The 57,671-nt window shown below is 60.0% G+C and carries 48 protein-coding genes and 4 pseudogenes (1 of these 52 only partly in view); 49 read left to right on the forward strand and 3 right to left on the reverse strand.

Annotation, left to right across the window (positions count from 1 at the left end):
• The 18 genes and pseudogenes from P6U25_RS08620 to istB all read left to right on the forward strand — a co-directional run.
• Positions 1–869, forward strand: partial view of a hydrogenase small subunit gene (locus tag P6U25_RS08620; RefSeq protein ID WP_280973485.1) — the 3' portion only. It extends 265 nt beyond the left edge of the window; only the last 869 of its 1,134 coding nucleotides appear in the window; its start codon lies off the left edge, out of view; its stop codon occupies positions 867–869.
• On the forward strand, positions 850–2,640 hold the full coding sequence (locus P6U25_RS08625) for a nickel-dependent hydrogenase large subunit (protein ID WP_280973484.1): 1,791 nt from the start codon (positions 850–852) through the stop codon (positions 2,638–2,640). Before P6U25_RS08620 ends, P6U25_RS08625 begins: the two co-directional genes overlap by 20 nt.
• Before the next feature lie 6 nt (positions 2,641–2,646).
• Entirely contained in the window at positions 2,647–3,378 is a 732-nt protein-coding gene (gene cybH / locus P6U25_RS08630; protein ID WP_280973483.1) for a Ni/Fe-hydrogenase, b-type cytochrome subunit, read from the forward strand.
• 5 nt (positions 3,379–3,383) lie between these two features.
• Positions 3,384–3,968, forward strand: coding sequence for a HyaD/HybD family hydrogenase maturation endopeptidase (locus P6U25_RS08635; RefSeq protein WP_280978239.1), 585 nt, complete (start codon positions 3,384–3,386; stop codon positions 3,966–3,968).
• A gap of 14 nt (positions 3,969–3,982) precedes the next feature.
• A complete protein-coding gene (locus tag P6U25_RS08640) occupies positions 3,983–4,273 on the forward strand; it encodes a HypC/HybG/HupF family hydrogenase formation chaperone (RefSeq protein WP_280973482.1) in 291 nt (96 codons plus the stop codon).
• Between the two features lie 612 nt (positions 4,274–4,885).
• On the forward strand, positions 4,886–5,749 hold the full coding sequence (locus P6U25_RS08645) for a hydrogenase expression/formation protein (RefSeq protein WP_280973479.1): 864 nt from the start codon (positions 4,886–4,888) through the stop codon (positions 5,747–5,749).
• A 48-nt stretch (positions 5,750–5,797) separates the two neighbouring features.
• Entirely contained in the window at positions 5,798–5,959 is a 162-nt protein-coding gene (locus P6U25_RS08650) for a rubredoxin (protein WP_280973478.1), read from the forward strand.
• Positions 5,960–6,184: 225 nt separating this feature from the next.
• Positions 6,185–7,282 (forward strand): nickel-dependent hydrogenase large subunit, encoded by a 1,098-nt coding sequence (locus tag P6U25_RS08655; protein WP_407151038.1) that lies wholly within the window; start codon positions 6,185–6,187, stop codon positions 7,280–7,282.
• On the forward strand, positions 7,275–7,616 hold the full coding sequence (hypA, locus tag P6U25_RS08660; RefSeq protein ID WP_280973476.1) for a hydrogenase maturation nickel metallochaperone HypA: 342 nt from the start codon (positions 7,275–7,277) through the stop codon (positions 7,614–7,616). Before P6U25_RS08655 ends, hypA begins: the two co-directional genes overlap by 8 nt.
• A gap of 123 nt (positions 7,617–7,739) precedes the next feature.
• Complete coding sequence (locus tag P6U25_RS08665; protein ID WP_348637528.1) at positions 7,740–7,874, forward strand: hypothetical protein; 135 nt, start codon at positions 7,740–7,742, stop codon at positions 7,872–7,874.
• Positions 7,871–8,575, forward strand: coding sequence for a hydrogenase nickel incorporation protein HypB (gene hypB / locus P6U25_RS08670; RefSeq protein ID WP_348637527.1), 705 nt, complete (start codon positions 7,871–7,873; stop codon positions 8,573–8,575). Before P6U25_RS08665 ends, hypB begins: the two co-directional genes overlap by 4 nt.
• The gene (gene hypF, locus P6U25_RS08675; protein WP_280980802.1) at positions 8,572–10,830 is read left to right on the forward strand and encodes a carbamoyltransferase HypF; all 2,259 of its coding nucleotides are present in this window, start codon (positions 8,572–8,574) and stop codon (positions 10,828–10,830) included. Before hypB ends, hypF begins: the two co-directional genes overlap by 4 nt.
• 49 nt (positions 10,831–10,879) lie before the next feature.
• Entirely contained in the window at positions 10,880–11,068 is a 189-nt protein-coding gene (locus P6U25_RS08680; protein ID WP_348638232.1) for a HypC/HybG/HupF family hydrogenase formation chaperone, read from the forward strand.
• On the forward strand, positions 11,065–12,213 hold the full coding sequence (gene hypD / locus P6U25_RS08685) for a hydrogenase formation protein HypD (protein ID WP_280973470.1): 1,149 nt from the start codon (positions 11,065–11,067) through the stop codon (positions 12,211–12,213). The genes P6U25_RS08680 and hypD overlap by 4 nt, the downstream gene beginning before the upstream one ends.
• Entirely contained in the window at positions 12,210–13,250 is a 1,041-nt protein-coding gene (hypE, locus tag P6U25_RS08690; RefSeq protein WP_280973468.1) for a hydrogenase expression/formation protein HypE, read from the forward strand. The genes hypD and hypE overlap by 4 nt, the downstream gene beginning before the upstream one ends.
• Before the next feature lie 602 nt (positions 13,251–13,852).
• The gene (gene ald / locus P6U25_RS08695) at positions 13,853–14,965 is read left to right on the forward strand and encodes an alanine dehydrogenase (RefSeq protein ID WP_280973467.1); all 1,113 of its coding nucleotides are present in this window, start codon (positions 13,853–13,855) and stop codon (positions 14,963–14,965) included.
• A gap of 638 nt (positions 14,966–15,603) precedes the next feature.
• Positions 15,604–16,864, forward strand: a pseudogene (gene istA, locus P6U25_RS08700) (IS21 family transposase).
• Between the two features lie 59 nt (positions 16,865–16,923).
• Positions 16,924–17,717, forward strand: a pseudogene (gene istB, locus P6U25_RS08705) (IS21-like element helper ATPase IstB).
• A 288-nt stretch (positions 17,718–18,005) separates the two neighbouring features.
• Here istB and P6U25_RS08710 read toward each other — a convergent pair.
• Entirely contained in the window at positions 18,006–20,195 is a 2,190-nt protein-coding gene (locus tag P6U25_RS08710; RefSeq protein WP_407151039.1) for a hypothetical protein, read from the reverse strand.
• 840 nt (positions 20,196–21,035) lie between these two features.
• Here P6U25_RS08710 and P6U25_RS08715 point away from each other — a divergent pair.
• The 15 genes from P6U25_RS08715 (at position 21,036) to P6U25_RS08785 (ending at position 41,278) form a co-directional block, all read left to right on the forward strand.
• Complete coding sequence (locus P6U25_RS08715) at positions 21,036–25,493, forward strand: Ulp1 family isopeptidase (protein ID WP_407151040.1); 4,458 nt, start codon at positions 21,036–21,038, stop codon at positions 25,491–25,493.
• 788 nt (positions 25,494–26,281) lie between these two features.
• On the forward strand, positions 26,282–26,476 hold the full coding sequence (locus tag P6U25_RS08720; RefSeq protein ID WP_280973463.1) for a 4Fe-4S binding protein: 195 nt from the start codon (positions 26,282–26,284) through the stop codon (positions 26,474–26,476).
• 189 nt (positions 26,477–26,665) lie between these two features.
• On the forward strand, positions 26,666–28,162 hold the full coding sequence (sufB, locus tag P6U25_RS08725) for a Fe-S cluster assembly protein SufB (RefSeq protein ID WP_280973461.1): 1,497 nt from the start codon (positions 26,666–26,668) through the stop codon (positions 28,160–28,162).
• Between the two features lie 68 nt (positions 28,163–28,230).
• Positions 28,231–28,983, forward strand: coding sequence for a Fe-S cluster assembly ATPase SufC (gene sufC / locus P6U25_RS08730; RefSeq protein ID WP_407151041.1), 753 nt, complete (start codon positions 28,231–28,233; stop codon positions 28,981–28,983).
• A gap of 19 nt (positions 28,984–29,002) precedes the next feature.
• Positions 29,003–30,325 (forward strand): Fe-S cluster assembly protein SufD, encoded by a 1,323-nt coding sequence (sufD, locus tag P6U25_RS08735; protein ID WP_407152466.1) that lies wholly within the window; start codon positions 29,003–29,005, stop codon positions 30,323–30,325.
• 2 nt (positions 30,326–30,327) lie between these two features.
• Positions 30,328–31,569: a cysteine desulfurase gene (locus P6U25_RS08740; RefSeq protein ID WP_280978237.1), complete on the forward strand. Its 1,242-nt coding sequence runs from the start codon at positions 30,328–30,330 to the stop codon at positions 31,567–31,569.
• Positions 31,570–32,021: 452 nt separating this feature from the next.
• Positions 32,022–33,524 carry a nitrogenase molybdenum-iron protein alpha chain gene (nifD, locus tag P6U25_RS08745; RefSeq protein WP_407151042.1) on the forward strand — a complete coding sequence of 501 codons (1,503 nt, stop codon included), beginning with the start codon at positions 32,022–32,024 and terminating at the stop codon, positions 33,522–33,524.
• Between the two features lie 70 nt (positions 33,525–33,594).
• Complete coding sequence (gene nifK, locus P6U25_RS08750) at positions 33,595–35,151, forward strand: nitrogenase molybdenum-iron protein subunit beta (RefSeq protein WP_407151043.1); 1,557 nt, start codon at positions 33,595–33,597, stop codon at positions 35,149–35,151.
• A gap of 92 nt (positions 35,152–35,243) precedes the next feature.
• Positions 35,244–36,884, forward strand: a complete 1,641-nt coding sequence (nifE, locus tag P6U25_RS08755; RefSeq protein WP_280978236.1) for a nitrogenase iron-molybdenum cofactor biosynthesis protein NifE — start codon at positions 35,244–35,246, stop codon at positions 36,882–36,884.
• Between the two features lie 9 nt (positions 36,885–36,893).
• Positions 36,894–38,303 (forward strand): nitrogenase iron-molybdenum cofactor biosynthesis protein NifN, encoded by a 1,410-nt coding sequence (gene nifN / locus P6U25_RS08760; RefSeq protein WP_280973457.1) that lies wholly within the window; start codon positions 36,894–36,896, stop codon positions 38,301–38,303.
• Positions 38,300–38,695, forward strand: coding sequence for a nitrogen fixation protein NifX (gene nifX / locus P6U25_RS08765; RefSeq protein WP_280973456.1), 396 nt, complete (start codon positions 38,300–38,302; stop codon positions 38,693–38,695). Before nifN ends, nifX begins: the two co-directional genes overlap by 4 nt.
• 7 nt (positions 38,696–38,702) lie before the next feature.
• The gene (locus tag P6U25_RS08770; RefSeq protein ID WP_280978235.1) at positions 38,703–39,173 is read left to right on the forward strand and encodes a NifX-associated nitrogen fixation protein; all 471 of its coding nucleotides are present in this window, start codon (positions 38,703–38,705) and stop codon (positions 39,171–39,173) included.
• A 9-nt stretch (positions 39,174–39,182) separates the two neighbouring features.
• Complete coding sequence (locus P6U25_RS08775) at positions 39,183–39,383, forward strand: CCE_0567 family metalloprotein (RefSeq protein WP_280973455.1); 201 nt, start codon at positions 39,183–39,185, stop codon at positions 39,381–39,383.
• A gap of 14 nt (positions 39,384–39,397) precedes the next feature.
• The gene (gene fdxB, locus P6U25_RS08780; RefSeq protein ID WP_280973454.1) at positions 39,398–39,694 is read left to right on the forward strand and encodes a ferredoxin III, nif-specific; all 297 of its coding nucleotides are present in this window, start codon (positions 39,398–39,400) and stop codon (positions 39,692–39,694) included.
• A 687-nt stretch (positions 39,695–40,381) separates the two neighbouring features.
• Positions 40,382–41,278 (forward strand): host specificity protein, encoded by an 897-nt coding sequence (locus tag P6U25_RS08785; protein WP_407151044.1) that lies wholly within the window; start codon positions 40,382–40,384, stop codon positions 41,276–41,278.
• A gap of 231 nt (positions 41,279–41,509) precedes the next feature.
• Here P6U25_RS08785 and P6U25_RS08790 read toward each other — a convergent pair.
• Positions 41,510–43,838: pseudogene (locus P6U25_RS08790) on the reverse strand (NADP-dependent malic enzyme).
• A gap of 587 nt (positions 43,839–44,425) precedes the next feature.
• Here P6U25_RS08790 and P6U25_RS08795 point away from each other — a divergent pair.
• Positions 44,426–44,731: pseudogene (locus P6U25_RS08795) on the forward strand (transposase); the annotation flags it as partial.
• Positions 44,732–44,984: 253 nt separating this feature from the next.
• On the opposite strand, the gene P6U25_RS08800 reads toward P6U25_RS08795, so the two are convergent.
• Positions 44,985–45,575, reverse strand: a complete 591-nt coding sequence (locus P6U25_RS08800; RefSeq protein WP_280978234.1) for a hypothetical protein — start codon at positions 45,573–45,575, stop codon at positions 44,985–44,987.
• 278 nt (positions 45,576–45,853) lie between these two features.
• On the opposite strand from P6U25_RS08800, the gene P6U25_RS08805 reads away from it, so the two are divergent.
• The 15 genes from P6U25_RS08805 (at position 45,854) to P6U25_RS08875 (ending at position 56,061) form a co-directional block, all read left to right on the forward strand.
• Positions 45,854–46,174, forward strand: coding sequence for an iron-sulfur cluster assembly accessory protein (locus P6U25_RS08805; RefSeq protein WP_280973451.1), 321 nt, complete (start codon positions 45,854–45,856; stop codon positions 46,172–46,174).
• Positions 46,175–46,195: 21 nt separating this feature from the next.
• Positions 46,196–46,486, forward strand: a complete 291-nt coding sequence (locus tag P6U25_RS08810; RefSeq protein WP_280973450.1) for a NifU family protein — start codon at positions 46,196–46,198, stop codon at positions 46,484–46,486.
• The gene (nifS, locus tag P6U25_RS08815) at positions 46,483–47,691 is read left to right on the forward strand and encodes a cysteine desulfurase NifS (RefSeq protein WP_280973449.1); all 1,209 of its coding nucleotides are present in this window, start codon (positions 46,483–46,485) and stop codon (positions 47,689–47,691) included. The genes P6U25_RS08810 and nifS overlap by 4 nt, the downstream gene beginning before the upstream one ends.
• Complete coding sequence (gene nifT / locus P6U25_RS08820) at positions 47,688–47,912, forward strand: putative nitrogen fixation protein NifT (protein ID WP_280973448.1); 225 nt, start codon at positions 47,688–47,690, stop codon at positions 47,910–47,912. The genes nifS and nifT overlap by 4 nt, the downstream gene beginning before the upstream one ends.
• Positions 47,909–48,769 carry an SIR2 family protein gene (locus P6U25_RS08825; RefSeq protein WP_407151045.1) on the forward strand — a complete coding sequence of 287 codons (861 nt, stop codon included), beginning with the start codon at positions 47,909–47,911 and terminating at the stop codon, positions 48,767–48,769. The genes nifT and P6U25_RS08825 overlap by 4 nt, the downstream gene beginning before the upstream one ends.
• A gap of 484 nt (positions 48,770–49,253) precedes the next feature.
• The gene (gene nifB, locus P6U25_RS08830; protein WP_407152467.1) at positions 49,254–50,747 is read left to right on the forward strand and encodes a nitrogenase cofactor biosynthesis protein NifB; all 1,494 of its coding nucleotides are present in this window, start codon (positions 49,254–49,256) and stop codon (positions 50,745–50,747) included.
• Positions 50,748–50,758: 11 nt separating this feature from the next.
• A complete protein-coding gene (locus tag P6U25_RS08835; RefSeq protein WP_280973445.1) occupies positions 50,759–50,983 on the forward strand; it encodes a 4Fe-4S binding protein in 225 nt (74 codons plus the stop codon).
• Between the two features lie 408 nt (positions 50,984–51,391).
• Positions 51,392–51,823, forward strand: coding sequence for a hypothetical protein (locus P6U25_RS08840; RefSeq protein WP_280980792.1), 432 nt, complete (start codon positions 51,392–51,394; stop codon positions 51,821–51,823).
• Positions 51,820–52,593 (forward strand): 4Fe4S-binding leucine-rich repeat protein, encoded by a 774-nt coding sequence (locus tag P6U25_RS08845; RefSeq protein ID WP_280973443.1) that lies wholly within the window; start codon positions 51,820–51,822, stop codon positions 52,591–52,593. Before P6U25_RS08840 ends, P6U25_RS08845 begins: the two co-directional genes overlap by 4 nt.
• Complete coding sequence (locus P6U25_RS08850; RefSeq protein WP_407152468.1) at positions 52,590–52,910, forward strand: nitrogen fixation protein NifZ; 321 nt, start codon at positions 52,590–52,592, stop codon at positions 52,908–52,910. Before P6U25_RS08845 ends, P6U25_RS08850 begins: the two co-directional genes overlap by 4 nt.
• A complete protein-coding gene (locus tag P6U25_RS08855) occupies positions 52,907–53,146 on the forward strand; it encodes a nitrogen fixation protein NifZ (protein ID WP_280973441.1) in 240 nt (79 codons plus the stop codon). Before P6U25_RS08850 ends, P6U25_RS08855 begins: the two co-directional genes overlap by 4 nt.
• Before the next feature lie 15 nt (positions 53,147–53,161).
• Positions 53,162–53,521, forward strand: coding sequence for a DUF3024 domain-containing protein (locus tag P6U25_RS08860; protein WP_280973440.1), 360 nt, complete (start codon positions 53,162–53,164; stop codon positions 53,519–53,521).
• 31 nt (positions 53,522–53,552) lie between these two features.
• A complete protein-coding gene (locus P6U25_RS08865; RefSeq protein WP_280973439.1) occupies positions 53,553–53,822 on the forward strand; it encodes a DUF6129 family protein in 270 nt (89 codons plus the stop codon).
• A gap of 50 nt (positions 53,823–53,872) precedes the next feature.
• Positions 53,873–55,021 (forward strand): DegT/DnrJ/EryC1/StrS aminotransferase family protein, encoded by a 1,149-nt coding sequence (locus P6U25_RS08870; protein ID WP_280978232.1) that lies wholly within the window; start codon positions 53,873–53,875, stop codon positions 55,019–55,021.
• Between the two features lie 590 nt (positions 55,022–55,611).
• Positions 55,612–56,061, forward strand: coding sequence for a Rieske 2Fe-2S domain-containing protein (locus P6U25_RS08875; protein WP_280980787.1), 450 nt, complete (start codon positions 55,612–55,614; stop codon positions 56,059–56,061).
• Positions 56,062–57,671: the final 1,610 nt, after the last annotated feature.

Raw genomic sequence — 57,671 nt, forward strand, 5'->3', positions numbered from 1 at the left:
ATTATGACGACACAATCATGGCTGCGGCTGGACATCAAGCCGAAGCCATTCTCGAGGAGACCCGCGCCAAACACGAGAACCAATATGTGCTCGCCGTCGAAGGCAATCCGCCGCTGAATGAGGGCGGCATGTTCTGCATTGATGGTGGCAGGCCCTTCGTTGAAAAGCTGAAGTGGATGGCCGAAGCCTCGAAGGTGGTCATCGCCTGGGGCTCTTGCGCGTCCTGGGGTTGCGTGCAGGCGGCCAAGCCCAACCCGACTAACGCGACGCCGATCGACAAGGTGATCACGAACAAGCCGATCATCAAGGTGCCCGGCTGCCCGCCGGTCGCCGAAGTCATGACCGGCGTGCTGACGTTCATCACCACTTTCGGAAGGTTGCCTGAGCTCGACCGCCAGGGGCGTCCAAGGATGTTCTACTCTCAGCGCATTCACGACAAGTGCTATCGGCGATCCCATTTCGATGCTGGCCAATTCGTCGAGGAGTGGGACGATGAGGCTGCGCGCAAGGGTTATTGCCTCTACAAGATGGGTTGCAAGGGGCCGACCACCTACAACGCCTGCTCGGCCGTACGCTGGAACGGAGGAATTTCCTTTCCGATCCAATCCGGCCACGGCTGCCTCGGTTGCTCCGAGGACGGCTTCTGGGACCAGGGCTCGTTTTACGACCGACTTACAACCATCAAGCAATTCGGCATTGAGAAGAGCGCCGATCAGATCGGGATGGCCGCCGCCAGCGCGGTCGGCGTAGCCGTTGCCGCGCATGCAGCGGTCACGGCCGCGAAGTGGCTGACCCGTGAACGGCAGGGTGCAGCCGAGGAAAATGATCGAGTGCCCGGGAAGGACAACGATGGACGCCGAGACCACTAACAAGTTCAAGCTCGATGGGGCCGGAAAGCGTATTGTTGTCGATCCGCTGACCCGGATCGAGGGGCACCTTCGCGTCGAGGTCAACCTCGATTCCCACAATGTGATCTGCAACGCCGTCTCAAGCGGAACGATGTGGCGTGGCATCGAAACCATCCTCCGTGGGCGCGATCCGCGCGACGCCTGGGCGTTCACCGAACGGATTTGCGGTGTCTGTACCGGCGCCCATGCGCTCACCTCCGTGCGCGCCGTTGAAAATGCTCTCGGAATCACAATTCCGGACAATGCCAACTCGATCCGCAATATCATGCAGCTCTGTCTGCAGGTGCATGATCATCTGGTGCATTTTTATCATCTGCACGCGCTGGATTGGGTCGACGTCGTCGCCGCGCTGAAGGCCGACCCGAAGGTGACGTCGGTGTTCGCACAGTCGATCTCTCCCTGGCCACTTTCATCACCGGGATATTTTAAGGATCTGCAGATCAGGCTGACCAAATTCGTCGAATCAGGACAGCTCGGCCCGTTCAAAAATGCCTATTGGGGGCATCCGGCCTACAAGCTTCCGCCAGAAGCGGACTTAATGTGCGTAGCGCATTATTTGGAAGCGCTCGACTTTCAGAAGGAGATCGTCAAGATCCACGCCATCTACGGTGGCAAGAACCCGCATCCGAATTGGCTCGTCGGCGGCGTGCCATGCGCAATCAACGTTGATGGCACTGGCGCGGTGGGAGCGCTCAACATCGAGCGGCTCAATCTGGTCTCCTCGATCATCGACCGCTCGATCGAGTTTGTCGAACAAGTTTACCTACCCGACATCGCCGCGATTGGATCGTTCTACAAGGACTGGCTCTATGGAGGCGGGCTATCGGGTGTCAACGTGATGTCCTATGGCGACATTCCCGAAATCGTCAATGATTATTCGAGCAAAAGTCTGAAGCTGCCGCGCGGCGTTATTCTCAATGGCAATCTCAAGGAGGTTTTGCCCATCGACCACGCCGATCCCGACCAGATTCAGGAATACGTCGCGCACTCCTGGTATGAATATCCTGATGAATCGATCGGACTGCATCCTTGGGATGGCATAACCGAGCCGAATTTTCAGCTTGGGGGCAAGACCAAGGGCACCAGGACGGAGATCAAGGAACTCGACGAAGGCGGCAAGTATTCCTGGATCAAGGCGCCCCGCTGGCGGGGCAACGCCGTCGAGGTAGGTCCGCTTGCGCGATACATCATAGGTTATGCGCAGGGCAATCCCGAGTTCAAGGATCCGACCGAGAAGCTCCTCAAGGCCCTTGATCTTCCCGTCTCCGCGTTATTCTCCACGCTTGGCCGGACTGCGGCGCGCGCGCTTGAATGCCAGTGGGCGGCGCATCAGATGCGTTCTTTTCAGGACAAGTTGGTCGCTCGCATCACGGCGGGTGACACAGCAACCGCCAATGTCGGCAAGTGGAAGCCGGACTGCTGGCCGAAAGAGGCCAAGGGCTACGGCTTTAGCGAGGCGCCGCGCGGGGCGCTCGGGCACTGGATCAAAATCAAACAGAGCAAGATCGACAACTACCAATGTGTCGTGCCAACGACGTGGAACGGCTCGCCTCGTGATTCCAAGGGCAATATCGGCGCATTTGAAGCCTCTCTGATCAATACGCCGATGGCTGATCCCCAGAGGCCCCTGGAGATCTTGCGTACGATCCATTCCTTTGATCCATGCTTGGCGTGCTCGACGCACGTGATGGGGCAGGACGGGCAAGAAATGGCATTCGTCAAGGTTCGGTAGATGGTCATGCGGGACAAGACCGGGCAAGTTCCCACACCTCATATGGCCGTCGATGCCGAACAAGGTGATCGTAACATCGACCGAGCTGTCGTCGACGTCCATCAAGCGCCAGTACGTCTGTGGCATTGGATCAACGCGATGGCGATTTTAGTGCTGGGCAACACCGGCTACTTGATAGGGACGGGGACACCGGCCATGCCAGGAGAGGCAAGCGACAATTTCCTGTTCGGCTATATCCGCTTTGCGCACTTCGCCGCAGGCTATGTGCTCACCGTCGGCTTCTTGCTGCGGATCTACTGGGCGTTCTTGAGTGGCCCCAACGCCAGGCAAATCTTCTACGTGCCGCTCTGGCGTCGCTGCTTTTGGAGCGAGCTGTGGGATGCGATGCGCTGGTATGCCTTGCTTGAAGTTAAGCCGAAGAGGCATGTCGGCCACAATCCGCTAGCTCGGCTCGCGATGTTCTTCATGTTCACGCTGACGGTCGCGTTCATGATCGTCACCGGCCTTGCCCTTTACGCGCAGGGCTCCGGCAACGAAAGCTGGCAGTATAGCCTTTTTGGCTGGGTGTTCGCGATCTGGCCGAACGGTCAAGACGTCCGCACGTGGCACCATCTCGGCCTATGGATGGTTCTGACCTTTGCAATCGTTCACGTCTATGCCGTGATCCGGGAAGACATCATGTCGCGCCGGGGCGTCATATCCTCCATGATCTCGGGCCAGCGTGAATTCCGCGGTTGATGCTGATGGCGAAACCGACAAACACGAGACGGATCCTGGTGCTTGGCATCGGCAATATCCTATGGGCCGATGAGGGGTTCGGCGTGCGGGCCGTGGAAGAGTTTCATCGCCGGTATGTCGTCTCCGAAAACGTCACCATCCTCGAAGGCGGCACGCAAGGGCTCTACCTGGTCAATTTTCTCGGCGAGGCTGATTGTCTGATCGTGTTCGATGCCATCGACTATGGGTTCCGGCCCGGGCAGTTGGAGCTTGTGCGGGGCAGCGACGTGCCGAAATTCACCGCCGTCAAGAAGCTGAGCCTGCATCAGATCGGATTCCAGGAGGTCTTAAGTGCGGCAGTCCTGCTCGGCCGCTGCCCGCGAGAGCTCGCGCTGATCGGTTGTCAGCCATTGGATCTGGAGGATTGGGGCGGGCCGCTGACTGCTCCCGTGCGCGCTCAAATTACGCCGGCGATCGAACTGGCCTGCGAACTGCTCACGCAATGGGGGGCGCCGCCAAAACTGCGCACCAGGCCATTGCCGGCATCGGAGCGCTTGCTCGCAAACGATATCGACCATGCGAATTATGAGATGAAGGGGCGGCCGATGTAGCGGCGCAGACTATCATGTGCCTTGGCCTGCCAATGACGATCATCGAGACCGACGGCATGTGGGCGCTATGCGAGCGCGCCGATGAGCGGCGGCGCGTCTGTGTCATGCTGCTCTGCGAGCCGCCAGTTGGCGCGAAGGTGCTTGTTCACATCGATGCCGCAGTGCGGCTCCTGGATGACGACGAAGCGCGGTTGATCGCGCAGGCGCTCGATGGTCTCGATGCAGCCCTCAATGGCCACAACTGTGATCATTTCTTCGCGGATTTGATAGATCACGAGCCTCTGCTGCCTAAGCACCTCCGCTAGCACGCGACCGCCATCGGCCCTGTTCGCCAATTTCATGGAGAGCAACGCTCGAGCCGAAGACAAGCCTTGTGCGAAAGATGTCACACTGGTGATCCAGGCCGAGGGGCAATCGGTCGCAAGCAACGCTTGGCACGTGCCTTGCAAATACCTCATCCAGGAAAGCCTTGAGACGGCCAGAAAAGAGATTGATGAAATTGCAAATTCGAAGGCATGGTTTGACGCGGCCTGGTCCGCCCGAGGTCGGCACGGTGTGCGCTGACGTGCGGTTCGCCTCCGCCGATCCAGTCGGTGCGATCGTGACGCCGCTGGCGGAGCGCGACTTAAGAGGTTGGCGAGAGGCGATCCACCTAGCGATTTCAATTCGTGAGCTGACACAGGCATTTCGGCGAAGCCTGTTCGGCGACGTCATCGCGCCGGCCGCTGAAAGCGAACTGGGGCGGAGCTTCCCCCTCGCATCGACGCTGATCCGTCGCCTTCGGGACGCGAAGGCGAGACCAGATCGTCAAGCCCCCGGCCTGGCCGGCCGATATCGATCACATCTCGAAACAGACTAGTCATTTCATCCATGCTCACCAGTATCATCTCTTCCCGCCTGTTGTGGAACGTCGCGTCATGAAGGCGGAGATCTGGGCCCGGCCCAAAGAGCCCAGTCTGCCGGTGAGTGCGGCTGGTGCCAGCGCGGACTGCCTCGGCGCAATCCATAGCCGTTTGACCACTGCTTGCGCGCTCGCCAAGCTCGCTTCGCTCGATGGCGCCGAGCTCACGAGGAGCTGTCCGAATGCCACCACGCTGTTGTCGAATGTCGCCGCCGCCGTTGCTGGCCAAAACTCCGGCATCTCGACCCAACTGTTCAGCCTCGGCCATCTCAGCGATCTTGAGCGCAAGCTGGTTGGCGACGTGCTTGGAAAGGGGGAGGTCACCGGCATCGTTGCGCTGCCCGATGGCTCGCTAGCACATATCCAGGAGACCGCGCTTGCAGGAATCTGGTGCTTGCGCTTCGGGACTGAGACGGCACACCAGTACATCGAGGTTGGCGCGATTCCGATGATCGTGCGACGGGCTGCGACAGATTTGACGTCGACCGATCTCATGATCTATGCGCCGCCGGATGGAGCGATGAATGTACGACCGGTGCTTGCAGAAATCCGCGAGCGGGCGCTGGCTTGGCGCGAGGGCATGCGCGCGCAGATCATCAATTTCACCCTGTTGCCGATGAGCCCGGTCGATAGGTCATTCCTGCAGCAGAGCGTTGGCAATGGTCCGATCCAGCTCATCTTGCGTGACTACAGCACCTGCCGCGTGCAGGCAACGGGCATCCGGAACGTCTGGTCGGTGCAGTTCTTCAATTCAGTAGACGACATCATCCTGGATACTTTGGAGGTCGGCGGCATTCCGGAGATTGCGCTGGCGGCCGCCGAGGATTTGGAGGATTCCGCCGAACGCCTGCACGAAATCATCGAGGCTTGCTCCAAATGACGAGCTTCGACAATTGTGACGGCCGGCAGGATATGTCGACCGGCGCGCATGGAGTGCGGCATCTGCCGGATTGTCGACGATCCGGCCGAAGACGACGGGACGGCGCAGATCGCGATAGCAACGCCTTTCGCCGCATTGTCCGAGAGTTGGCGTGGCCCAAATTGCGATGCGCCCAAATCCAACTCCATATCGATTGATGATGACCACTGACGTCGAGCAGTGTCTAGGCGGAGGCGTGCACGCCGGTACCCCGGCGCGGGAGAAGATGCTCGCCGCGGTCTGTCGCGACAGCTGCGGTCGCGACCTGGTGGTCCTTGATTGCACCTTGAGCATGCAAGCGTTCGGCCTTGGCGGGCGGCGTCGGCATAATGCGACGCAGATGAGATCGATCGGTCGTCGGCACAGCTTGACCGGGAGACGGACGGAGCGGCATCCGTGAGCGCTGCAGCCCGCAACCAGATCGATATCACCCTATCGCTATCGGGCGACACAATTGCCGCCGTCGAGGTCCTGCCGCGGGGTCGGCTCGAGCTGGCCCCGCTATTTTCCGGCAAACCGACCGTGTCGTTACTCAACGCGCTGCCGCGGCTATTTTCGTTATGCGCCATAGCGCATCAGGTGGCGTTCCTGTCCGCGGTCGAAGCGGCGCGTGGCGAGGACATCAATCTGGCGACCCGGCAGCATCGCATTGTCCTTGTCGTTGCCGAGCGGCTGGCGGAATTGCTGCGTGGGCTGTTTGTTGGGCATCTGGCGCTTGATTTCGCAAGTATGGCAGCGATCCGGGCCCTGATGCAGGATGCTTCCGTGCTCGTCGGCAGCGCCGCGGCGGGCTCCGATGCCTTCCGACGCGAGGCAACAGGCAGAGTTGCGGACAAATTGGCCGCGTTCGGCCTATCGAATGAAGGCGGCGCGCTGATGCCGGGTAGCCCGCTCGCGCGTCGCATCGCGGAGCTCGACAAGCTCGCATTAAAGCCTATGCCAACGCAGCACTCCTTCCTGTCCGTCGCCGACGACCGGACCATCGTCGAAGGGGCGTTCGTAAGTGATGCAGGATTCTTCGGTTGCACTGGTCGACAGGTCCATATGCCCGAAACAGGCCCATGGGCACGGCACGTGACCCGTAATGGACTCTCACCAAGTCGGTCTGGGCCGGCCGAGCGGATGAAAGCGAGGATCGATGAAATCGCCCAATTGTGTGCCTGGCTCAAGGCGGGCGCACATGACGAGGCCGCAGCGGATGGAACCGTCGAAAGTTACAGGCTGGGGCCGGGCCGCGGCGCGGCCGCAGTCGAATGCGCCAGGGGACGCCTCTATCATAAGATTGAGCTTGATCGTTACGGAAAGATCTCGCGCTTCGAATTCCTCGCACCGACTGAATGGAATTTCCACCCTCGCGGACCACTTGTCCGCAGCCTGCAGGGCGCGGTGCTGACGGCGGAACGGCATGGACAGGCGGCGGTTCGCGCCATGATTGCCTCGTTCGATCCTTGCGTCGCCTTCACTGTCAGTTTCGGCAGTACTTGCGATGCATGAAATGGCGCTTTGCGTGGACCTCATGGAGATCGTCGAGGACGAGGCGCGTCGGCGATCGGTCTCGAATGTAAGGACCATATGTCTTGAGCTCGGGGCATTGAGCGGTGTCGCTCCTGAAGCGATGAAGTTCTGTTTCCCGGTCGTTGCAGCACGGACGGTCGCCGACGGCGCGGTTCTCGAGATCGTCGAGTCACCCGGGCTTGCCTGGTGCATGGCGTGTTCGACGAGCGTCGAGATCGCGCAGCGCGGCGCACCGTGCCCTTGCTGCGGCAGCTATCAACTGCAGGTGACAGCGGGCGAACAGATGCGCCTGAGGGAGTTGGAGATCGACTGATGTGTATCGAATGCGGTTGCGGCGAAAGAGCGCCGACCACAGAATCCGGCCGATACCCCCGAGCCACGGCGGATCACCATCATCATGCGCATAGTCATTATGACGTGGAGCGCGACCATGTGCATGGCAGCCAAGACGAGCATCGTTGTCATCGCCGTCGTTCTCGAGACAGCCACGTTTGCCGACATGATCATGGTGCTCGGCAGGCTCATGGCGGGCAGCGGCGAGCAGATTGCAGTCCTGAAGCAGCAGATTTGACTCTCGCGCGCACAAGCGGCGAGCGAGTCATTCAGATCGAACGCGATATTCTGGCCAAGAACGATAGGATTGCGGCCGAGAACCGCGCGCGCTTCCTGACCGATGGTCTACTCGTATTCAATCTCGTCTCCAGCCCTGGTGCAGGTAAAACCTCACTGCTCGTCCGCGCGCTCGCGGAGCTCAAGCGGACGCATCTGGTTGGCGTGATCGAAGGCGACCAGCAGACGTCGAACGACGCCGAACGCATTCGCGCGACCGGCGTGCCCGCGATTCAAATCAATACCGGCAAGGGTTGTCATCTCGATGCTGAGATGGTCCGCCGCGCATATCGCCGCTTGCCGCCGCTCAAGCATGGTATTCTCTTCATCGAGAATGTCGGCAACCTGGTTTGTCCTGCGGCGTTCGATCTCGGCGAAGCCTGCAAGATCGTGATCTTCTCGACACCGGAGGGTGAAGACAAGCCGCTCAAGTATCCCGATATGTTTGCCGCATCGTCGCTGATGGTGATCAACAAGGTCGATCTGGAGCCGATGGTCGATTTTGACCGGCAACAGGCCACCGAATATGTGAGACGGATCAATCCAAAGATCGAAGTGATGAGTGTTTCGGCACGTAGCGGCGAAGGTGTTGCCGACCTCTGCGCCTGGATCCGGCGGCAGGCCGCGCATGGGCGCGATCTGGCCGAGGGCACGGCACGATGAGCGCGAATGGCAACGCGATCGGGCACCGAACGCGGCTGCGCGTGCGCATTAGCGGCGCCGTGCAGGGAGTTGGCTTTCGTCCGTACGTCTATCGTCTCGCCATCCGTTTCGGATTGTCAGGATTTGTTGCCAACGATTCCAAGGGCGTCATCGTCGAGATCGAAGGGGATCGTACATCGGAATTTGTCGCCGCATTGCCGCTTGAGAGGCCTTCATTGGCGCGCATCGATCACATCGCTATTGAAGGGATCGGCGCCCTTGCGACGAAAGACTTTTCGATCCGCAGCAGCGAGCTGGGCAAACCTGCGACGCGGATCGTGGCTGACGCTGCGACCTGTCGGCAATGTCTTGATGAATTGTTCAACCCGGCCAGCCGTCATTACCTCTATCCCTTCATCAATTGCTCGCACTGTGGCCCGCGCTACACCATCACCGAACGGCTGCCGTACGATCGCCGCAACACCACGATGAAGTCCTTTGCGCTGTGCGACAGCTGCGCGGCCGAATATGCCGATCCGGCAAGCCGTAGATTTTATGCGGAGGGGATCGCGTGTCCGAGATGCGGTCCTCAGCTCAGCCACGGGGTCGACACCATTGCAGCGGCCATCGCCGGCGGCCAAGTCGTGGCGATCAAGGGAATCGGAGGGTATCAGCTGATCTGCGACGCACGCAACCACGAGGTCGTGCAGCTTTTGCGCAGGAGGAAGCGGCGTGACCAGAAGCCGTTCGCGGTCATGGTCGGTTCCGCGGGACAGGTCGGTGAGATTGCCGACGCGAATGCGGCCGAACTTGCGCTGCTCGAATCCGTGTCCCGCCCGGTCGTTCTCCTGCCGTCGCGTAACAGTCTTGCGCCCGCAATAGCTCCGGGGCTGTCGCGTATTGGCGTCATGCTCCCGGTGGCTCCATTGCATCACCTGATCTTCCATGCGCTTCGTTCAGCAGTTCATGGGGAAAAATCTTCAGTCATCGTCAGCACCAGTGCCAATCTTGGCGGCGAACCGCTTCTGATTGATAATTCCGAGGCGCTGCAGCGCCTTGTGGGCATCGCAGATTTCATCGTGACCCACGATCGCGATATCCTGACGCGCGCCGATGATTCGGTCGTGCGGGTGGTGGCAGGACGACGCCAATTCATTCGTCGCGCCCGCGGCTACGTTCCGGACTCAATCCGCCTGGCGAGGTCGGTGCCGCCCATTCTTGCCGTCGGCGGTGCGCTAAAGTCGACAGTCACCATTACGCGAGGCGACGAAGCATTCGTTTCCCAGCATCTCGGCGATCTCGACACGAGCGAAGGCATCCGTTCTTTCGAAGAGACGATCCGGCACCTCACAACGACCCTTGACGTCAGGCCCGTTGTCATTGCCCATGATTTGCATCCCGACATGGCGTCGACCCGCTTTGCCGAAGCAAGCGGCTGCGCGCTGGTCGCCGTCCAGCATCATCACGCGCATGCCGCTGCTGTCATTGCAGAGCATGGCCTTACGGAGCCCGCGCTCGCCCTGCTGCTCGATGGCCACGGTTATGGCTCTGACGGTAGCAATTGGGGTGGCGAGCTATTGCTGTGCGAAGGCGCGAAATTTCGACGCATTGGACACCTTGCGCCCCTGCAAATGCCCGGCGGAGATCGTGCGGTCCGCGAGCCCTGGCGCATGGCGAGCGCTATATGTCATTCATTGGGGCGGGGACGCGAAATCAAACGTCGGTTTGCGGCACAGCCACAGGCCGAGCGTCTGCAATCATTGCTCGAACGACCCGGCGGCGTCACCACGACCAGCGCCGGGCGGCTGTTCGATGCCGCAGCAGCGCTTTTGGGCGTCGTGCCGTTGCAGAGCTACGAGGGCGAAGCTGCGATGAAGCTCGAGGCACATGTGCAGCGGCCGGCGGTGCTAGAGGGTGGCTGGATGATCGATGACGGCGTGCTGTCGCTTCGCCCGCTGTTTGCGCGCCTGATTGCAGACGACATTGACGCCGAGGAAGGAGCTGGCTTGTTTCATGGCACGTTTGCTGCCGCCTGCGTTGACTGGGTCGTGCGAGCTGCGCGGACGACCGGCATCGCCACCGTCGTGCTGAGCGGTGGCTGTTTCATGAATGCGGTGCTTGCGAACGAAATCGAGTACCGTTGCGTTGCGGCTGGCCTCACTCCGCTGGTCGCTCAGCAGGTTCCGCCCAATGACGGAGGCCTGAGCCTCGGGCAGGCCTGGATCGCTGCTCTGCAGATTGCCGAACGGTCGTCAGCCGTGGGAGGAATAGTCTGAAATGTGTCTCTCGGTACCTGCGGAGATCGCGCAAATTCTTCCAGACGACATGGCCATCGTCTCCGTCGATGGTGTCAGCATGGAAATATCAACCGCACTCATCGCCGATCCGGGTGTTGGAGACTACGTCCTCGTCCATGTCGGTTACGCCCTGGCCAGAATAGACGCGGCCGAAGCCAAGCGCACGCTGGAGCTGCTGCAGGACGTGGGTTCTGAGGGCCGGGAATTGCGGCCATGAAATATGTCGTTGAATTTCGCAATAAGACGATCGCGCAGGGGCTCGCCGGTGCGATTGGCGCCGAAGCCGATTTACGACGGGCCTACCGCTTCATGGAGTTCTGCGGCGGACATACGCATGCGATCTCCCGCTATGGCCTCGAGGATCTGCTGCCGGCAAATATCCGGTTGATCCACGGACCGGGGTGTCCCGTCTGTGTTCTCCCCGCCAGCCGGATCGACATGGCGATTAGGCTTGCGGACCGGACAGAGGTCACTGTGTGTGTTTACGGAGACCTGATGCGTGCCCCTGGCTCGCAAGGACAGTCCTTGTTACGGGCCAAGGCGCTCGGCGCTGACATTCGGATGGTCTACTCGACCCTTGATGCAATCCGGATTGCCGAACAGATGCCGAAACGCGAGGTGGTCTTCTTTGCCATCGGATTTGAGACCACGACACCGGCGACGGCGGTGATGGTTCGGCTTGCCAGGAAGAAGCGATTGAAGAATCTCAGCGTGTTCTGCAATCACGTGCTTACGCCTTCGGCGATGCACAGCATTCTGAAGAACCGCAACGCCCACGATATCGGTCGGGTCGAAATTCACGGCTTCGTCGGGCCCGCACATGTCAGCACCATCATCGGTACGGAGCCCTACGAATCCCTGGCGGAAGAGTTCGGCAAGCCAATCGTGATCGCGGGATTTGAACCGCTCGACGTGATGCAGGCGATCCTGATGCTGGTCCGGCAGGTGAACCAAGGCCGTCATGAGGTCGAGAACCAATACAGCCGCGCGGTGAAGCGCGAAGGCAACCGGCGGGCCAAGGAAGAAGTGCTCGATATTTTCGAACTTCGAGACCCGTTCGAATGGCGCGGCCTCGGGCTCGTACCCAATAGTGGGCTGAAGCTGAAGCAGGCTTACGCCCAATTCGATGCCGAAGTGCGGTTCTCGATGCACGAACTGCACGTCGCCGACAATCCGGTATGCGAGTGCTGCGCTATTCTGCGCGGCATGAAGAGGCCGGTTGACTGCAAGCTATTCGGAACCGCCTGCACGCCCGAAACCCCGATCGGGGCGTGCATGGTTTCGTCCGAAGGCGCCTGCGCGGCATATTGGACATACGGTCGTCTTCGCGACTATCAACCAAAGCGCGTATCACGAGAATGAACACCTATCACCGCAAGCTTGATATCAAGAATGGATGCGTCGACCTTTCCCATGGCTCGGGAGGACGCGCCATGGGGCAGCTGATCTCTAGCCTGTTTCACGAGGCCTTCGGCAATGAATGGCTCGACCGCTGCAACGATCAGTCGGCCTTTGATGTCAGCACCGGCCGGATGGTCATGACGACCGACGGCTATGTGGTTTCACCACTGTTCTTTCCGGGGGGCAATATCGGCTCTCTTGCGGTGCACGGCACCATCAATGACGTCGCGATGGCCGGCGCGCGTCCGCTCTATCTGTCGGCAAGTTTCATCATCGAGGAGGGGTTCCGCCTCTCTGACCTAAAGATGATTGCAGATTCGATGGGTGAGGCGGCGCGCGGCGCCGGCGTTTCCATCATCACGGGCGACACCAAAGTCGTCGAACGCGGCAAAGCGGATGGCCTGTTCATCACCACGACCGGGCTCGGTCGTCTCTCCGATGGACTTGATCTCTCCGCCGAAAAGGCAAGGGTGGGCGACCGTGTGCTGGTCTCGGGCTGTCTCGGCGAGCATGGTGTGGCGATCATGTCGAGACGCCAGAACCTCGCTTTTCAGACTGAGATCGTCTCGGATTCCGTGGCATTGCATGGCCTCGTGGCCGTCATGGTTGCTGCCGGCGGCAATGGTATCCGGGTCATGCGCGATCCGACGCGCGGTGGCCTGGCCGCAGCGCTCAACGAAATTGCTCATCAATCGAGGCTTGGATTCCGTCTGCAAGAGGAGGCCATTCCGCTGAAGCCAGCGGTTGCGGCCGCGTGCGAGCTCCTTGGACTTGATCCGCTCCATGTCGCCAACGAAGGCAAACTCGTTGCCATCGTGGCGCCCGACGTCGCCCGTTCCGTGCTTGCCGCGATGAAGGCGCATCCGCTTGGTTGCGATGCAGCTGATATTGGCGAGGCCATAGCTGACGATCATCGGTTCGTGCAGCTGTCGACCAGCTTTGGCGGCGGACGAATCATCGATTGGCTCTCCGGCGAACAATTGCCTCGCATATGCTGAGCAGTCGTCGTACGCATTTGGTGGCAAGGGCAGCCGCTCGTCAGCAACCGTTCCCCGGACACGTGCTCCCAGCGAATGTTTTCGGCGTCCCGCGCAAGTCCATAGTCGTGGTCCACCCATGTCGCACCGTCGAGAACGAGCCCCGCCGGCTCCTCATCACGCAGCGAGATGCAAAGCGCTCAACCCGTCTGGCCCTCGCCTGGCTTTGGAGTATCAAACCGTCTCCATGTCCAGGAGGTGACGTGCTGGCACGCTCTAAGATCGCTGTCGCCTGCTCAAGACGTTCAGCTTCTGCTGAGACCCAATTTGATGCGGCATCGGGGGCGGTTATGGGATGCGACCCGTTCATTGGCACTTGCCAGTGCGCGAGGACGCACCTTCGGAATCATCGAAACGAAGCGCCGCTTCTGTGCGAAAAGGCGCGCGACCGCGCTGGTCCGAAGCTTCGCAAAAGCTATCAGATTCGATTTGGTCGGCGTCCATTCGTTGAATCCTGCGCATCTGGACAAAAATCGCTGAAATCCTGCGCCATTTGCGCGGCTGCCTCACAATATCGCGGTGCTGTTCCGATTAGAAAAGCCGTCCAAGCGAGGAGATTGCAAATGAAGATCGGGGTCCCCAAGGAAATCAAGGCCCACGAATATCGTGTGGGATTGACCCCCGGCGCTGTCCGCGAATATGTGGCCGCCGGCCACAGTGTGGCGGTCGAGCGCGATGCCGGTGCTGGTATTGGTGCTACAGATGACAATTATCGCAAGGCTGGCGCCACGATTTTGGATTCCGCGCGTGAGGTATTCGCGTCGAGCGAGATGATCGTAAAGGTCAAGGAACCTCAGCCGTCCGAGTGGACGCAACTGCGAGAGAACCAGATCCTCTTCACGTACCTGCATCTGGCGCCAGATCCAGAGCAGGCCAATGGTCTTCTAAAGTCTGGGTGCACCGCTATCGCTTATGAGACCGTGACTGATACGCATGGCGGCTTGCCGTTGCTCGCGCCGATGAGCGAAGTCGCCGGCCGCCTCGCGATTGAAGCGGCTGGCAGCGCCCTGAGGCGATATGCAGGCGGACGCGGGCTGTTGATTGGTGGTGTGCCGGGCGTTCCGCCGGCCCGGATCGTGGTGATTGGGGGTGGCGTTGTTGGGACCCATGCGGCTCGCATGGCGGTTGGTTTAGGTGCCGAAGTCACCATTATTGACCGTTCAATCCCCCGGCTGCGCGAGCTGGATGAGCTCTTCGGGGGACGCGTTCGGACGAGGTTCTCGACGATCGACAGCGTCGAAGAAGAGGTATTGGCGGCGGATGTGGTCGTCGGCGCGGTGCTCATTCCCGGGGCCAGCGCGCCGAAACTGGTCAGCCGCAGCATGTTGGGTTCGATGCGCAAAGGCGCGGTGATCGTCGATGTCGCTATCGATCAGGGCGGCTGCTTTGAGACGTCACACCCAACCACCCACGCCGATCCAACTTACGAGGTCAATGGCGTCATTCACTATTGTGTGGCCAATATGCCTGGAGCCGTTCCACTGACCTCGAGCCAGGCGCTGAATAACGCGACGCTGCCATTTGGGTTGGCCCTCGCCAACAACGGTTTCGCAGCCGTGCTCGAAAATCCGCATCTTCGCGCAGGCCTCAATGTTTATCGGGGTCGGCTTACCTACAAGGCTGTAGCCGAAAGTCTCGGCTTGCCATTCTCACCGATCGAACAGGCTGCTGCCTGATCCCAGAGGCCCCATGGCGGGCGTTTCCTCCCTGACTTGGGCCACTCCTTTGGAGTGGCCTTTTTTTAGCCGTCGTCTTGGTCGCACCTTGTGGCGCGAGAGATTGGCGGGGTTCGCAGTTTCTTGAAGGAATCGGCTCGTGGCCATGTTTGACCATGTCCTCAAGTCGGACGTGGCGACGGGCCGCTTGGATGTGGTCGCGGAGACAGGACGAGGCCATGGTTCTCGAGGGATGACCAGACCCTGCCGGTCGAGGAGATGCCGGTACTGGGCGCGCGACGTTTGCGACGTTGCCTGGCGACACGGGTTGAACCGCAACAAGCGTTCACCTGGCGACGCGGGGCCTGCCAACGGCGGACAGCGCAGATTGACGGGCCGCGGCTTTTGCCGACCGTGCTAGACGAGCCGGCGCCAGCCGTAGGCCAAGATCGCAAGGCGCAGCAGTGCACGGTCAAGCCGGATTTCGGGTCTTGTCACTGGGCGGTGAATACTCCCCAAATATGGGCATCGAAAATTCCCTAGGTGGCATCCCAGCCTGAAGGGGCCGCGGCGCGTAGGCCCCACATACCGGAGCGCTGCGGCCCCTTCAGGCTTTCCGCATCCGATCCTGTCCCGAAGTGATTCGGGGGGCGGAACGGATGATCCAGCTTGGAGATCTCATCGTGATTTTGGACCTTCACCGTCAGGGCTTGTCGATTAGCGCGATTGCCCGGCGCACGGGGCGCGACCCGAAAACGATCCGCAAATACATCGCGCGTGGTCTCGAGCCACCCGCCTATGGCCCTCGCCAGGCTGGCCGGCCGAACAAACTCGCACCCTATCTGGACTATCTGCGCGAGCGCATCGCCGCATTCCCCGACTTGAGTGCCATCCGGTTAACGCGCGAGCTTCGCGAGCGTGGCTACACCGGCGCCTACACGGCCGTGAAACGCTTCGCGGCTGCGATCCGTCCCGACAACGCACCTAAACCCTTTGAGGTGCGATTTGAGACGCCTGCCGGGAAGCAGGCGCAAGTGGACTTTGCTCGCTTCGTGACCATCTTCACCGACGAGCCCGGTGTGACACGGATCATTTGGCTGTTCTCGATGGTGCTCGGCCATTCGCGGTTCATCTTCGCCCGCTTCGTCATGCATCAGGACCTGCAGACGCTGCTGCGCTGCCACATACAGGCTTTTGCGGTCATCGGCGGTGTCCCGATCGAGATCCTTTACGACCGCATGAAGACGCGTGACGGGCGAGGACGGCGATGGTCACATCGTCTATAACCGGTCGCTCCTGGCGCTCGCACAACATTACGGCTTCCATCCGAGGGTCTGCCGGCCGTACCGCGCCAAGACCAAGGGCAAGGTCGAGCGTCCGTTCAGCTACATCCGGCAGGACTTCTTCCTCGCGCGCAGCTTCCGCAATCTCGACGATCTCAACACCCAGCTCGATGACTGGCTCGCGACGGTTGCGAACGTACGCGTGCATGGCACCACGCAGAAAGTCGTCGCTGAGGCGTTTGCCGCCGAAAGACCCGAGCTGCAGGCGTTGCCGGCAGGGCCGTTCGACGCGCTGCTCAAACTCGAGCGCCGTGTCAGCCACGACGGGCTCGTGTCGATCGGCGGCAACTATTACAGCGTACCAGACCGTACGCGGCGCATTGTCGAAGTGCAGCAATTGCCTGATGTAATCCGCATTCTCGACCAAGGCGAAATCGTCGCCGTCCATCCCGTTCTGGAAGGCCGCCGGCGAACTCGCGTCGCCCCCGAGCATCGCCAGGCCGTCAACCGATCCAGGTCGCGACCTGGCGTGTCCGAAGCCCTCGTCGGTCGGGCCGGCGATCACATCCCACGACGGTCGTTGGAGTTTTACCAAGCTGTCGGCAAACGGCTCGCCCACTCGGGAGGCCGGCCATGACCATCCACACGCAACCGGCAGCGATCGACAGCGTCAAGAAAAGCCTGGTCGCACTCAGGATGCCACGTGCGCTGGAAATATTGGACACTACGCTGCGGCGAGTCGAACAGGGTGAGGTCACCTGGATTGAGGCGCTCGATCAGCTGCTTGTCGAGGAGCTGACGTTGCGCGACAATCGCCGTGTCAGCACCGCGCTGAGAATGTCTCGCCTGACCACCGTCAAAACGCTCGCCGGCTTCGACTTCGCATTCCAGCCCTCGCTCGATCGCAATCGCATCCTGGCGCTTGCCGAATTGAAGTTCATCGACCGCGCCGAGGTGGTCCATCTGCTTGGGCCACCCGGCACCGGCAAGAGCCATCTCGCGACGGCGCTCGCGGTCGAGGCCGTCAAGGCGGGAAAGAGCGTCGCGTTCGCCACGCTCGCCGACATCGTCACCACCCTCGCAAAAGCCGAACGCGAAGGCACTTTGCGCGAGCGCCTGCGGTTCCTCGCCCGCGCCTCCTCCTTGTCGTCGACGAGATCGGTTACCTCCCGGTCGTGCCCGGCGGCGGCAATCTGTTCTTCCAGTTGGTCAACGCCCGCTATGAAAAAGGCGCGATGATCCTCACTTCGAACCGCGGCTTCGCCGAATGGGGCGAGGTCTTTGGTGATGCCGTCGTCGCCACAGCATTGCTTGATCGCCTGCTTCACCACGCAGTTGTTATCCAAATCGAGGGATCGAGCTATCGGCTTCGCCAGCACGCTGCCCTCGTACCGGAAAACGTCCGCTCGCGCCCGCTCACAAACCCGCCGCAGCCCAAGCGCCGCGGCCGCCCACCCGGAAGGACCAATAACGATCCCGATAGCGGCTGATCCCCGAACCACAATCACCGTCACCTAGGGAAATTTGGAAGCCCATTCTTACGGAAAGTTCGCTGCCCGTTGACAGGTCTCGAGATTGAGGTCGACGGCATCACGATTCGGGTCGGTGGCGGTTCCGCCGCGGCAAGCATTGATGCCATTGTCCATGCGCTGAAGGCGCCCCGGTGATCGGGCCGTCCGGAGCCCAGCAAAGTCTTGATACTGCGATGGCGGGCTCGACTGACTGATGCTTTGCGCCGGCAAATCCGCGGAGCATCCACTGCGAATGGTTCGTTGGACTCATTCGTCGATTGGCGACTGGCGAGGTAGACGATCCACTTCCAACTGCGCAGGTTCATCGTCAAGCAATCGCAGAAGCTCTCCTTGAGGGAACTGCTCTGGATTGAAAGTAAGCTCTTCGGGATCGACGAAGAACGGCTGGGCAGGGGGATTGTCGCGTCGTCCGTGAAGCTCGTCATACAAGTCCTTTTCCAGTCGTAGAAGCTCATCTGATGGGACGGACACTGACGACGGAATGGAGTGATCATCCAGATGATCCAGCACTCGCTGAAGCTCCCCTTGCGAAATCTGCTCCGGATTGAACGCGACGTGCCCCTGGATGACAGCCGACGGTGCGGGTTGATCATCCCGCGGATCCTGGAGCTCATCTGCTTGCGCGGATTCATTATCGAGTAGTCGCCGAAGTTCTCCCGCAGGGAGCTGCTCTGGATTGAAAGCAAGCTCCTCTGGATCGACGAGGAACGGCTGGGCAGCGGGATTATCCCATTGTCCGTGAAGCTCGTCATGCAAGTCCGCTACCAGTCGCGGAAGCTCGTCTGGTCGGACGGAGACTGCTGACGGCGTGGGTTGATCATCGAGATGGTTCAGCACTCGCCGATGCTCTCCCTGAGAAGTCTGCTCTGGATCGAACGCGACGTGCCCGTGGGTGATGGCCGACGGGGCCGGCTGATCATCTCGTGGTTCCTGAGATTCCACTGGCCGACCGCCAGCTTCGCGCGATGCACTGTGCGCGGCGGTGGCGGCGTCGTCGACGCGCCTCGGTTCCATCGGGACCGCGTTCTCAGCGGCCACATTCAGGGCGTGAAGATTGAGCTTGGCGCGAGAACGGCCTGGGCGTACGACGGGCGCCACCCCGCCCGTCGATCGAAACGTCCGAAGATGCTCCAATGCCTTAAGGAGTCTCGCGTTATTACTCTTTCCGCTAAACTCCTGTACGTCAGCGCCATCGCTCAGCGACTTACTGTCGAGCCGCGCAATAATGCTCGGTTTGTTTTTTGCGAAGAGCCAACGGCTAAAGCCAAGAAGAGAGGTTACACAGCTCTTCGCCGCGGGGGCGGTCATTCCGGCCTTGATGAGGGCCTCCTCGAGCCTCAGGATGACGGGAAGATCCTCGGAATAAAGAGGCCGCTTGTCCCACTGTTCCCCTATAACGATCCCCGTTGGTTGAGCCAGCTGCCGCGCCGAGGCCGCCGTCATTGCTCCAGCACCGCGATCTGAATTGGCGATCTCGCCTACCTGTCGCTCAATGGCAACGCTTTGCGAATCGTTTGAGGTCCTCGGCCTCTTCGCTGGCCTCAACTCAGCTGCATCATGCTCATGGCTGATGATGACCTCCTCGCCTGGCAGGAGGTTTGTCCTGAAAGGTGCACCCATCGGCTCGTGCGGGGACTGCTGGCCGCTAGATGCGTCTACCGCTGGGGGGATCGTGCGCGGCCGCTCGCGGGAAACTAAATGGCCGGAATCATGATACGCACGAAGGATGCCTAACCCTGTCTTCATGCCTACGTCTTTCGAGAAGTGAGTGTTGACGTGATCGACCAGGGACTGGTGATCCCCTAGATCAATCATTTGGCCACGAGCGCGCAGATCATTCCCTAATCGACGAAGTGCCTGAGTATAAAGCCTAACCGTGTTCGGTTGTGGGTTCTTCTGAGCCGCATATCGAGCAATCGCCCTATCGATAAGGACCCGGTCTTCTGTAGACAGATGGGGATAATGGTCGCGGTCAGGGTACCGACGCGCGACGGGAGCGGGATGGCCATGATATGCACGAAGGACGCTCACCCCTACCTTCATGGCTTCGTTTTTCGAAAAGTAGGTGTTGACGTGATCGACCAGGGACTGGTGGTCCCCTAGATCAGTTGTTCGGCCGCGAGCGCGCAGATCATTTCCCAATCGCCGAAGCGCCTGAGTATAAAGCCTAACCGTGTTCGGTTGTGGGTTTTTCTGAGCCGCATATTGCCTAACCGCGCTATCGATAAGGTTCCAGTCTTCTGTAGACAGATGGGGATAGCGGTCACGGTCGGAGCCCCCACTGGCGATGGGAGTGGTATCGGCTTGGCTTGCCTCGGCCAAGTGCTGCTCAAAGCCCTCTTGCCCGGCCTGGCCCGCCCGTGGCTCCTCCGAGACGGCGTGCTGCACCTGCGACCAAGCCGGTACATCAAATGGATCAGAATTGTACGGGTCCACGCTAGTCTCACATCCAAATAATCAATAGAGCTGGTCCTTACTATGGATGAGCTTTCGAGAAGCTGACGAGGCCGTCGCTCGCGAAGCAATGCATCGCCACATCGCAGAAACAAGTCTGCGGCGCGGCACTCAATGGCCGCGGAGCGTTGTTTGCGTTTCAAGCCCCGTCTTGCCTCTCTCTACGTACTGCGGAATCCTCTCAAACAGGTCCTTCACGTACGAGAGCGGGAAGTTCGGGTCACGTGTCCTGCGCTGCAATCAGGATTGCCGCGCAGCATTCTGCCCGTCAGGTTCTCGACAGCTATCCCTCCTAGGGAGAAGTGTAAGTCTGTCCAGCCGGCGGAAGTGGATCGTAAATGAGAAACATCGGAGCGCTCCATTCTCGGGGTGCTTGGTGCGGCAAGTTGGGACCGTAATCACGGTTTGCTGGGTCCGACGTCAGGAACGCACTCTGAGCTGAACCCTCAAATGCCGGCGACGTCTCGCTCTAATCCAGGCGCATACGATCAGCGCTTTCCGGCGCTTCATCTTCGAAAGTGGGTACAGATGAACTTCGTCTCAATGAATCGGGGGCGTCAACAGACGGATAGCGTGGACACGCAAGATGTCGCTCCGGCCGACTCGTCGGCAGAGGGACCCGCCTTTCAGCGGCAGCTGAGCGAAGTCGCTGTCCCGTCCACTCGCGTGCTCACGCAGGTCCGCGCCCATCAAGCGGATGCATCGCGATCTGAGGCGCGGCCCGTCACGCGGGCAAGTGGGCGCCCATATACGCCGGCTCCGCACGGCGAAGGCAGTGGAACGACGCTGAATGCTGCGCCGCTCATGGAGCTGGACCGTATCGTGGATGGCACAGTCCAGCACAGCGCTTCGCATGGAGCTGTCGGCTGGCCAGAGGTTCTCCTTGCAGAAGGTCACGATCAGGACCAGCTTTGGGGGATCATGGACGAACCCCGCCCTTCGTTATCTCTGGAGCCAACCGAGCGCCGTCAGCCACCTGATGCACAAGCGAGCTTTCATCAGGTGAATTGGCAGCACAACCACCACAGCGCTGCGGACCGGCTGATGGGTGCGTCAGGCAGGAACAACTTCCTGTCGGACCAGGAGATCCTCGACGATGAGCATGAATCAGGCAATTCGAGAGCGAAGCGAGGCGCTGCCATTGAGCGGCAGCCGAATGAAATCGGCAATTTGCGGAGTCGCCTGCGAACGCAGTCCTGGGCCCATGAGGTTAGTGCATCATCATTGGACGCGCAGGCCATGATGGTGGCCAGTGGGCACGAAGACATCCCAGCACTGCATGCCGAAGAGGACGGGGCGATGCTGGGCGCCTCAGCGCTGCAGACCGGTCAGTCCAATGGGGTGATGGTAGGTCGCAGCGAGGAGCCGCTTTATGCCAAAGATGCGTTCCTTATTTCCGGGCTTAAGGAGGCGCTCCTCAGGGGTGGCGCTGCCGAGAGCACCGCTACGAGCAACATCGGGTTTCTGCTCGGTTTGGGCCGCTGGCTATTTGCGAACGACAAGCCTAGCATTGCTGATCGGCTTCATGACGAGTCCATGGACGAAGATGTCGAGGAGTTCATAGCAAGACGTGGCACGGTGAACGTCCGTTGGGCACTAGCTCATCTGCGGACCTCTCAGTCGACGGGAGGAGTCGCGCCGATCGCGGCACGCCCTGACCTGACTCCCTATCCCGAGGACAGGACTCTCATCAAAGAGTACAAACAACGAGCAGCGTCGGCCGGAACTTCGAGTACCGCCCAAACCTATGCAACTCTTCTCACGGATTTCAGCCACCACCTGCGTGCAAACAACCTGCCGGGCATTGCTGCTCGGCTTCTCGACGAGACATGGAATGAAGACGAATCACTAAATGAAGAGATCAAGCGCTACAAGGACGCCGGTGGTCACAGAAGTATCGGCGCGGCACTTGATCATCTCCGTGAGGGAGCGAGAAAACCCAACGTTGCTCCTCTTTATTCCGAAGACGCGCTCTTGGTTTCCGGCCTTCAAGGCGCACTCGTTGAGGCAGGGTACAAGAAGATCACCGCTACGGCGAATTATGTTCGTCCTCTTCGCAGGTTCGGCCGGTGGCTCTTTGCAAACAAGAAGCCGGGAATAGCTGCTCGTCTTCACGACAAGTCGCTGGACAGCGACGCTGAGATATTCGACAAAAGTCGAAGGCGGCTCGTTCTTACCGCACTAGATCGTCTCCGGGCCTCCCAGTCGGCAGGCGGAGTCGCGTCAATCACTGACCGGGCAGGGGGGAGTGAGGCCGCGACTAAGCAGGGCGGGTCGCAGCCAGCGTTCAGCTGGCCAGCGGCACTGTCTGAGGGGGACGATCAGGATTTATTTTTTGGGACGGTCGACCAAGCCGGTGCATTGTCCTGTCTTCAGCCGCCGCGACATGGCCTGGCATTGGACCCTGCAGAATCCCTTCTTCCCTCGAACGGGCGCCACCATGATCACGAGCCGACGGATGAACGTCACACGAGCACCGTCGTGCCTGGCGAGCAGGTTCTCATGAGCGATGAGCCTGATGTCGGGAACTTGAGATCAGCGAAGAGAAAGAAGACGCTAAGCGGTCCGCAGGGCGCCGCTGTTGAGCAGCAGGTGATGCGGCCGCCATCCCACCAACTGGAGGCGTCACCATCGCAGAGGCAGGCTCGGATGCCATGGCGTGCGCACGAATACGCCCCGCCGGCACATCCAGTCGCGAGGCATGTCGGAGACATGGCTTGGCAGCACAACCCATTGGGTGACGCCGTGAGGCCATTGGTCTTCTCGAAAGGGCACGCTCAGAATAAGCTTCCGGTAGTGCTGGAAGGCGGCCCATCATGGTCCGCCTTAGTCCCGCTGGCGCGGCCCCGGGAGTCGGAACAAGTCGGATCGCAGGAACCCGCCAGGTCTACCTCAACCGGGGCACTGCAGATGCCACTCGAACTTGATTGGAGCAAGTGGCCGAGCTCGGAAACTCCGCCCTCCTTGCCTGTCCCAGCTCAGCTTCCGTCCAGGTCGTACCACTTGCATGATGATGCCATCGTTCCGAGCACGCCCAACACGTTTGCGTCCGAAAGCCTGCGGGCGCCGGACCAGCCGATCGCCGAGCAAATGCCAGCCGAAGACGCGGAGCTCTTGGCGAAGTTTCGTTTAGACGCCGAGCGGCGCAAGCTCACACCAGGGGCGATCGGTAACAGCGTTTCCGGACTTGGGGTGTTCATTCGATTTCTCCACGCGATTAATAAGGGACCTTTAGCTTCCCGGTTGCGAGGCGGTTCATCACTGGACGAAGAGATTTCGGTATACAAGAGCCTGGGGCGAGACTCTCGGAACAGCATTAAATCGACTTTGAATGTTCTCCGGCGGCTCTTGCGTGGGGGCGAAGAGGCCGAAGCCGTCGAACCCCGTGTCCTTGGTCGGCCCCGTCAACTGATCCCTCATCCCGAAGACGCCCCGCTCATCGAGGCCGCGCTCTGCCAAAGCTTGAACGATCTTAGAACCCCGACTACGAAGCTGAGGCAGGCTGCGCAGCAACGGGCTAGACGTCTTCGTGCGCTGAGTGCATGGCTTAAAAAAAATGGCAGGGGAACCATAACTGGGAGACTTAACGGCTCTAGTGAGGAGCAGTTAAAGCTGGACAACGATGTATTTGCGTTCCAACGGACTGGAGCCAGAATTCACGGCCCAGATTTGTCGTATCTTCGCAACTACTTAAAACTCATCGAGGCGAACCGAGAGCTGGGGCTGCAAGTCCGCGAGCAGCCGAGCTCGCAGGGCGCTCGGCAGTCCGGCTCGGCGCAGGAGCTTCCTCCGACGCCAGCCACCCCGAGCGTGGGAGCTTGGGCTTGGTTGGGGGAGCAGATGCAAGAACCAGCATCACCATCAACTGCCAGTGCCCCGTCACGGACCTACGGCGGTCTTGATCCATTTATTGATCTGAATGCGCCGACGCCGTCCGAGTTGCGCGACGATACTCACTTTGCGCCAGCGCCCTCTGCCGGGCCTCGCTCAGACACCTATGGCGGTCTTGAGTCATTAGTTGATCTGAATGCGCCGACACCGTCCGAACTGCGCGACGATGCTCACTTTGCGTCAGCGCCCTCTGCCAGGCCTCGCTCAGACACCTATGGCGGTCTTGAGTCATTTGTTGATCTGAATGCGCCGACGCCGTCCGAACTGCGCGACGATGCTCACTTTGGGCCAGCGCATCTTGCCAGGGCTCGTTCAGACACCTATGGTGGTCTTGAGCCATTTGTTGATCTGAATGCGCCGACGCCGTCCGAAGTGCGCGACGATGCTCACTTTGCGCCGGTGCATCTTGCCGTGGCTCGCTCAGACACTTACGGCGGTCTTGAGTCATTTGTTGATCTGAATGCGCCGACGCCGTCCGAGTTGCGCGACGATGCTCACTTTGCGCCGGCGCCCTCTGCCAGAGCTCGCTCAGACACTTACGGCGGCCTTGAGCCATTTGTTGATCTGAATACGCCGACGGCGTCCGACTTGCACGACGATGCTCACTTTGCGCCAGCGCACCCCGTCAGGGCTCGCTCAGACACCTACGCCGGCCTTGAGTCATTTATTGATCTGGATGCGCCTACGCCGCAGGAGCTGCGTCGTGATGACGCTCATCATGCGCCGTTCCCGCGCACATCCGCCGATGCTCAGATCGGAGCTTTGGATCCGACAACCTCCTCTCACGGCCGAAGCGGAGTAGAGCTCGGCGCCACCGAATGGCTGGGCGACGAGCATATTCAAAGGGATTACGAGCTCCTGGCGCAGGAGTTGCAGATGGACCATCCGGAGCTCGCCGCTCGGACGCAGTTCGTGGATCCCCTCATAGCCCACTATCAACTGCGATTCGGCACCGCGAGCGACATGCACCGCGCAATCCGGCGCATCGTCTACGATCCGAATGGAAATGATACCGCCGACTTCGTGTTCCTGCCCGTGAACGATGCTACGGCTCCCAATCGCCGCGGCAACCATTGGTCGCTGCTGCTCCTTGATCGCCGCACGCGAGGAGAGCCGGTTGCCTATCACTACGACTCTGTCCGGCGACACAACGACGAGGCGGCAGAGCAGCTCGCACGACGGCTGCGCGCCCGCCTGGCGTCACCCGGCATGGCCCAGCAGCGGAATAGCTATGATTGCGGCCTCTTTTTGGTGGACGGCACGCGGGCGCTGGTTCGACGATTGGCCCAAGGAGAGCAGCCAGGGCACGAGCCGATGCACCTTGACGACCTCGTCATCAACCGGCAGTCGCTCCAGGACCGACTTCGATCTCATCCTGGCTTGGGCTGATGGAACTGGGTGGAGCGGCTCTCCCGGACACTAGACCGTGGGCCTCGCCTGAGCGAGCGGATCAGGGCAACGTCTCGCAGCGCTGTTAGATCAGGCCGGTCCAGCGGGCGAGATGCGCGATCTTTGGATCGTTGGAAAGCTAGCGAGAAACATGCGCGCATCAAGGTGAGCAGGGACTCAGGAGTTCCACGCTCGGTCCCAAGTGACGCAGCAATCCGGCCAAGTGGATCGTACTGACTTTGAGAATTGCGGTAGTCCCAGACAAGCCCTGAGACGCGCGATCGGCGGCGGGCCTTGGCTACGCACCATCCGGGACGCGTTTGCCCGCTGCCATCGCCGCCAATCTGCTGATACCGTGCAGACGCGGATCAGACGAACTGTCATTGCGCCGGTCCTCGATCGTGCCGCCATAGCCGAAATCGCGCCGCGGCTGCCGCACTTCCGATATCGAAAACCTATCCATTGCGGTTTGGGGCGACTCCGGGCGCTTGAGCGTATCCGGGACGCGCGACTGAAGACAGGTGATCGCAACCGCGATACAAAGACGTTGTATCGGAGCAGGCGAACCCAGCTCACCTGCACGGGTTAATCGGCGCCAGCTTGTATGGGCCGAAAAGGTATGGCCTCGAAGCAATCGTTTACGGTTACGATTGTAGAACTTGCGACACATTGTCGAGGCCGCAACATGCGCGCAACGCATCTCAGCCGAGATACATGAACGCCAGAAGTTTGGCACAATCCTTGAAGGGAAGTTGCGGTCCATATTGGCTGATCAAGGATTCGGAGTGATGGCTTACAAGATAATCGCCTCTCAGTGCACCGCGTGCGGAGCATGCGAGTTCGAATGTCCCAACGCCGCAATCAGTCTCAAGAACGACATGTACGTCATCAATCCGAAGAAATGCACCCAATGCGAGGGGCGTTTCGAGGCGCCGCAATGCGCCGTTGTATGCCCGGTGCCCGGCACCTGCGTACCAGCATAAAGGAGCGGTCGATGAGTGGCTCCGCAGCGCGCAGCGAATGTGAGAGGTTTGTCGGCGGCTATCACCTTTCCGGTCGATGGCCTGGTTGCGCCCGCTGCGCCCGAGAAGGCTGTGATCTCTGCGATCAGGCGCGCGCCGCAGCACTCGCCGGAATAGCCTAGCATCATCCTTACGTGGTTGGAGCGAACAATGGTAGCTGTAGAAGAGACGGTCGAGCGCGTCCGGCGCATCGACGTCGACCAGTATCGATATGGGTTTGAGACGCTGATCGAGTCCGACAAGGCTCCCAAGGGGCTGTCGGAAGACACCGTCCGATTTATCTCCGCGAAAAAGGACGAGCCGGCCTGGATGCTGGAATGGCGCCTGGAGGCGTTTCGCCGCTGGCTGACTATGACGGAGCCGACCTGGGCCCGTGTCAATTATCCGAAGATCGATTATCAGGACATCTACTATTACGCGGCGCCGAAGCCGAAGAAGGCGCTGTCCTCGATCGAGGAGATCGATCCCGAAATTCTCAAGACCTACGAGAAGCTCGGCATCCCGCTTCGTGAGGTCGCGATTCTGGAGGGCGTCGAACCTGCGCCCGGCGGCGAGCCGTCGGCCAGCCGCAAGATCGCAGTCGATGCCGTGTTCGATTCGGTTTCCGTTGCCACCACCTTCAAGGCGGAGCTGAAGAAGGCCGGCGTGATTTTCATGCCGATCTCGGAGGCGATCCGCGAGCACCCGGAGCTGGTGCAGAAATATCTCGGCAGCGTGGTGCCGACCTCCGACAACTTCTTCGCGAGGCTCAACTCGGCGGTGTTCTCCGACGGCTCGTTCGTCTACGTGCCGCCGGGCGTGCGCTGCCCGATGGAGCTGTCGACCTATTTCCGCATCAACGAGCGCAACACCGGCCAGTTCGAGCGTACGCTGATCATCGCCGACAAGGGCTCCTACGTCTCCTATCTCGAAGGCTGCACCGCGCCGCAGCGCGACGAGAACCAGTTGCATGCCGCCGTGGTCGAGCTCGTCGCGCTCGATGACGCCGAGATCAAGTATTCGACGGTGCAGAACTGGTATCCGGGCAATTCGGAAGGCAAGGGCGGCATCTACAATTTCGTCACCAAGCGTGGCGACTGCCGCGGCAAGCATTCGAAGATCTCCTGGACCCAGGTCGAGACCGGATCGGCGATTACCTGGAAATATCCGAGCTGCATCCTGCGCGGCGACAATTCGAGCGGCGAGTTCTACTCGATCGCGATCTCGAACGGCTTCCAGCAGGTCGACTCCGGCACCAAGATGCTTCACCTCGGCAAGAACACCTCGAGCCGGATCATCTCCAAGGGCATCGCGGCCGGCAAATCGCAGAACACCTATCGCGGCCTGGTCAGCGCCAACCGCAAGGCCACCGGCGCGCGCAACTATACCGCCTGCGACTCGCTTTTGATCGGCGACAAGTGCGGCGCGCACACCATGCCCTATATCGAGGCCAAGAATTCGTTGACGACGTTCGAGCACGAGGCGACCACCTCGAAGATCTCCGAGGACGTGCTGTTCTACTGCATCCAGCGCGGACTCTCGCAGGAAGAAGCCATCGGCCTGGTCGTCAACGGCTTCGTGAAGGGCGTACTTCAAAAGCTGCCCATGGAGTTCGCGGTGGAAGCGCAGAAGCTGATCTCGATCTCGCTCGAAGGGGCCGTCGGATAGTTGCATGTGCCGCGAGCATGCCAAATGCAGCTCGCCCTATGGAATGCTGTATTGCGGGATGAGCTAGTATGCCATTACTCGAAATCCGAGATCTGCATGTTCGTGTCGAGGGCCGCGAAATACTTCGAGGGCTCGACCTTTTGGTCAATGCCGGCGAGGTGCACGCGATCATGGGGCCGAACGGCTCCGGCAAGTCGACGCTCTCCCACGTCATCGCCGGCAAGCCGGGTTACGAGGTGACGGACGGACAGATTCTGTTTCGGGGCGAAGATCTCCTGGCGATGCAGCCGAACGAGCGTGCGGCGAAGGGCGTGTTCCTGGCGTTCCAATATCCGCTCGAGATTCCTGGGGTCGCCACCATGAACTTCCTGCGCACGGCGTTCAATGCCCAGCGCAAAGCGCGCGGCCAAGAGGAGTTCTCTACGCCGGCCTTTCTGAAGAGGGTTCGCCAGGTCGCCAAGTCGCTGAGCATCCCGCAGAGCGCGCTGAAGCGCGGCGTCAATGTCGGCTTCTCCGGCGGAGAGAAGAAGCGCAACGAGATCTTGCAGATGGCACTGTTCGAGCCGAGTCTATGCATATTGGATGAGATAGATTCCGGCCTCGATATCGACGCGATGCGGGTCGTGGCCGCCGGAATCAACGCGCTTCGTTCGCCGGACCGCGCGATCGTCATCATCACCCACTATCAGCGGCTTCTGAACCACGTCGTGCCGGATACCGTGCACGTGATGGCGAGAGGGCGCGTGAAGAAGAGCGGCGATAAGCACCTCGCGATCGAGCTTGAGGCCTCCGGATACGCCCGATACGGGGACGCGGCTTGAGGCCTCGATGGATTTTCAGATGAGTCCGGTTCCGGCTGAAACTGGTGCCGGCTGCACAGTGGAGAACGTGTTCGCTGCAGCGCGCGCACGGCTGCCGGGTGCGGGCCCTGTCCTCGATATCCGCACGAGGGCATTTGAGATTTACGAGCGTGCGGGCCTGCCACGCCGCCGCATCGAGAACCGGAAATACACTGATCCGCGCATGCTGATGCGCGATGTGCTCCCACTCGCCGCGCATCCCGATGCGGCTGCATTGGCGCGGGCGAGAGACGCGGTCCAGCAAGCGGCAATCGAGCGGGCGGCCAAGCTGGTTCTGGTTGACGGCGCCTTCGCGCCTGGACTATCTGATCTCGCCGAGCTCGAAAGTGGCATCGAGCTACGGACGCTGCGCGAAGTTCTGGAGAGCGCGGCCGCAGACGCCATGGCCGGCCTGGTGCTGTCGACGAGGGACGATCCGGTTATTTCGCTCAATACAGCGATGGTGACCGACGGCCTGGTGATGACCGTCGCTGCAGGCAGCGCGTTGAACCGTCCGATCCAGATCATTCACGTCGCAACCGGATCATCGGCATCCAGCTTTACGCGCTCATATCTGCACCTTGGAAACCGCGCGCATGTGGCCCTGGTGGAAAGCTTTGTCACGGCCGAAGGCGCGTCTGGCTACCAGGCCAACGATCTGATGATTGCTTTGCTTGGTGATGAGGCGGTCCTATCGCACCTTCGCGTGGCAGCAGATGCGGCCGATGCCGTGAACATCTCGTCCGGGATCACTGCGGTCGGTGCCAACGCGAAACTCAATTTGTTCAATATGACCGACAGTGGCGCCCTCAGTCGCTATCAAGCATTCATTACGCTGGCGGGCGAAGGAACAGAGCTCTCTGCCAACGGCGTCAACTTGATCAAAAACGAGCAATATGCGGACGCAACGCTCGTCGTCGATCACGCCGCGCCGCATTGCAGGAGCCAGGAGAAGTTCCGCACCGTCGTCAACGATCACGCTCGCTCGGTGTTCCGGGGACGTATCATTGTTCGTCCAGCGGCACGCAGGACTGACGGCAAGCTGACCGCGAGAGCGCTGCTCCTGTCTGACCAGGCCGAGGCTGATCTCAAGCCAGAACTCGAAATCATGGCCGATGACGTTACCTGCGGCCACGGCGCGACACTAGGGACGCTGGACCGGAATCTCCTATTTTATCTGCGCGCTCGTGGTCTGTCCGAATTCGATGCGCAGACGCTGCTGATTGAGGCATTTGTGGGCGAAGCCGTGGAGGAGATCGATAATGACAGCCTGCGCAATTATGCGGTCGGGCAGATCCAGCGCTGGCTGGAGGCGCGGCGATGAGCATGCATCCAGCGGTTAGCTCTGGCGCATATGACGTCGACCGACTGCGTCGCGAGTTTCCCGCGCTGGCCATGATGGTCCATGGCAAGCCATTGGTTTATCTCGATAACGCCGCATCTGCGCAAAAGCCGCAGGCAGTGCTCGACCGCATGATGCAGGCCTACTCCAGCGAATGTGCCAACGTCCATCGCGGATTGCACTATCTCGCCAACGCCGCAACAGAGGCCTATGAGGGCGCGCGTGCCAAGGTGGCAAAGTTCTTAAACGCGCGTCGAACCGAAGAGATTGTCTTTACCCGCAGCGCCACAGAGGCGATCAATCTGGTTGCCCAGAGCTTCGGGCGTGAGCATATCACCCCGGGCGACGAGATCGTCCTCTCGATCATGGAGCACCATGCCAACATCGTGCCCTGGCATTTTCTGAGAGAGCGCCTCGGCGCGGTCATCAAATGGGCGCCAGTGGACGACGATGGTAACTTTCTCCTCGACCAATTCGAAGCGCTTCTGACCGACCGTACCAAGATGGTCGCGGTCACGCAGATGTCTAACGTGCTCGGCACCGTCGTGCCGGTAAAAGAGGTGGTGAGGATCGCACGCGCTCGTGACATTCCCGTGTTGATCGATGGCTCGCAAGGGTGCGTCCATCTAGATGTCGATGTCTGCGACATTGATTGCGATTTCTACGTCATGACCGGTCACAAACTGTATGGTCCCACCGGCATCGGTGTGCTTTACGGAAAATATGCGCATCTCGCCTCGATGCCGCCCTTCAACGGCGGTGGCGAGATGATGCGTGAAGTCTCCCGTGACGGCGTCACTTACGGCGACCCCCCACATAGGTTCGAGGCCGGCACGCCGCCTATCGTCGAGGCGATCGGGCTTGGCGCAGCGACGGACTACATCAATTCGATCGGCAAGGCACAGATCCGCGGGCACGAGCGGTCACTCCTCGCTTATGCGCAGGAGAAGCTGCGGAGCATCAACTCCTTGCGCATCATCGGAACGGCGGCCGAGAAGGGCGCGATCATCTCCTTTGATATGAAAGCCGCGCATGCGCATGATTTTGCCACCCTTATCGATCGCGACGGGGTCGCAGTGCGTGCCGGAGCCCATTGCGCGATGCCGCTGCTCAAGCGCTTTGGCCTGCTTGCAACGTGCCGCGCATCCTTCGGTCTTTATAACACGCATGAAGAGATTGATGTGCTCGCGGGTGCGCTTGTCAAGGCCCAGAAGCTTTTCTCGTAAGGGGGGTAGACCTGCCACGATTTCAGTGGCTGGGCTGCCGATCCGATTGAATTCACGCCTGCGAGGTGGACAGGTGCAAATGTGCAATTGCGCCGGGTAATGAGCTATGCACGACTGGCCCGAGCGACGATGGATCGTCGTGGCGGCGTCGACAGGACCGACGCCTCTCGGCACTCGGGCATCGTCCAGGTACCCGCAATCCTCGACGGGCTTGTAGCGAATTTAAGACGTCGCCCGGCTGCTGTTGCCGTGTTTCGAACGGAACCAAACGAGGATCTCTCGAGACAGGGAGCGATGTCGGATTCGCAACAATCCTCCACCTCCATCGCAGAAGGAGCGCTAACTGACTGCAAACGCGTCAATTGTGATGCTTACACCGAGCTGGCACGCTGGTTGCAAAAGCTTTGGCCGAAGGCCGGAATCGTAACAGCAAACATCTGAAGGACATCAGCATGAGTCTCGCCACGACCCAGAGCATCGCAGAAATCAGGGCGCGAAACAAAGAGCTGATCGCCGAGGTGCTGAAAGTCTATCCGGAGAAGACCGCGAAACGGCGCGCGAAGCACCTTAACGTTCACGAGAGCGGCAAGTCGGACTGCGGGGTCAAATCCAACATCAAATCCATACCCGGCGTGATGACGATCCGCGGCTGTGCTTACGCGGGCTCCAAGGGCGTCGTCTGGGGGCCGATCAAGGACATGGTGCATATCAGCCACGGTCCGGTCGGCTGTGGCCAGTATTCGTGGGGTTCGCGGCGCAATTATTACGTCGGCACGACGGGCGTCGATACGTTCGTGACCTTGCAATTCACTTCCGACTTCCAGGAAAAGGATATCGTGTTTGGCGGCGATAAGAAGCTCGTCAAAGTCATGGATGAGATACAGGAGCTATTCCCGCTCAACAACGGCATGACCATCCAGTCGGAATGTCCGATCGGGTTGATCGGGGACGATATCGAAGCGGTCTCCAGAAATAAGTCCAAGGACTATGGCGGCAAGACGATTGTGCCGGTTCGCTGCGAGGGGTTCCGCGGCGTGTCGCAATCGCTTGGCCACCACATCGCCAACGACGCGGTGCGTGATTGGATATTCGACAAGAGCGGATCGAAAGGCGAACCGAAGTTCGAATCGACGCCTTACGATGTCGCGATCATCGGCGACTACAATATCGGCGGCGATGCCTGGTCATCTCGAATTCTGCTCGAGGAAATGGGCCTGCGCGTGATCGCACAGTGGTCGGGCGACGGGTCGTTGGCGGAGCTCGAGGCTACGCCGAAGGCAAAGCTCAACATTCTGCATTGCTACCGTTCAATGAACTACATCTCGCGTCACATGGAAGAGAAGTTCGGTATTCCCTGGTGCGAGTACAACTTCTTTGGCCCTTCAAAAATTGTAGAATCCCTGCGCAAGATCGCGAGCTACTTCGACGATAAGATCAAGGAGGGTGCCGAGCGGGTGATTGAAAAATACCAGCCGCTGGTGGATGCCGTGATCGCTAAGTATCGCCCGCGCTTGGAAGGCAAGACCGTGATGCTGTTCGTCGGCGGGCTGCGTCCACGTCATGTGATCGGTGCATATGAGGATCTCGGCATGGAGGTCGTCGGCACTGGATACGAGTTCGGTCACAATGACGACTATCAGCGCACCGCCCAGCACTATGTGAAGGACAGCACGCTCATCTACGACGACGTCAATGGCTACGAGTTCGAGCGCTTTGTCGAAAGGATACAGCCCGATCTCGTCGGATCGGGCATCAAGGAAAAATACGTGTTCCAGAAGATGGGTGTGCCGTTCAGGCAGATGCATTCCTGGGACTACTCGGGGCCTTATCATGGCTATGACGGGTTTGCGATCTTCGCGCGCGACATGGACATGGCCGTCAACTCTCCGATCTGGAAGAAGATGAAGGCGCCCTGGAAAGATGTTCCGAGCCGCAATCTGATGGCTGCTGAGTGACGGAACAGATCTCCGCTCTCCGCCGGGAGCTGAGCGACATCAATCACGATATCTAAGAAGGGTCTTACTTATGCCGCAGAGTGCCGAACACGTGCTCGATCACTTCGACCTGTTCCGCGGTCCGGAATACCAGCAGATGCTGGACAACAAGAAGATGTTCGAGAACCGGCGCGATCCCGCCGACGTCGAACGCGTCAGGGAATGGACGAAGACAGCCGAATATCGCGAGAAGAATTTTGCGCGAGAAGCATTGACGGTCAACCCGGCGAAGGCCTGCCAGCCGCTCGGCGCGGTGTTCGCCTCGGTTGGGTTCGAAGGCACGCTGCCCTTCGTGCACGGCTCCCAAGGCTGTGTGGCCTATTACCGAAGCCACCTGTCGCGACACTTCAAGGAGCCAAGCTCCTGCGTCTCCTCGTCGATGACGGAAGACGCTGCCGTATTTGGCGGCCTGAACAACATGATCGACGGGCTGGCCAACAGCTATCATATGTACAAACCCAAGATGATTGCCGTCTCCACCACCTGCATGGCCGAGGTGATCGGCGACGATCTCAATGCCTTCATCAAGACGTCAAAGGAAAAGGGTTCGGTTCCGGCCGACTTCGACGTGCCATTCGCGCACACGCCGGCCTTCGTCGGTAGCCATGTTACCGGCTACGACAATACGCTCAAAGGCATCCTGGAGCATTTTTGGGACGGCAAGGCCGGAACAGCGCCGAAGCTCGAGCGCAGGCCCAACGATAAAATCAACCTCATTGGTGGTTTCGACGGCTATACAGTCGGAAACCTACGCGAGATCAAGCGCATCTTGGACTTGATGGGTATCGAATACACCATCCTCGCCGACAATTCCGACGTGTTCGATACACCGACGGACGGCGAGTTCCGGATGTATGACGGGGGCACCAGATTGGAAGATGCCGCGAAGGCGGTTCATGCCAAGGCAACGATCTCCATGCAGCAGTGGTGCACGGAAAAAACCCTGCCCTTCATCGCCGACCACGGCCAGGAAGTCATCGCCTTCAATTACCCGCTGGGCATTTCCGCAACGGATGAGTTGGTCATGACGCTGTCGCGCATCAGCGGCAAGACCATCCCGGAGGAATTGGCGCGCGAGCGCGGTCGTTTGGTCGATGCGGTCGCTGATTCCAGCACGCACATCCATGGCAAGAAATTCGCGATCTATGGTGATCCAGATCTCTGCTATGGGCTGGCTGCCTTCCTGCTCGAGCTTGGCGCCGAGCCGGTCCATGTGCTGTCCACAAACGGCAACAAGCCCTGGGAGGAGAAAATCCAGGCGCTGTTTGCGAGTTCGCCATTTGGGCAGAATTGCCACGCCTATCCAGGCCGAGACCTCTGGCACATGCGCTCGCTCCTGTTTACTGAACCTGTCGATTTCCTGATCGGAAACACCCACGGGAAGTATTTGGAGCGCGACACAGGCACGCCGCTGATTCGTATCGGCTTTCCAATTTTTGATCGGCATCACCATCACCGCTCTCCGATTTGGGGATACCAGGGCGGCATGAACGTGCTGGTGAAGATCCTCGACAAGATCTTCGACGAGATCGACAAGAAAACCAGCATCCTCGGCAAGACCGACTACAGCTTCGACATCATTCGTTGATCGATGCGCGTGCCATCGCCGGCGAAAGTCGGCGATGGAAGGACACGACCACCTGATCTTGCAGATAGCTTCGGTTGAGAGGGAAGATGTCGATGAGTTCTCTACCGGCTATGGTCCAGGGCATCTTTAACGAACCGGGCTGTGCCAGGAATGCCAACAAGTCGGATGCCGAGCGCAAGAAGGGTTGCACCAAGCAGCTGCAGCCGGGCAGCGCTGCGGGCGGCTGCGCCTTCGACGGCGCAAAGATCGCGCTGCAGCCTTTCACCGACGTAGCTCACCTGGTGCACGGTCCGATCGCGTGCGAAGGCAATTCGTGGGACAACCGGGGTGCGGCGTCTTCGGGCTCAAGCCTGTGGCGTAGCGGATTTACAACCGACATGACGGAAACCGACGTCGTATTTGGAGGCGAGAAGCGACTCTACAAGGCGATCAAGGAGATCGTCGACAAATGCGACCCGCCCGCCATCTTCGTCTATCAGACCTGTATTCCCGCCATGATAGGCGATGATATCGATGCGGTCTGCAAGTCTGCATCGCAAAAATTCGGCAAGCCGATTATCCCCGTCAATGCGCCGGGCTTCGTCGGTTCCAAGAATCTCGGCAACAAGCTGGCCGGCGAGGCTTTGCTCGAGCATGTCATTGGAACGCAGGAGCCGGAGTACACGACGCCGTACGACATCAATCTGATCGGGGAGTACAATCTGTCCGGGGAGCTTTGGCAGGTCAAGCCGCTGCTGGACGAACTGGGAATCCGCATTCTCTCCTGCATTTCAGGTGATGGCAGATACCGCGAAGTCGCCTCGTCGCATCGGGCGCGCGCGGCCATGCTGGTCTGTTCGAAAGCGATGATCAATGTCGCGCGGAAGATGGAACAGCGCTATGGCATCCCGTTTTTCGAAGGTTCATTCTACGGTATCCAGGATTCCAGTGATTCATTGCGGCAGATTGCGCGGCTCTTGGTCGAGCGCGGCGCAGCGGAAGAGCTGATTGCGCGTACCGAGGCGGTGATCGTGCGCGAAGAGGCGCGGGCATGGGCAGCCATTGAGCCGTATAAGCCGCGCTTCAAGGGCAAGAAGGTCTTGTTGATCACGGGCGGCGTCAAATCCTGGTCAGTCGTCGCCGCATTGCAGGAGGCCGGCCTCGAGCTGGTCGGAACCAGCGTCAAGAAATCCACCAGTGAAGACAAGGAGCGCATCAAGGAGTTGCTGAGACACGATGCCCATATGATCGAGGACATGCCGCCGCGTGAGATGTACAAAATGCTGAAGGATGCGAAAGCGGACATCATGCTCTCAGGCGGAAAGTCCCAGTTCGTCGCACTCAAAGCGGCGATGCCATGGCTCGACATCAATCAGGAGCGTTGCCACGCCTATCTGGGCTACGTTGGAATGGTCAAGCTGGTTTCAGAGATTGACAAATCGCTGTCAAACCCGATGTGGGAACAGCTGCGTCGACCGGCGCCCTGGGACGCGTTGGCGAGGGCGTTGCAGACGCATTCCCAGAGTCCTGACTCCGTCTCCGATCCGGCGCTCAAGCAGACGTCGCACCGCGCGAAGAAGATCTGCTTCTGCAATACAGTCGAGCTTGGCACGATCGAGGATGCCATTCGTTCGCGTGGCCTGACCAGCGTCGAGGCAGTCAGACAGCACACCAATGCGGTCGGCGGCTGCTGCAGACGCCGGATCGAGAACCTTCTGGCCTCTTCTCCGTCCGCAATGCAGGCCGCGGAATAGGACGCTGTCATGGCTACCGTCTCGATGCCGAAGAAGGCCTGCGCGGTCAATCCGCTGAAGATGAGCCAGCCGATCGGTGGCGCATTCGCCTTCATGGGGCTTCGTGGAGCGATGCCACTGCTGCACGGCTCCCAAGGCTGCACGTCGTTCGGGCTGACGCTGTTTGTGCGGCATTTCAAGGAGGCGGTACCGCTGCAGACCACCGCCATGAGCGAGGTCGCGACCGTTCTCGGCGGCTATGACAATCTCGAGCAGGCGATCCTCAATATCTACAATCGCACCAAGCCAAAGCTCATCGGGATTTGCTCGACCGGAGTGACCGAAACCAATGGTGATGATGTTGACGCCTATATCAAGCTGATCCGAGACAAACATCCGCAAGTCGCCAAGTTGCCTCTGGTCTATGTCTCGACGCCCGATTTCAAAGACGCGTTCCAGGATGGCTGGGAGAAGGCCGTGACGCGCATTGTCGAGGTGCTGGTGGAGCCGCGTGCGGTCAAGGCGCCGCGCAATCCCTCGCAAGTAAATGTGCTTCCAGGATGCCACCTCACGCCGGGTGATCTGGATGAACTCAGGGTCATGCTGGAGGATTTCGGGCTACAGCCATCCTTTCTGCCCGATCTGGCGGGATCGCTAGATGGGCATATCCCTGACGAGTTTACGCCAACAACCATCGGCGGCATTGGGGTCGACGAAGTCGCCAACATGGGCCGGGCCGGCTGGACCATCGCAATCGGTGCGCAGATGCGGCGCGCGGCGGAAGCCATGCAAGCCAAGACCGGCGTGCCATTTCGCCTGTTCGAGCGGCTGTGCGGCTTGATTCCCAACGACGAATTCATCGCGTTTCTGAGCGAAATCAGCGGTCGTCCGATACCACCGAAGTATCGACGCCAGCGCGGACAGCTCGCTGATGCGATGCTGGATGCGCACTTCCATATCGGCGGCCGTAGACTTGCGATCGGTGCCGAGCCGGACCTGTTGTTCGACCTGTCCAGCATGCTGCACGAGATGGGCGCGCAGGTGGAGGCAGCCGTCACGACGACACAGTCGGCGGTGCTAAAGAAGATCAGGACCAGCGAGGTGCTGGTTGGCGATCTCGAGGATCTGGAAACGTTGGCCAAGACCAGGAACTGCGATTTGCTGATCACCCATTCGCATGGCCGGCAAGCCGCGGCGCGGCTGAAGATTCCGTTTTATCGCGCGGGCTTTCCGATGTTCGATCGGATTGGCGCCGGACATCAATTGTCCGTCGGCTATCGCGGCACGCGCGACCTTATCTTCGATATCGCCAATCTCGTGATTGCCGACCGCGAGGAGAATCATCAGCCAACGCCGGATCGCTGGCGAATCTCGGCACTGCCGTCAAAGTCCGGCCGCCGTAATGGCTTCATCGAGGCGACAGAGAGGTCGATGGCATGAGAGTGGCATTCGCGACCCAGGACCTGAGGCGCGTTGACGCGCATTTTGGCTGGGCCAGAAACATTGTGATTTACGATGTCGCGCCAGGCGGGCACGTGTTTTTGAAGGCCATCCAGTTCGACGGCGATCTCAAGGAAGACGGCAACGAGGACAAGCTTGCGCCGAAGATCGAGGCAATCAAGGATTGCGCCATCCTCTATGTCGGTGCCATCGGCGGCTCTGCCGCCGCGCGTGTGGTGGCCAACAAGATCCATCCCATCAAGGTCAACAAGCCCGAGAACATCCTCGGGTTGCTCGAAAAGCTCCAGCGCGTCCTGAAAGGGACGCCACCTCCCTGGCTGCGGAAGGCCTTGGCGAAGGACCGCAAGCGCACGTTCGACCTTGACGAGTGAGGACGAGTTGACTGTGGCTGCAGAAACGGTGCAATCCGAAACCGCGCTCGACGCTCCGTTCGTCAAAGAACTGCTCAAGGTTTGGCGCGCTGAGGAGACCAACGCAGCGTGGGAGAGCAAGAGCGATCTCGAACTCCTCGAACCTTACGTTCTGGATAAAGCGAAGCGGCGTGAGTTGCCAATTGTCGGCGATCCCGATCCCGATACGGTCTGGCGGTTGGAGCTATTCTTCAATGCGGTCGCGCTCTCGATCGAAAAGGCGACCGGTGTGATGATCCAGCCGATGCTGAAGATGCACCATGAAGGTTTTGGCCGCATGGTGCTGATCGGCGGGCGGCTGATTGTGGTGAACAAGCAGTTGCGCGACGTCCACCGCTTCGGCTTCGACAATTTCGCAAAACTCGCAGACGAGGGAGGAAAGTATATCGGAGACGGGATCAGGATGATTCAGAAATTCCCTGACGTGGCGAATTATTGAGGGCGGCTCATGAGCGATCGTGAAACACTGAAAGCAGAGTTGAAGAGGCTGTCGGCTAAGGCGCTGCAGGCCAAAATGGATCTGCACGACCTTTCGGAGGAGTTACCCGTTAACTGGACCTCGATCATCGCGGTGGCGCGGAAGGCGCACGATGCCTACGCCGAACTCGAGCGCAAGAGCCAGGATCTGAAGCGGCTAGAGAAAGCTTAAAAGGATATCGGATCATGTCACTTACCACGCGCGACGGCCGGAACTGGACGCCGGACTACCTGAATTCAATCGACGCCAAGAAATGCATCGGCTGCGGCCGCTGCTTCAAGGTCTGTGGTCGTGACGTCATGACGCTGAAGGGGATCAACGAGGAAGGCGAACTTGTCGACCTCGACGATGATGACGATGAGATCGAGAAGAAAATCATGGTGATGAACGATCAGGGCGCCTGTATCGGCTGCGGCGCCTGCGCCAGGGTTTGTCCCGCCAACTGCCAGTCGCACGTCTGCGGCGCTGCGGCAGCGGCTTGAGCGCGCTGTGTCCAGCTCTCCCAGACGTCGCGCAATAGTTGAAGCAAATCCGCTCGCCTATCATTTCTAGCCGGCGCTGAAGGCAAGTTGCCCTTGTCCTATCGCACGAGTCGACTTTGGCCGATGAGCGCTCTCGGGCGAGCCCGGGCCGTCTGCAGAGTCTAAACAGCCCGGATTGCTGGTGATGCCATGGCCGGTGGACCGTCGTTGTGCGATCGGTAGCCCACGGCAAAGGCATCTGATGGCTAAGGCGCGCACGGTCGCAAAATCGACAGTGGCTCAATCACGACTTTGGCAATGAGGAAGCATCGTCATGTGGTCGGTGTCGTGGCATCAAGGATCGGTCAGGGCAACTTGAGATCAGCCCGGAGTGAGGTCACGCGCCGGGGAACGAGCGCGTTGCCGATGCGTTTCGGTATGATGCTGAGAGCGTCCGGTTACATTTCAAAATCAACTGGTGTCGAGGCCTGCCTGTATCGGCGCTGGCACTTATGTTCGGATATCGTTGTCCTGGAGCCGTCTCGCCCGCTACGCTCAGTCAAAAGAGCAGCCGCCAATCGCCGCGTCGCCGCGATTGAGTAGCACCGATGTGCGCGACACTTGATGGCATCGTGTCAGGTTATTGTAAGCTAGGCCTTCTATCCCTGTCGGCGAGCTCGATCGGCACGGGCTCAGGTGCAAGAAACCATGCCGACAGGAAAGTTGAATCTGATGTATGGACGAATTGTTGGCTCATCGAGCCAGTCCGCCGGCGCTAGCCAAGCTGACGAAGCCGGTCCGTCGTCAGATAGTGGCCGCTTTGCGGATACGCTTGCAGGCATGCATCCGGGTAGTTCGTCGTCGGCTGCAACATATTCTCTCGATCCTCGCGCCCCGATCGTGGAGATCAAAAGGAGTTCCTGGAAAAGAGAGGTGAAAGCCTTTCATGGCAATGACATCAAGAGCATCGCTGAGAATCCACAAGAGTACTCCGATTTTGTATCCAAGAAAGCTGTTCGCACAGCAACGGTTGCTAAGCTGTACGGTGGCACTGACGAGGACGGAGATGAGACGCGATATTTCAGCTATCAGCTGGGAGACAAAAGTGTCGGGCTTCTCAGGACAGAAGGTGGATTCCGTATCAAGGCTGATCAATTTCGCGAGCAGTTTCCGGGGCGAAAGGGGATTACGTCTGTCGTCGACTTGAGGATCACGCATCCGCTCGTCGAGAACGCTGGCGACATCCTGCTGGAACATCAACTTCGGCTTGACGGCGAGCGCGCGTTGGTCATGTCGCGTCCTGCCCTTGCCGGTATGGAACCGCGTTTGGCAGAGATGGGTTTCGTCCACTTGGGTGACTTGGGTGAGCCACTGGGCAACAACTGCTGGGTGCTTGACCCTAACCACAGCGATAAATGGACGAAGAACTCCGAAGGGAAATGGCAGCGGGCAGGCAAACCTGAGATGTATCTTTCAAAGATGGAAAGCGGTGATGTCGATACAGAAGCAAGCAGCGAAGCCGAGCTGAGCGAAACGGATAGTGAGGCATCATCATCTGATGATGATCTTTCTTGGTATTTTCTGCAGAGGATGAATCTGGCCTGAGGAGGAAAGGCGGGAGCGCTCACCAGGGGCGAGCGCTCCCGCCTATGCCGCAGTCGCCGGCATGAATGCGACCGCACTCGCAAATTCCAGATGACTGCCACGGATGGTAAAGGAGGAGGGGATGTTCCGCTCAAGTCGAATCCATTTCGTCTCGAGCATGATCTGAACCCGAAGGTCGTGTCAGCGCAGAGTGCGCCGCGGTTTTGTCTCGCAACAAGCACGAAGCGGAGATCATACTCGAACAACAGCCCCTTGGCCAAACAGCGTCGGCTGCGCGACCGGCGCGCTCCTGGGCCTCAACCGCGGCGACCGCCGTCATGTTGAGCACATCGCGCGCCGTCACGCCGGGGGTGAGGATGTGAGCCGGCCGCGCCGGTCCGATCAGGATCGGGCCGACCGGCAAGGCATTCCCCAGCACCTTGATGGTCTGATAGGCGATGTTGGCGGCGTCCAGCGTCGGCATGATCAGGATGTTGGCCTCGCCCTCCAGCCGCGACTGCGGCAGCACGGCCTTGCGCGCGATCTCCGAGAGCGCGGTGTCGGCCTGCATCTCGCCGTCGGCCTCGATCTCCGGATGCCTGTCCTTGAGGAGCTGCGTGGCGCGGCGCATCTTGCGCGCCGAGTCGGTGTCGTAGCTTCCGAAGTCGGAGTGCGAGACGAAGGCGACCTTGGGCTTGAAGGCGAAGCGCTGGGCGTGAACCGCGGCCAGTGACGCCACCTCGGCGAGTTCCTCGGCGCTGGGATTCGGCCGAACCTGGGTGTCGGCGAGGAAATAGGCGCCCTTGGTCGTGATCATCAGCGACAGCGCCGCGTAGTCGTTGATCCCCGGCAGGAAGCCGATGATTTCACGGACATGGCGCAGATGGCTCATGAAGCGGCCCTCGACCCCGCACAGCATCGCATCGGCCTCGCCGCGCGACACCGCGAGCGCCGCGATGACCGTGTTGTTGGTGCGGACCACCGTGCGCGCCGCGTCGGGCGTCACGCCGCGCCGGCCGGCGACGTCGATATAGGACTGCACATAGGAGCGGTAACGCGGATCGTCCTCGGGATTGATCAGGTCGAAGTCGCGGCCGGCCTTGATCGCGAGGCCGAAGCGCTTGATCCGGGTCTCCACCACCGACGGACGTCCGACCAGGATCGGCCGCGCCAGCTTCTCCTCGAGCACCACCTGGGTGGCGCGCAGCACGCGCTCGTCCTCGCCTTCGGCGTAGATCACGCGCACCGGCTGGGTCTTCGCCTTGGCGAACACCGGCTTCATGGTGATGCCGGAGCGGAACGCATAGCGCTGCAGCTCGGCACAGTACTCATCGAAGTTCTTGATCGGCCGGGTCGCGACGCCGGATTCGATCGCGGCCTTGGCCACCGCCGGCGCGATGCGCAGGATCAGGCGCGGGTCGAACGGGCTCGGGATCAGCGAGCCCGGACCGAACCCCTGGGTCTCGGTGCTCTCGAAGCCATGGGCCACGGCGTCCGACGGCGGATCGCGCGCGAGCTGCGCGATCGCATCGACCGCGGCATGCTTCATCGCCTCGTTGATCGCGGTGGCGCCGACATCGAGCGCGCCGCGGAAGATGAACGGGAAGCACAGGACATTGTTGACCTGGTTCGGGAAGTCCGACCGTCCGGTGCAGATCATCGCGTCGGGCCGCGCCTGGTGCGCCTCGTCCGGCATGATCTCCGGCACCGGATTGGCGAGCGCCATCACCAGCGGCTGGTCCGCCATCTGCTTGACCATCTCGGGCTTGAGCACGCCCGGTGCCGACAGGCCGATGAAGATGTCGGCGCCGGGAATGACGTCCGCCAGCACACGCGCGTTGGTCGTCTGCGTATAGACCGCCTTCCAGCGGTCCATCGTGGTGTTGCGGCCCTCATAGACGACGCCGTCGATATCGCAGACCCAGATGTTCTTGCGCTGCGCGCCCATCGAGACCAGCAAATTGAGAGTTGCGATCGCGGCCGCCCCGGCGCCCGAGCAGACGATCTTCACATCGGCAAGCTTCTTGCCGTTCAGCAGCAGCCCGTTGACGATCGCGGCCGCGACGATGATCGCGGTGCCGTGCTGGTCGTCATGGAACACCGGGATCTTCATGCGCTCCTTGAGCTGTGCCTCGATCTCGAAGCACTCCGGGCCGCGGATATCCTCCAGATTGATGCCGCCGAAGGTCGGCTCCAGCGCCGCGACCGTTTCGACCACGCGCTCGATGGTATCGGCCTTGATCTCGATGTCGAACACGTCGATGCCGGCGAACTTCTTGAACAGCACCGCCTTGCCTTCCATCACCGGCTTCGAGGCCAGCGGCCCGATATTGCCGAGGCCGAGCACCGCGGTGCCGTTCGACACCACCGCCACCAAATTGGCGCGGGCGGTCAGAGTGGCGGCCTCGGCCGGATTGGTGGCGATCTCGGTGCAGGCGGCGGCGACGCCTGGCGAATAGGCCAGCGCCAGGTCGCGCTGGTTGGCGAGCGGCTTGATCGCCTGAATTTCGAGTTTGCCCGGCCGCGGCAGGCGGTGATAGGCGAGCGCCGCGTTGTGGAGTTCTTCAGACGATGACGACATGCACTCCCCCCTCGGCCCCGCACTGAAATTCGGTGGCCGGACGTAAGACTTAAGGCAAAAGCGGGATGACAGGTATGCCGCGAACGACCGCTGTATTCAGCTCATCCAGCAAGTAGTCGGCAAAAACCGGAATATGGACGGAAGTCCGAGGAAGTACGCTTGACGATAAAGCGTCCATGCTCGCGGGATTGATCTCCATCGCAGCCTTTTAGCGGTTGCGCATGCGATGCCCCAGATCGCGCAGAAAGGAGAGGCGATTCTTGCAGGGCTGACCGAACGGTGAGTGATGAAAGGCTTGTGACGAATGCGCAATAGGTCCAGCCAATCCTGTCTGTGCGATTTGCGGCCTCAATGACATTCCAACCCGCCGGGTCATGGGCGTCCATCTCGTGGTCGTCGGCGAGGATGGCAACCAGCAGTCGTGGTTCATCGCCATTTGTGCGCTGAAGCAAGAAGGTGCTTGGCCAATCTCAACGAATGACCGCATGACGGCGTCGCTCTGATTCATACGTGATCCGTCCTATGTGCGGTAAGCACGGCTTGACCTCCGAGCTCGGAACCGGCCGCTGCACCGAAGGCCCGTCTAGGATACCGCCGATCACGTCGCCAATCTTCGCGCCATCGGTGTGACGCCGCATGTGACACAGAACCAGGCCGTCACCAAAACCGGCAAGACCCGCAACAGCGCCATCGACGAACGAACCACGCGGCATCCGGGATATGGCATGTCGCAATCGCGCCGCGCGATGATCGAGTGCATCTTCGGATGGGGCAAGCAGCATGGCACCATGCGCAAGACCAAACATCGCGGCATCGCTCGCGTTGCCGCCGACTTCCTGCTCAATCTGATCGCCTATAATCTGATCCGCATTCCCAAACTGCTTGCCGCTTAGCCGCCTCTCGTCAGGGAGCGGCCAACCTCAGCCTAGCAAATTATATCCGACGCCACCGCGCCTCCCTCCAAACGACTGGCGAGAACAAGAAAGCTCCTCACCTCAACGTTCTTCAGCAGACTGCTAGAGGCAGAGAACTCGCGCCCGATTGCGTCGACGCTCGGCGAGGGCGGCATCTGCCCCGTCAGAGCTGCACCTTGCCGAGGACAACCTCTCTCGCGATGACTGAAACCAATTCGCGATGACTGGGTACTCAGACCGGCCGGTTTTCGTTACGGTTTTTCACGGGCTCCATCCTCTTCAATCCTTCTTCGTAGGAGATCTGCTCGTACGACACATCGAGATCCTTGGCTGCGTCGAGCAGGTAATCGAGCTTACCGCCTGTATTGAGCTTCTTGATGTCATCCTTGTTGATCCCGATCAGGTCCATCATCTCCTTCCAGACGGTGGATTCATCGCATGGTAGGATGTGGAAGGTAATATTGCCGAGCTTGGTTCGATATTTCGCCAACAGGTCGATGTTGTTGCAGAACATAAAGTATCTGCCAGCTGGGCTTAGCGCGCCGTCAAGGACCTCTGCGACGTCAGCAAGATATTCGAAGGAATGCAGATAGCCGGCCAGCACCGGAATCGTGCTTTCACCTTCTTGCGCGATCGTCAGAACCTGCTCGATCGAATAGTCTGGCGGCCGCTTCTCGTCCGCGACCTGGACCTGGAATTTCAGGGCGATGTCGCCGCGAAAGCCGAATCGGCCCGGCTTGCTGGTTTCGTCCTTGAGGACGGCGTTGAGCAGCCGCCCCTCCTTCTCAAGTCGGCCGAGTGCGGTGTTCTCGATTGCAGTCATTAAAATCGTCCTTGGTCGAAGCTCAATTACCGACGCCTTGGCCGGCGCGACATGCAATGCAAATTGCTTGCCGCCGCATGTGTGGCGTCTGTCCGCCGCAACATCTTGCGAAAGTACGTAAGCGTGCCGCGACGGCCGCATGAGCTATGTCAGCAAGCTGACATAGGTCTCAAAGCGAACGCGTGCGATTGAGAAAGGCAAGCGTTATCAGGCGTGTGCGTGCTGGCATGCGACTTGCCAGCCCACAGTCAGCCGTTCCCGGCAGCCAGGGGTGACTCGTGATCAATCTGACAGAGAGCGCAGTGAATGCGGTCAAGAACGCGATTGCCGCATCGACGCAGCCGGCAAGCGGCCTGCGCATCATGGTCGAGGCGGGCGGCTGCGCGGGGTTCAAATACATGATGGGCCTTGCCGGTGCGCCAGGGCCCGATGACACCGTGATCGAGCGCGACGGGCTCAGGGTGTTCGTCGACAATAAGAGCCATCAGCATCTGGTCGGCACGACAATCGACTTCGTGATGGCGCTCGAGAACCCCGGCTTCACATTCGATAACCCGAATGCGACGTCTAGCTGCTCTTGCGGCAAGTCCTTTGGATGATGGCACAAAAGAAAGCGAATCATGCTGATCGAGCCTGAGCAACTGAAGCAGCCGTCGGCCACCGAAACCGAGCGGGAGCTGGTTATTCGCGGCGTGATCGAGGAGATCCGTCCCCGTCTGCGGCGCGACGGTGGCGACTGCGAGCTGATCGATATCGATGGCGACAGGATCATGGTCCGACTAACAGGTGCCTGTGTGTTCTGCAAATTGTCCAGCGCGACACTCGAAGGCATTCAGGATCGCCTGGTCGAAAAGCTCGGTGGGCTGATCCGCCTGATTCCGGTCGCCGGCGCGCCCAACGCGCGCCATTGAGCGAGACCTGCGTGCCCATTTACCTCGACAACAATTCGACGACGCGAGCCGATCCATCCGTCGTCCAAGCAATGTTGCCGTTCTTCGCCGAACGGTTCGGCAACGCGTCCTCCAGCCATGACCTTGGCAGCGAGGCCGCAAGCGCCGTGAACCAGGCGCGCCGCAGCTTGCAGCAATTGTTAGGAAATGCCCATGAGCACGAAATCGCATTCACCTCCGGTGGAACCGAGGCCAACAATACTGCCATTCTCTCAGCGCTTGCGACCCAAGATGGGCGCGACGAGATTGTCACCACCTCTGTCGAACATTCCGCGATCCTTGCGCTGGTCGAGCAACTGGCGACAAGGGGCGTCAAGACGCATGTGATCCCCGTAGATTCGTGCGGCCGAATCGATATCGAGGCGTTTCGGCGGGCGGTTGGACCGCGCACGGCGATTGCGTCCGTGATGTGGGCCAATAACGAGACCGGTACGATCTTTCCAGTAGAATTTCTGGCTGGGTTGGCGCGTGAGGCAGGTGCGCTGTTTCACTGCGACGCGGTGCAGGCCGTTGGCAAGGTGCGCATCGATCTCAAGGACAGTGCGATCGACATGCTGTCGCTATCCGCGCACAAACTGCACGGTCCCAAGGGCATCGGCGCGCTTTATTTGCGAAAGGGTACGAAGTTCAAGCCGCTAATCTGGGGCGGATCGCAGGAGCGACGGCGCCGCGGCGGAACTGAGAATGTCCCCGGCATTGTCGGCCTTGGAAAGGCCGCAGAGCTTGCGGCCGAACGGCTCGAGCCGGAGCGGGTTCGCATTGGCGCATTGCGCGATCGTCTGGAACAGGCCATTTTGCATGGTGGCGACTGCACGGTGCTCGGCGATGTCGGCAATCGGCTATCGAACACGGCCGACATCGCCTTTGAACATCTCGACGGCGAAGCAATCGTCCATCATCTCAATCGTGCTGGCATTGCAGCCTCGCTCGGGGCCGCCTGCAATTCCGGCTCGATGGAGCCGTCCCATGTTCTGCGCGCGATGCGGGTGCCGGCGACGAGCCTGCGCGGCGCAGTGCGCTTTTCCCTGTCGCGTGAAACGACCGTCGAAGATGTCGATCAGGTCGTGAGTGTACTATCTGATATCGTGGCCCAGTTGCGCGCCATGCCGCGCGCGTGCGCCAATCCAGCCAGCGATACGGCATCATTCAGAAGGCTGACCTCATGAAAATCATGATCCGTCGCTCTCCCGAGGCGGGGCTGTCGATCTACGTGCCCAAGAAAGATCTCGAAGAGCCGATCGTGGAGTCCGAGTATGAAACGCTTTGGGGCGGCTGGATCAAAATAGCCAATGGCTGGGTACTGGACTTGCCCGAGATGGCGAGCGACACGCCGCTGCCGATTACAATCAACGCCAGGAAGCGTGGGGAGGACGGGGACAGCCGATGAGGGCGTCCCCGCGAATCGATTATGTCAACGCCGCCGATGCCGAGGCGGTTCTCACCGACGTCGCGGACAGCTTGAGAGATGGCAGCATCGTTCCCTATCTTGGACCTGACCTCGCCGCCTTGTCCGCTCCCCAAGTGCCAATGACGCCCGAAGCCTTGGCGGCGTTCTTTGCCAGCAAGGTGGCGGTGCCGCGCCGGGTCAAGGGCAATGCCTGGGCGTCGGCCCAGTACATCGAGAGCAGAAGGCATCGTTCCACGGTGACGGCGTTGATGGCGCAGGCGTTCGCCCTCCCGGTCGATCCGACGCCCCTGCATCATCATCTTGCGGCTCTGTCGGTGCCGATGATTGTCGATGTTTGGTACGATGGCGCCATGCGTGCCGCACTCGGCAAACGCGACGGATGGGGTGAGGTGCAGGGGGGCGTGCGCAGCGGCATAGGCGAGGACCGCTGGTATCGCTTTTACGATTCAGCGGGCAAAGAGGTTGATCGTGCCGCAGCCGGCAATTGGACGACAGTGCTGTACAAGCCGCATGGCGGCGCGCTGCCGGCCAAGAACTTCCTGATTTCGGAGGCTGATTACGTCGAGGTTCTCACTGAGATCGATATCCAGTCGCCGGTCCCCGACATCATCAAGGAAAGGCGGACCGGTGGGAGATTCCTTTTCGTTGGCTGTCGCTTCAATGACCAGCTGTTGCGTACCTATGCGCGCCAGATCACCAAGCGTTCGGCCGACATCCACTACGCGATCGTCGATCCGGACAGGCTTACGCGCAACGAGCTTCGCTTTCTGGTCGAGCAGGACCTGATACCACTCGCGATCGGGCTCCCGCGCGCGGTGGAGATATTGATCAGCTAGAGCATGACCCGGAAAAGTGTGATGCGGTCCTCCCGAAAGGATCATAGTTAGACCAGGCGCTAAAGCGCGATGAGAAGTCAGCTCAAACCCATCGTGCTTTAGGCGCTCGCAAAGCGGAGCCGGCGAGGCTCGACCCGCACCCCGGGGGCGAACGGCCGGGCTTGCGTCCGGAGAATCTCGGCGACTCACTTGGCGGACGATTGTGCTGACAAACGCCGGCTCTGCGCCAAATCGTTCGGCTTGTCGTTTTTCCAACACGTGCATCATCGTTGTCCTACAAACGGACGAGCCCGATCGCTCCAGCTAACTCATTGACGTGAAGAACAGATCCGGTCGTGTCAGCGATGGCACGCCGGTTGCTAACTCCTCGCTATGCTCGCCTGGGCCGGTCCAGGGAGCCGATCCGGCCCGCAGGGGAGAACCGAACATGAAGGCAGTGGCGGGAGGCGGAAATGGCGCCAATCATCCGGCGACGAGCAGCAAGATGCTGCCCACTGGCGAGCATAAGGGCTGCCGCGCCTCGGCGGCCGGAGGCAAGGCGAGCTGTGGCTCATATGCGGGTCAAGGCGATTTGCCGAGCGAAGTCTGGGAAAAGGTGAAGAACCATCCCTGCTACAGCGAAGAAGCGCATCATCACTATGCCCGCATGCATGTCGCGGTCGCGCCAGCCTGCAATATCCAGTGCAATTACTGTAATCGCAAATACGATTGCGCCAATGAATCGCGTCCCGGCGTGGTGAGCGAAAAGATCAGCCCTGAGCAGGCAGCGAGAAAAGTGCTCGCGGTTGCCGCAAACATCCCGCAGCTGACCGTGGTTGGCATCGCAGGTCCCGGCGATGCGCTCGCGAATCCCGTAAAGAGCTTCAGGACCTTCGACCTGATCGCAACGACCGCGCCCGACATCAAGCTGTGCCTGTCGACTAACGGGCTGGCCCTGCCTGACCATATCGACGCAATCGTCCGCTGCAAGGTCGATCACGTCACCATCACGATCAACATGATCGATCCAGAAATCGGTGCGAAAATCTATCCCTGGATATTCTTCAATCATAGGCGCTACACCGGGACCGAAGCCTCGAGGATACTCGCGGACCGTCAGCTTGAGGGCCTTGAGATGCTCGCGCAACGAGGCGTCCTGTGCAAGGTCAATTCGGTGATGATCCCGGGCGTCAACGACGAGCACCTGGTCGAGGTCAACAAGGCGGTAAAGTCGCGCGGTGCCTTCCTGCACAATATCATGCCACTGATCTCCGCGCCCGAGCACGGCACGGTATTCGGCCTCAATGGCCAGCGGGGGCCAACCGCGCAGGAATTGAAGGCACTGCAGGACACTTGTGAAGGCGAGATAAACATGATGCGGCATTGTCGCCAATGCCGCGCCGACGCCGTCGGCCTACTTGGACAGGATCGCAGCTCCGAGTTCACGGCAGAGAGGCTCATGACCATGGAGCTCAAATATGACTTTGAGACGCGAAAGGCCTACCAAGCCAACGTCGAGCATCAGCGCGCGGCAAAGGCCGCAGCCAAGCAAGAGGAGCTTATGGAATTGGCTGGCGAGATGAGCGATATCACGCTTCTGGTCGCGGTCGCGACCAAGGGCTCGGGCCTGATCAATCAGCATTTTGGACATGCCAATGAGTTCCAGGTGTACGAACTTTCGACATCCGGCACCAAATTCGTTGGCCACCGCAGGGTCGATCTCTATTGTCAGGCCGGTTATGGCGAGCAGGACAGGCTTGCACCCATCATCGCCGCCATTGGCGATTGCCATGCGGTATTCGTCGCGAAGATCGGCGGTTGCCCGAAGAACAGCCTGATCAATGCCGGCATCGAGCCGGTCGATCAATACGCCCATGAGTTCATCGAGACCTCGATGATCGCCTGGTTCAAAGCCTATCTCCGCAGGGTGCAAAGCGGTGAGATCCAGCATGTCGCACGCACGGCAATGCGAGATTCAGCGATGACCTCGGTGGCGTAGGGGAACTATCGATGCCGTTCAAGATCATCGCTTCGCAATGCACCGGCTGCTCAGCCTGCGAGCCGATTTGCCCGAACGTTGCGATCGTCGAGAAAGGTGGAATCTTCGCAATAGATCCGAAGAAGTGCACCGAATGCATCGGCTATTTCGACGATCCGCAATGTGTCGAGGTTTGCCCGGTCGACGACACCTGCGTGATCGATGTGTCATTGCCGCGCTACAAGGCACCGGGTTAACGGGATGAGACGATGAAGTTCAGGCCAAGCTGCGTCGGAGCGCAGTCGATAAGTTCCGTGCGGCGCGTTGATGGTGTCCCAGAAGCCCGCTTTCGGTTCGGATCAAGGGAACCGATCGCTCGAGAGCGTTCGTCGCGCGCATCGATGCTGCATCGGCCTCCGGGATCGGGTGTGCTGGTCGAGCCCAGTGCTGGTCAAAAGTTGCGCTTCGAGGCCGTGGACCGATTGTCTATTCGGCAGTGTCGCTGCCGATGTGATCGACGTGGCGGCGCAGTTCGTAGCAAGTCAATCGGAACCAGGAGCACCGCTGCCCAACGACGCAGAGAGCGCTCCAATAAACGAGCAAGGCCGACGATTACGCGGAACATTGCAGTCGACCCGACATGTTGCCGCAAGGGGGTGCAGATCATGCACACACAGCACGGTGACGACCTGCCGCGTGACGCCGAAGATCAACTGCGGTGGGCTGGACGTTACCAGGACGAGACAGCCGAAACTTACCTGTTGAAAGCTCAAGCGCTGGCCGCGGACCATGCCGTGGTCCGTTACCATGTCTGTTTCTACACGGCTCGGTTAACCCAAGCATTGGAGATCGCAAAGCCCTGTCTGCGCCGGATCAAGCGCGGAAACACAGGCGCCGACGGTTGGTTAACAGTCAGCGCGGCCGCGAGCGCTCTCGATCGCTATGAGACGCGCTTCTGTCGATTTTTGCTGAAGATGGTGTTCGGCAATCCGAATAACGGCTGTGGCAACGAAAATCTGCTCGAATTCGAACCCGCCGGCGAGGTCGGCGCCGGCGTTTGCCTTGGACGTTCCAGAACAGATGAGCAAGTGCGATGACGATTGACATCGGCGATGCCCTCGACTGGCTCGGGCATGAGATCGATTGCGGCGCCTGCCCTCATCGGTCGCTGAAGAAAGGGGGCGGCTGCGAGCCCTCGCACGCCTGCGTCCACGACAGGTACGCTCGCCGCATCGATCGCTTCTTCGAGCAGAACCCGGGGCTCGCCGACGGTTATATTGGCCACCCGTATTTCGAGGTGCGAGCGATTGTGGCCAGATACGCCAATCGCTTTCTATTGCTGCGGCTAATCAATGACGGGGATGAGACCGTGCGCTGGAACGCGGCGCAGCGGCTGCCCAGACGTTATGTCCTGCGTCTGCGCAACGATCCGCATCGCGCGGTCAGGATTGGCGTCGCGGCTTTGCTTGATGACGACGAACTGGTGCCGATGCTGTCGGACGATGACTATTACGTCCGTCGCGTCGTGGCATACCGGATTGCGCCGTGGCGGCTCGGATCACTGATGAATGACGAGGACACCGAGGTTCGCCGCATGGTGGCGCGACGTATTCCATACGATTGGCTGATGGCCATGGTGAACGACCCGCAGGCTTCGATCCGCCTCGAAATCGCGCGGCGACTGTCACCTCAGTCCCTGACCACGCTGCGGCGTGACCCTGATTGGCGTATCCGTTACGAAGTCGCGAGCCGCATTGCGGCCGACGAGTTGGCAGATCTTGTCAAAGACGAGGATAGCATGGTGCAGGAGGTCGCCCGCGCTCGGTTGACCGTCTCGTCCATCAGCCCACAAGGATGGCGAGCATGAGCAACATCGCTCGCGACAGTGACCTGGTTGAGCTGGACGGGCCCCCGGCCTTCAATTTCGGCGACAAGGTGCGGGCCAACCGCAATATCCGCAATGATGGCACCTATCCCGGCAAGGACATCGGCGCTCTCCTGGCCAAGAAAGGCGAGGTTGGTTACGTCGTTTCCATCGGCACGTTCCTCCAGCAATTCTATATCTACGGAGTCGAATTTCTTGAAACCGGCTACCGCGTCGGTATGAAGCGCAAGGAGCTCGATCCGGTCGGCATGCGCGAGGCGTCTGATCATCTGGCGCTGCCGAAAACGAGCGGATCATGACGGAGACGGGCCTTCCGAAATATCGATCAGGCCAGCGGGTCAAAACCGCGGTCGACCTCATCAATGACGGTTCTTTTCCCGATGCGCCGGCCGACGGACTCCTGCTCAGTGCCGGACGGATCGGAAACATCATCCGGGTCGCCATGCATACGCAAGCGGATGTGCCGATCTACATTGTCGATTTTGGTGGACAGCTGGTCATCGGCTGTCTCGAAGAAGAAATTGCGCTACTTTGAGGGGAGACTTTCGCGATGACTGCAGCGGTAGTGCGGAAGTCACAGACCGGGCTTGTTCCTCACCCGAACGAACTCGATCGCAAGCGGATCGAGCGCGCGTTGATCACCCGCAATCGCTATCGCTACGTCATGCCGAATGTGAAGCCGGTGAGGAGCGGCTATCTCGTCGAGAGTCCCTGCTGCTCGCACAATATCGACAAGGGCGGCGGCCTGATTGATATCGCGCTGGTCCATTATGATGTCGTGAGCGAGGTCTGGAAGCTTTTCTTCAAGAACCACGTGCGAGAGAGCTGGGAATTTTACAGCATTTTCCAACGGTTGACGTCAGCGATCGACGAGCTGAACGCGGATCCCGAGCGATTGTTCTGGCAATGATGCGGTCGGGGACCGTCATGGAGGAGCTACAATGGCGCTGGCTGCCGATGAACTGACCGAAATCGAACGGCTGCTTGCGGCGACTAGCGCCGATGCGGCATCGCTTGAGGCGTTGCGCCGTCGCTTTCCGAAGCTCGCCTGGATGCGCTGTGACGCGTCCGATGTGACGGAGCAGCCATTCCGGCGCTTCTTGGACTTCGATCTGCATCTCATCGATGGATCCGATCATTGCGTTCACATGACGGCCGACCCTGCAAAGGCAACCGGAATGCTGCTGGCGAGAAGGAATATTGGGCGGTGAGCGGTATTGGACTGGCGGAGAACCACAATAATTGTGCCGCCGACGCAAGGATGGATGTTTCCTTCGTTCCGCTGTCCGATCCCGATATCACAAGCGCCGAACTCTCTGCTGTGGAGGCGTTGCTGTGTTCGCCGCGGCTCTCGAACGGGCCGATCACCGATGAATTCGAGCAAGCATTTGCGAGTTATGTTGGCCGCAGCTATGCCGTTGCCGTGCCGAGCGGCACTATCGGTCTTCTGCTTGCGCTAAAGGCGCTCGGCATCGGGCCAGGGCAGGAGGTGATCGCCTCGCCCTACTCGTTTCGCGAGACGGTCCATGCGGTCAGTCTCGCAGGCGCGCGAGCGGTGTTTGCTGATATTGACTATTGGTCCGGAGCGTTGGTCCCGGCGAAACTCGAAGAGCGAATCACGCTCAACACGCGAGCGATCATCGCTGGGAATCCAAATGGCCATCCGGCACCCTGGTCGGAGCTGCGCGCAATCGCGCAGCGCCGCCGGCTGCTTCTTTTGGAGGATTCCACCGAGGCGATTGGATCAAGATATAGGGGCGAACTTGTCGGATGCTTTGGCGACGTCGCCGTTTTCGACTTTGCTCAGCCGTCGGCACTGAGTTGTGGCGAAGGCGGAATGGTGGTCACCGACGACATCGACTTCGCCGTTAGCCTGCGTCGCCACCGCGCCCATGGAGCAGATGAACGCTTCTCCGTCGTCGTCGGAAGCGCGCCGCCCTACCAGGCAGGCATGAGCGATCTCACAGCGGCCTTAGGACTTGCGCAGCTCAAGCGCCTTGCGGAAATTCTGGAGCGGCGGCGGCTGATCGAGCAGCTCTACAATGCGCATATGCAATCGTTTGAGGGCATCAAGCCGCCCTATATCGGCCCCGATGCGACCGAGGTGAACTGGTTTCTGTATTTGGTTCATCTCGGGACGCGCTTTACGCGATCGAGCCGCGATGCCATTGTCGACGATTTGCGCGTCGAGCAGGTCGAAGCTGTCGCCTACAGCCATCCGTTACATTTGCAGCCTCACTATCTTGATCTCGGCTATCGACGGGGTGATTTCCCGGTTACGGAAAAAATTGCCGATCGCGCCGTGGCTCTGCCATTTCACACTCATCTCTCGAACAAACAGATCGAGTTTATCGTGGAGACGATGAAGGATGCATCGGTCAATGTAGGCGCTGGCGCGGCCATCTACTGAGCTAGCCGCCATCTCATAAACCAGGCTGGGCAAGCATCGAATGATGATCACCGATTTGCCATTGCCCAAGACGGCGGGGTCGATTGCTGCGCATCTGTTGCCTGGCGCGGAGAATGCCACGTGAGGCAAATTGCGAGGGCGGAGCAGGTCGGCTCCAACGGGGCGTGGGGAAGAGCTCAGGAGGCGCTCAAAGGTCGGGCGCGAGGACAATGGCAAGCGCGAACGCAGCGTAGATGCCGCTTCGAACCCGCTGTTCGACGCGACGCTCAGCGCTTCGAAGCCCAGGGTGTCAGGGACCAATCTCCTGAGCGTTCGTCTCAAGCCTCGAAATTCGACCAAAAAAAGGAACGAGTATGAACGCGCAACAGGTCATCATTCACGTCCGATTCGCCCCAGACGGGACGGTGGCGCAGATCAGTGAGCGCCCCGCGAAGCTCACGCCAAACCAGTGGTTCAATGTTCTCAACGCGCGCGCAGGCCATGCCTATCGGCCGCTCGCTCGCGGCTGCGGGCTATTTCGGTTGCCGCGAACTGCGGTCGATGCCTTCAGACTGGAAGCTGTGAGGCGGCGATAAGGGATCAGCGACGATATGGCGGCTCGCGAGATCGACCTGTTTGCCGTCTGTCCTGCCGGCGCCATTGAGCGGGGCGGTGCCAAGGGGTTTAGCCTGGCCCGGATCGACGGCGGCGGTGAGAGCCGGCCATTCCCAATTGTCGTCGTGCGGACGTTTGACAATGACTTTTTCGGTTATATCAATCGCTGCCCACATGACGGGGTCTGGCTCAACGTCGGCGGTGGCGAATTTTTCTCAGCGGACCGCTCTTTTCTTAGATGCGGCCGGCATGGAGCGATCTTCGAGATCGACAGCGGCTATTGCATCGACGGCCCCTGTAATGGACGCCTCCTCGAGCCGATCGCGATCACCGTGAAGGAGGGCGAAGTCTGTCTGTGTGGCGTCAAGCTGCTGGAGGACAATCGGCCTTCCGATTGGCTCGAAGACAGCGATGAAACCATGGCTATTGCGATCCATCCGGATTAGCCGGCGCGATCTCTCGACCGTTGATCAGGTCGTTCACGCGTTGTGTGACCAGCGGATGGAGCCACCCGTCTTGTCATTATCGACCCAAGTCTACCCGCGGAACTGCTTGTGATGCCATGAAAGCCAAAGGGGACCCGCGTGCGCCGGCGCAAGTCGTGTGGGCAGAATGCCCAAGCCGCAACGGTCGGGCCAGCCATGTTCCGATCGTCGAGCGCATTTGGCGGCCTCGCAAGGATCGGCCGGCTGATCGACGCCTGGCTCGCAGATGGAGTGAACGAAGCGAACTCATTCGCATCATGCACCGGGACGATATCGGCGGCACCAAGGAGGCGGCTAAGCGTTATCCCGAATGGACTGGCTGGCCCGAATTCAATCCTTGTTTGTGACGGATAGGAATGACTTCGACGAAAAAAGAAATGCCCTCGGCGGCCTTGGAGTCCCACCGAGGGCACCGTCTGGGGCAGGGAGAATGGGAGGCCCAGACTAACAGGACCGTTGGGGGCGTGAAATGACGATCCTGTATCGTAGATCCTTGGGAAAGTGACGCGACGGCTGCACCTGCGGCGATACGGGGAATAACCCTGCAAAGTACGAATCCTTCGTAAATGCACCGTCGCGATCGGCGCGATCGGTGAAAAGGCTATGTCCGTCGCGGGCCGTGGCTTCGATCATTGTTATGCTCGCCTCGCAAGATTGAATGCCGAGCTCATGAGATCCGCCACAAAGGTTTGAAGTGGACTTATTGACGCGCTGTGTCCCGGAATGAATCGAAGACAAACCAGATATCGATGTTTTTGATGCCGTCGACTTCGCTGTCCGCATTTCAGCGTCGGCTTCGATATCTCGCCACAGATGAGGTAACCGGGCATTGTCGGCCCGATGCCTGCCGTCACGCCGGGACATGGCTCGATCTGATGGATCAGGCCTCCTCGTCGTCGGTTTGGCAGAGAAATCAGGCTGACTAACATCCAGCGTTGTCATATGGTGACGTCCTCCATCAAGCGCACTGCAATTACGGTGCCACAGCGTGTGCTCCTGTGACGGATTAGCGCGTGACTGCGATTGCCGTCGTCGGTCTCGGCGTCCCGCGCCGATGGCTGAGTGACCTTGGCACCTTAAGCCAGCGCGTGCGCATGTTCGCGGTGAAGTGGCGGCAAGCGTCTTTCTGGGGCATGTCGTGGTAGCCGCAGGCCTTATGGAGAGGACGACAATCACGAGGATCGTTTTCCGATCCCGTCAGATGCTGTTGCAGGGGCCGGCTCATAGAGAAGGAGCGAGCGTTTTGGCTGACCTGGATCAGGCGTTGGAAGCCTGAAACGTGAGTGCGAAATCGGCGCTCGATGTGCGCGATGTCCAGCGAAAGACAACATTGCTGTCGCAAATCTGACAATGGTCGATAGTTGCAATCCGGCAAACCGAGGGCGATCGCCGCAGAAGTACACCTCGTGTCTTGGTGCGGAGCTTGCATAGAGAAGGCGGGGCGATGAAACAGACGAAGCGGAAGCAAGTAATGACAGGACGAGACGTTGTAACCTTGATCAGGAACGCCGTTCCAGACGGTGGAGGCGTCCGTGACTGATCGCTCGCCCGTCGACAATTGTTCTAGCATT

It is taken from the genome of Bradyrhizobium sp. ORS 86, from assembly GCF_045571475.1.
In the GTDB taxonomy this organism is placed as follows: domain Bacteria; phylum Pseudomonadota; class Alphaproteobacteria; order Rhizobiales; family Xanthobacteraceae; genus Bradyrhizobium.

Excerpts from the sequence above, each read along its gene's own strand:
- nifT (WP_280973448.1), top strand. The coding sequence starts at position 47,688 with ATGAAAATCATGATCCGTCGCTCTCCCGAGGCGGGGCTGTCGATCTAC.
- P6U25_RS08720 (WP_280973463.1), top strand. The coding sequence starts at position 26,282 with ATGGCTTACAAGATAATCGCCTCTCAGTGCACCGCGTGCGGAGCATGC.
- P6U25_RS08640 (WP_280973482.1), top strand. The coding sequence starts at position 3,983 with ATGTGCCTTGGCCTGCCAATGACGATCATCGAGACCGACGGCATGTGG.
- P6U25_RS08775 (WP_280973455.1), top strand. The coding sequence starts at position 39,183 with ATGAGCGATCGTGAAACACTGAAAGCAGAGTTGAAGAGGCTGTCGGCT.
- sufC (WP_407151041.1), top strand. The coding sequence starts at position 28,231 with ATGCCATTACTCGAAATCCGAGATCTGCATGTTCGTGTCGAGGGCCGC.
- P6U25_RS08825 (WP_407151045.1), top strand. The coding sequence starts at position 47,909 with ATGAGGGCGTCCCCGCGAATCGATTATGTCAACGCCGCCGATGCCGAG.
- P6U25_RS08835 (WP_280973445.1), top strand. The coding sequence starts at position 50,759 with ATGCCGTTCAAGATCATCGCTTCGCAATGCACCGGCTGCTCAGCCTGC.
- fdxB (WP_280973454.1), top strand. The coding sequence starts at position 39,398 with ATGTCACTTACCACGCGCGACGGCCGGAACTGGACGCCGGACTACCTG.
- P6U25_RS08625 (WP_280973484.1), top strand. The coding sequence starts at position 850 with ATGGACGCCGAGACCACTAACAAGTTCAAGCTCGATGGGGCCGGAAAG.
- P6U25_RS08810 (WP_280973450.1), top strand. The coding sequence starts at position 46,196 with ATGCTGATCGAGCCTGAGCAACTGAAGCAGCCGTCGGCCACCGAAACC.
- sufB (WP_280973461.1), top strand. The coding sequence starts at position 26,666 with ATGGTAGCTGTAGAAGAGACGGTCGAGCGCGTCCGGCGCATCGACGTC.
- P6U25_RS08800 (WP_280978234.1), bottom strand. The coding sequence starts at position 45,575 with ATGACTGCAATCGAGAACACCGCACTCGGCCGACTTGAGAAGGAGGGG.
- cybH (WP_280973483.1), top strand. The coding sequence starts at position 2,647 with ATGCGGGACAAGACCGGGCAAGTTCCCACACCTCATATGGCCGTCGAT.
- P6U25_RS08860 (WP_280973440.1), top strand. The coding sequence starts at position 53,162 with ATGACTGCAGCGGTAGTGCGGAAGTCACAGACCGGGCTTGTTCCTCAC.
- P6U25_RS08840 (WP_280980792.1), top strand. The coding sequence starts at position 51,392 with ATGCACACACAGCACGGTGACGACCTGCCGCGTGACGCCGAAGATCAA.
- P6U25_RS08850 (WP_407152468.1), top strand. The coding sequence starts at position 52,590 with ATGAGCAACATCGCTCGCGACAGTGACCTGGTTGAGCTGGACGGGCCC.
- nifK (WP_407151043.1), top strand. The coding sequence starts at position 33,595 with ATGCCGCAGAGTGCCGAACACGTGCTCGATCACTTCGACCTGTTCCGC.
- P6U25_RS08845 (WP_280973443.1), top strand. The coding sequence starts at position 51,820 with ATGACGATTGACATCGGCGATGCCCTCGACTGGCTCGGGCATGAGATC.
- nifX (WP_280973456.1), top strand. The coding sequence starts at position 38,300 with ATGAGAGTGGCATTCGCGACCCAGGACCTGAGGCGCGTTGACGCGCAT.
- P6U25_RS08855 (WP_280973441.1), top strand. The coding sequence starts at position 52,907 with ATGACGGAGACGGGCCTTCCGAAATATCGATCAGGCCAGCGGGTCAAA.
- P6U25_RS08635 (WP_280978239.1), top strand. The coding sequence starts at position 3,384 with ATGGCGAAACCGACAAACACGAGACGGATCCTGGTGCTTGGCATCGGC.
- P6U25_RS08865 (WP_280973439.1), top strand. The coding sequence starts at position 53,553 with ATGGCGCTGGCTGCCGATGAACTGACCGAAATCGAACGGCTGCTTGCG.
- P6U25_RS08740 (WP_280978237.1), top strand. The coding sequence starts at position 30,328 with ATGCATCCAGCGGTTAGCTCTGGCGCATATGACGTCGACCGACTGCGT.
- P6U25_RS08680 (WP_348638232.1), top strand. The coding sequence starts at position 10,880 with ATGGCCATCGTCTCCGTCGATGGTGTCAGCATGGAAATATCAACCGCA.
- P6U25_RS08875 (WP_280980787.1), top strand. The coding sequence starts at position 55,612 with ATGGCGGCTCGCGAGATCGACCTGTTTGCCGTCTGTCCTGCCGGCGCC.
- sufD (WP_407152466.1), top strand. The coding sequence starts at position 29,003 with ATGAGTCCGGTTCCGGCTGAAACTGGTGCCGGCTGCACAGTGGAGAAC.
- P6U25_RS08650 (WP_280973478.1), top strand. The coding sequence starts at position 5,798 with ATGGAGTGCGGCATCTGCCGGATTGTCGACGATCCGGCCGAAGACGAC.
- P6U25_RS08645 (WP_280973479.1), top strand. The coding sequence starts at position 4,886 with ATGAAGGCGGAGATCTGGGCCCGGCCCAAAGAGCCCAGTCTGCCGGTG.
- P6U25_RS08870 (WP_280978232.1), top strand. The coding sequence starts at position 53,873 with ATGGATGTTTCCTTCGTTCCGCTGTCCGATCCCGATATCACAAGCGCC.
- nifE (WP_280978236.1), top strand. The coding sequence starts at position 35,244 with ATGAGTTCTCTACCGGCTATGGTCCAGGGCATCTTTAACGAACCGGGC.
- hypF (WP_280980802.1), top strand. The coding sequence starts at position 8,572 with ATGAGCGCGAATGGCAACGCGATCGGGCACCGAACGCGGCTGCGCGTG.
- nifB (WP_407152467.1), top strand. The coding sequence starts at position 49,254 with ATGCTGCCCACTGGCGAGCATAAGGGCTGCCGCGCCTCGGCGGCCGGA.
- P6U25_RS08665 (WP_348637528.1), top strand. The coding sequence starts at position 7,740 with ATGGCAGCCAAGACGAGCATCGTTGTCATCGCCGTCGTTCTCGAGACA.
- nifN (WP_280973457.1), top strand. The coding sequence starts at position 36,894 with ATGGCTACCGTCTCGATGCCGAAGAAGGCCTGCGCGGTCAATCCGCTG.
- ald (WP_280973467.1), top strand. The coding sequence starts at position 13,853 with ATGAAGATCGGGGTCCCCAAGGAAATCAAGGCCCACGAATATCGTGTG.
- hypA (WP_280973476.1), top strand. The coding sequence starts at position 7,275 with ATGCATGAAATGGCGCTTTGCGTGGACCTCATGGAGATCGTCGAGGAC.
- hypE (WP_280973468.1), top strand. The coding sequence starts at position 12,210 with ATGAACACCTATCACCGCAAGCTTGATATCAAGAATGGATGCGTCGAC.
- P6U25_RS08785 (WP_407151044.1), top strand. The coding sequence starts at position 40,382 with ATGCCGACAGGAAAGTTGAATCTGATGTATGGACGAATTGTTGGCTCA.
- nifD (WP_407151042.1), top strand. The coding sequence starts at position 32,022 with ATGAGTCTCGCCACGACCCAGAGCATCGCAGAAATCAGGGCGCGAAAC.
- hypD (WP_280973470.1), top strand. The coding sequence starts at position 11,065 with ATGAAATATGTCGTTGAATTTCGCAATAAGACGATCGCGCAGGGGCTC.